This window comes from Auritidibacter sp. NML120636 (assembly GCF_003185945.1).
GTDB classification, from domain to species: domain Bacteria; phylum Actinomycetota; class Actinomycetes; order Actinomycetales; family Micrococcaceae; genus Auritidibacter; species Auritidibacter ignavus.
Genome location: NZ_QHLO01000001.1, coordinates 346,029 through 403,033 on the forward strand (window position 1 = coordinate 346,029; position 57,005 = coordinate 403,033).

General features: G+C 59.7%; 53 protein-coding genes, 5 tRNA genes, 1 other RNA gene and 1 pseudogene (1 of these 60 only partly in view). 34 read left to right on the forward strand and 26 right to left on the reverse strand.

Annotation, left to right across the window (positions count from 1 at the left end):
• From DCC25_RS01510 to DCC25_RS01540, 7 genes are all read left to right on the forward strand, one after another.
• Window positions 1–23: the end of a ribonuclease HII gene (locus DCC25_RS01510; protein WP_110100356.1), read on the forward strand. The gene continues 700 nt to the left of window position 1, outside the view; only the last 23 of its 723 coding nucleotides appear in the window; the start codon falls outside the window, past its left edge; its stop codon occupies window positions 21–23.
• Between the two features lie 20 nt (window positions 24–43).
• On the forward strand, window positions 44–478 hold the full coding sequence (locus DCC25_RS01515; RefSeq protein WP_320410248.1) for a DUF2469 family protein: 435 nt from the start codon (window positions 44–46) through the stop codon (window positions 476–478).
• Window positions 479–620: 142 nt separating this feature from the next.
• Window positions 621–1,028 carry a YraN family protein gene (locus DCC25_RS01520; RefSeq protein ID WP_158524699.1) on the forward strand — a complete coding sequence of 136 codons (408 nt, stop codon included), beginning with the start codon at window positions 621–623 and terminating at the stop codon, window positions 1,026–1,028.
• Complete coding sequence (locus tag DCC25_RS01525) at window positions 1,025–2,662, forward strand: YifB family Mg chelatase-like AAA ATPase (RefSeq protein WP_233487819.1); 1,638 nt, start codon at window positions 1,025–1,027, stop codon at window positions 2,660–2,662. The genes DCC25_RS01520 and DCC25_RS01525 overlap by 4 nt, the downstream gene beginning before the upstream one ends.
• On the forward strand, window positions 2,652–3,911 hold the full coding sequence (dprA, locus tag DCC25_RS01530) for a DNA-processing protein DprA (protein WP_110100358.1): 1,260 nt from the start codon (window positions 2,652–2,654) through the stop codon (window positions 3,909–3,911). The genes DCC25_RS01525 and dprA overlap by 11 nt, the downstream gene beginning before the upstream one ends.
• A gap of 26 nt (window positions 3,912–3,937) precedes the next feature.
• Window positions 3,938–4,945: a tyrosine recombinase XerC gene (locus DCC25_RS01535; RefSeq protein ID WP_110100359.1), complete on the forward strand. Its 1,008-nt coding sequence runs from the start codon at window positions 3,938–3,940 to the stop codon at window positions 4,943–4,945.
• Between the two features lie 143 nt (window positions 4,946–5,088).
• Window positions 5,089–5,592: a DUF3145 domain-containing protein gene (locus DCC25_RS01540; protein ID WP_110100360.1), complete on the forward strand. Its 504-nt coding sequence runs from the start codon at window positions 5,089–5,091 to the stop codon at window positions 5,590–5,592.
• A gap of 87 nt (window positions 5,593–5,679) precedes the next feature.
• On the opposite strand, the gene fabF is transcribed toward DCC25_RS01540, so the two are convergent.
• From fabF to aceE, 6 genes are all read right to left on the reverse strand, one after another.
• Window positions 5,680–6,921 (reverse strand): beta-ketoacyl-ACP synthase II, encoded by a 1,242-nt coding sequence (fabF, locus tag DCC25_RS01545; RefSeq protein ID WP_110100361.1) that lies wholly within the window; start codon window positions 6,919–6,921, stop codon window positions 5,680–5,682.
• A 227-nt stretch (window positions 6,922–7,148) separates the two neighbouring features.
• Entirely contained in the window at window positions 7,149–7,394 is a 246-nt protein-coding gene (locus tag DCC25_RS01550; RefSeq protein WP_110099494.1) for an acyl carrier protein, read from the reverse strand.
• Window positions 7,395–7,479: 85 nt separating this feature from the next.
• Complete coding sequence (locus DCC25_RS01555; RefSeq protein ID WP_110100414.1) at window positions 7,480–8,535, reverse strand: beta-ketoacyl-ACP synthase III; 1,056 nt, start codon at window positions 8,533–8,535, stop codon at window positions 7,480–7,482.
• Between the two features lie 4 nt (window positions 8,536–8,539).
• Entirely contained in the window at window positions 8,540–9,478 is a 939-nt protein-coding gene (locus tag DCC25_RS01560; protein ID WP_110099495.1) for an ACP S-malonyltransferase, read from the reverse strand.
• A gap of 125 nt (window positions 9,479–9,603) precedes the next feature.
• On the reverse strand, window positions 9,604–10,836 hold the full coding sequence (locus DCC25_RS01565; protein ID WP_110100362.1) for a CdaR family transcriptional regulator: 1,233 nt from the start codon (window positions 10,834–10,836) through the stop codon (window positions 9,604–9,606).
• Window positions 10,837–11,040: 204 nt separating this feature from the next.
• Entirely contained in the window at window positions 11,041–13,791 is a 2,751-nt protein-coding gene (gene aceE, locus DCC25_RS01570) for a pyruvate dehydrogenase (acetyl-transferring), homodimeric type (RefSeq protein ID WP_110100363.1), read from the reverse strand.
• Window positions 13,792–14,158: 367 nt separating this feature from the next.
• Here aceE and DCC25_RS01575 point away from each other — a divergent pair, with 367 nt between their 5' ends.
• From DCC25_RS01575 to DCC25_RS01605, 7 genes are all read left to right on the forward strand, one after another.
• Window positions 14,159–14,572 (forward strand): DUF3052 domain-containing protein, encoded by a 414-nt coding sequence (locus DCC25_RS01575; protein WP_110099498.1) that lies wholly within the window; start codon window positions 14,159–14,161, stop codon window positions 14,570–14,572.
• 95 nt (window positions 14,573–14,667) lie between these two features.
• A complete protein-coding gene (locus DCC25_RS01580) occupies window positions 14,668–15,084 on the forward strand; it encodes a redoxin domain-containing protein (RefSeq protein ID WP_233487821.1) in 417 nt (138 codons plus the stop codon).
• A 20-nt stretch (window positions 15,085–15,104) separates the two neighbouring features.
• A tRNA-Val gene (locus tag DCC25_RS01585) sits at window positions 15,105–15,177 on the forward strand.
• Between the two features lie 238 nt (window positions 15,178–15,415).
• Window positions 15,416–16,312 (forward strand): MarR family winged helix-turn-helix transcriptional regulator, encoded by an 897-nt coding sequence (locus tag DCC25_RS01590; protein WP_166769827.1) that lies wholly within the window; start codon window positions 15,416–15,418, stop codon window positions 16,310–16,312.
• 96 nt (window positions 16,313–16,408) lie between these two features.
• Window positions 16,409–17,326, forward strand: coding sequence for a polyphosphate kinase 2 (ppk2, locus tag DCC25_RS01595; RefSeq protein WP_183145565.1), 918 nt, complete (start codon window positions 16,409–16,411; stop codon window positions 17,324–17,326).
• Window positions 17,327–17,450: 124 nt separating this feature from the next.
• Complete coding sequence (gndA, locus tag DCC25_RS01600) at window positions 17,451–18,965, forward strand: NADP-dependent phosphogluconate dehydrogenase (protein ID WP_110100365.1); 1,515 nt, start codon at window positions 17,451–17,453, stop codon at window positions 18,963–18,965.
• A complete protein-coding gene (locus DCC25_RS01605; protein WP_110100366.1) occupies window positions 18,955–20,178 on the forward strand; it encodes an MFS transporter in 1,224 nt (407 codons plus the stop codon). The genes gndA and DCC25_RS01605 overlap by 11 nt, the downstream gene beginning before the upstream one ends.
• 10 nt (window positions 20,179–20,188) lie before the next feature.
• On the opposite strand, the gene epsC is transcribed toward DCC25_RS01605, so the two are convergent.
• The 3 genes from epsC to msrA all read right to left on the reverse strand — a co-directional run bounded on the left by epsC (window position 20,189) and on the right by msrA (window position 22,569).
• A complete protein-coding gene (gene epsC / locus DCC25_RS01610) occupies window positions 20,189–20,818 on the reverse strand; it encodes a serine O-acetyltransferase EpsC (protein WP_110099528.1) in 630 nt (209 codons plus the stop codon).
• Window positions 20,819–20,994: 176 nt separating this feature from the next.
• Window positions 20,995–21,927: a cysteine synthase A gene (gene cysK, locus DCC25_RS01615; protein WP_110099503.1), complete on the reverse strand. Its 933-nt coding sequence runs from the start codon at window positions 21,925–21,927 to the stop codon at window positions 20,995–20,997.
• A gap of 81 nt (window positions 21,928–22,008) precedes the next feature.
• Complete coding sequence (gene msrA / locus DCC25_RS01620) at window positions 22,009–22,569, reverse strand: peptide-methionine (S)-S-oxide reductase MsrA (protein WP_110099504.1); 561 nt, start codon at window positions 22,567–22,569, stop codon at window positions 22,009–22,011.
• A 61-nt stretch (window positions 22,570–22,630) separates the two neighbouring features.
• Between msrA and DCC25_RS01625 the strand changes: the two genes are divergently transcribed.
• Both DCC25_RS01625 and DCC25_RS01630 read left to right on the forward strand, forming a co-directional pair.
• A complete protein-coding gene (locus tag DCC25_RS01625; RefSeq protein WP_110099505.1) occupies window positions 22,631–23,545 on the forward strand; it encodes a Nif3-like dinuclear metal center hexameric protein in 915 nt (304 codons plus the stop codon).
• 79 nt (window positions 23,546–23,624) lie between these two features.
• On the forward strand, window positions 23,625–24,362 hold the full coding sequence (locus tag DCC25_RS01630; protein WP_110100367.1) for a zinc ribbon domain-containing protein: 738 nt from the start codon (window positions 23,625–23,627) through the stop codon (window positions 24,360–24,362).
• Between the two features lie 17 nt (window positions 24,363–24,379).
• Here the strand turns inward: DCC25_RS01630 and DCC25_RS01635 are convergent, their stop codons facing one another.
• Window positions 24,380–25,174, reverse strand: coding sequence for a YaaA family protein (locus DCC25_RS01635; RefSeq protein WP_110100368.1), 795 nt, complete (start codon window positions 25,172–25,174; stop codon window positions 24,380–24,382).
• Window positions 25,175–25,295: 121 nt separating this feature from the next.
• On the opposite strand from DCC25_RS01635, the gene rnpB reads away from it, so the two are divergent.
• From rnpB to DCC25_RS01650, 3 genes are all read left to right on the forward strand, one after another.
• Window positions 25,296–25,663, forward strand: an RNA gene (rnpB, locus tag DCC25_RS01640) — RNase P RNA component class A.
• Between the two features lie 225 nt (window positions 25,664–25,888).
• Window positions 25,889–26,557, forward strand: coding sequence for an HNH endonuclease family protein (locus DCC25_RS01645; protein ID WP_233487823.1), 669 nt, complete (start codon window positions 25,889–25,891; stop codon window positions 26,555–26,557).
• A 214-nt stretch (window positions 26,558–26,771) separates the two neighbouring features.
• A complete protein-coding gene (locus tag DCC25_RS01650) occupies window positions 26,772–28,157 on the forward strand; it encodes a glyceraldehyde-3-phosphate dehydrogenase (protein ID WP_233487836.1) in 1,386 nt (461 codons plus the stop codon).
• A 91-nt stretch (window positions 28,158–28,248) separates the two neighbouring features.
• Here the strand turns inward: DCC25_RS01650 and def are convergent, their stop codons facing one another.
• The 5 genes from def to orn all read right to left on the reverse strand — a co-directional run bounded on the left by def (window position 28,249) and on the right by orn (window position 30,724).
• A complete protein-coding gene (gene def / locus DCC25_RS01655; protein ID WP_110099508.1) occupies window positions 28,249–28,890 on the reverse strand; it encodes a peptide deformylase in 642 nt (213 codons plus the stop codon).
• Window positions 28,891–28,921: 31 nt separating this feature from the next.
• Window positions 28,922–29,233 carry an antibiotic biosynthesis monooxygenase gene (locus tag DCC25_RS01660; RefSeq protein ID WP_110099509.1) on the reverse strand — a complete coding sequence of 104 codons (312 nt, stop codon included), beginning with the start codon at window positions 29,231–29,233 and terminating at the stop codon, window positions 28,922–28,924.
• 27 nt (window positions 29,234–29,260) lie between these two features.
• Window positions 29,261–29,698 (reverse strand): hypothetical protein, encoded by a 438-nt coding sequence (locus tag DCC25_RS01665; RefSeq protein WP_110099510.1) that lies wholly within the window; start codon window positions 29,696–29,698, stop codon window positions 29,261–29,263.
• 192 nt (window positions 29,699–29,890) lie between these two features.
• Window positions 29,891–29,963 (reverse strand) — tRNA-His (locus DCC25_RS01670).
• 116 nt (window positions 29,964–30,079) lie between these two features.
• Window positions 30,080–30,724, reverse strand: coding sequence for an oligoribonuclease (orn, locus tag DCC25_RS01675; protein WP_110099511.1), 645 nt, complete (start codon window positions 30,722–30,724; stop codon window positions 30,080–30,082).
• 204 nt (window positions 30,725–30,928) lie between these two features.
• Here orn and mptB (DCC25_RS01680) point away from each other — a divergent pair, with 204 nt between their 5' ends.
• The 3 genes from mptB (DCC25_RS01680) to DCC25_RS01690 are packed head-to-tail and all read left to right on the forward strand — an operon-like array spanning window position 30,929 to window position 35,622.
• Entirely contained in the window at window positions 30,929–32,593 is a 1,665-nt protein-coding gene (mptB, locus tag DCC25_RS01680) for a polyprenol phosphomannose-dependent alpha 1,6 mannosyltransferase MptB (RefSeq protein ID WP_110099512.1), read from the forward strand.
• Complete coding sequence (mptB, locus tag DCC25_RS01685; protein ID WP_110100369.1) at window positions 32,590–34,221, forward strand: polyprenol phosphomannose-dependent alpha 1,6 mannosyltransferase MptB; 1,632 nt, start codon at window positions 32,590–32,592, stop codon at window positions 34,219–34,221. Before mptB (DCC25_RS01680) ends, mptB (DCC25_RS01685) begins: the two co-directional genes overlap by 4 nt.
• 6 nt (window positions 34,222–34,227) lie before the next feature.
• Window positions 34,228–35,622, forward strand: a complete 1,395-nt coding sequence (locus DCC25_RS01690; RefSeq protein WP_110100370.1) for a glycosyltransferase family 87 protein — start codon at window positions 34,228–34,230, stop codon at window positions 35,620–35,622.
• Here DCC25_RS01690 and DCC25_RS01695 read toward each other — a convergent pair.
• From DCC25_RS01695 to DCC25_RS01720, 6 genes are all read right to left on the reverse strand, one after another.
• The gene (locus tag DCC25_RS01695) at window positions 35,558–36,781 is read right to left on the reverse strand and encodes a hypothetical protein (protein ID WP_110100371.1); all 1,224 of its coding nucleotides are present in this window, start codon (window positions 36,779–36,781) and stop codon (window positions 35,558–35,560) included. The two genes, DCC25_RS01690 and DCC25_RS01695, sit on opposite strands and share 65 nt — an antisense overlap.
• 129 nt (window positions 36,782–36,910) lie before the next feature.
• The gene (locus DCC25_RS01700) at window positions 36,911–37,255 is read right to left on the reverse strand and encodes a hypothetical protein (RefSeq protein WP_110100372.1); all 345 of its coding nucleotides are present in this window, start codon (window positions 37,253–37,255) and stop codon (window positions 36,911–36,913) included.
• A 75-nt stretch (window positions 37,256–37,330) separates the two neighbouring features.
• Window positions 37,331–37,723 carry a hypothetical protein gene (locus DCC25_RS01705; protein WP_110100373.1) on the reverse strand — a complete coding sequence of 131 codons (393 nt, stop codon included), beginning with the start codon at window positions 37,721–37,723 and terminating at the stop codon, window positions 37,331–37,333.
• A gap of 277 nt (window positions 37,724–38,000) precedes the next feature.
• Window positions 38,001–39,113, reverse strand: a complete 1,113-nt coding sequence (locus tag DCC25_RS01710) for a hypothetical protein (protein ID WP_110100374.1) — start codon at window positions 39,111–39,113, stop codon at window positions 38,001–38,003.
• A gap of 28 nt (window positions 39,114–39,141) precedes the next feature.
• Window positions 39,142–40,719, reverse strand: a complete 1,578-nt coding sequence (locus tag DCC25_RS01715) for a DUF2079 domain-containing protein (RefSeq protein WP_233487825.1) — start codon at window positions 40,717–40,719, stop codon at window positions 39,142–39,144.
• A gap of 129 nt (window positions 40,720–40,848) precedes the next feature.
• Window positions 40,849–40,922: transfer RNA gene (locus DCC25_RS01720), tRNA-Arg, on the reverse strand.
• 259 nt (window positions 40,923–41,181) lie between these two features.
• On the opposite strand from DCC25_RS01720, the gene DCC25_RS01725 reads away from it, so the two are divergent.
• Both DCC25_RS01725 and ettA read left to right on the forward strand, forming a co-directional pair.
• Window positions 41,182–41,646 (forward strand): single-stranded DNA-binding protein, encoded by a 465-nt coding sequence (locus DCC25_RS01725; protein WP_110100375.1) that lies wholly within the window; start codon window positions 41,182–41,184, stop codon window positions 41,644–41,646.
• A 66-nt stretch (window positions 41,647–41,712) separates the two neighbouring features.
• The gene (ettA, locus tag DCC25_RS01730; protein ID WP_110099519.1) at window positions 41,713–43,395 is read left to right on the forward strand and encodes an energy-dependent translational throttle protein EttA; all 1,683 of its coding nucleotides are present in this window, start codon (window positions 41,713–41,715) and stop codon (window positions 43,393–43,395) included.
• A 142-nt stretch (window positions 43,396–43,537) separates the two neighbouring features.
• Here ettA and DCC25_RS01735 read toward each other — a convergent pair whose 3' ends face one another.
• Window positions 43,538–44,455 (reverse strand): acyl-CoA thioesterase II, encoded by a 918-nt coding sequence (locus DCC25_RS01735; RefSeq protein WP_110100376.1) that lies wholly within the window; start codon window positions 44,453–44,455, stop codon window positions 43,538–43,540.
• Between the two features lie 152 nt (window positions 44,456–44,607).
• Here DCC25_RS01735 and DCC25_RS01740 point away from each other — a divergent pair, with 152 nt between their 5' ends.
• Together DCC25_RS01740 and DCC25_RS01745 are read left to right on the forward strand one after the other, a co-directional pair.
• Window positions 44,608–45,252 (forward strand): hypothetical protein, encoded by a 645-nt coding sequence (locus DCC25_RS01740; protein ID WP_146206395.1) that lies wholly within the window; start codon window positions 44,608–44,610, stop codon window positions 45,250–45,252.
• Between the two features lie 68 nt (window positions 45,253–45,320).
• A complete protein-coding gene (locus DCC25_RS01745; protein WP_110100378.1) occupies window positions 45,321–46,070 on the forward strand; it encodes an SDR family oxidoreductase in 750 nt (249 codons plus the stop codon).
• Window positions 46,071–46,103: 33 nt separating this feature from the next.
• Here the strand turns inward: DCC25_RS01745 and DCC25_RS11485 are convergent, their stop codons facing one another.
• The 3 genes and pseudogenes from DCC25_RS11485 to pepN form a co-directional block, all read right to left on the reverse strand.
• Window positions 46,104–46,481, reverse strand: a complete 378-nt coding sequence (locus DCC25_RS11485; protein ID WP_233242980.1) for a globin — start codon at window positions 46,479–46,481, stop codon at window positions 46,104–46,106.
• Window positions 46,482–46,625: 144 nt separating this feature from the next.
• Window positions 46,626–47,072: pseudogene (locus tag DCC25_RS11490) on the reverse strand (OsmC family protein); the annotation flags it as partial.
• Window positions 47,069–49,768 carry an aminopeptidase N gene (gene pepN / locus DCC25_RS01755; protein WP_110100380.1) on the reverse strand — a complete coding sequence of 900 codons (2,700 nt, stop codon included), beginning with the start codon at window positions 49,766–49,768 and terminating at the stop codon, window positions 47,069–47,071. The pseudogene DCC25_RS11490 and the gene pepN, both read right to left, overlap by 4 nt.
• Window positions 49,769–50,001: 233 nt before the next feature.
• Between pepN and DCC25_RS01760 the strand changes: the two genes are divergently transcribed.
• The 4 genes from DCC25_RS01760 (at window position 50,002) to DCC25_RS01775 (ending at window position 53,307) form a co-directional block, all read left to right on the forward strand.
• Complete coding sequence (locus DCC25_RS01760; RefSeq protein ID WP_110100381.1) at window positions 50,002–50,505, forward strand: ribose-5-phosphate isomerase; 504 nt, start codon at window positions 50,002–50,004, stop codon at window positions 50,503–50,505.
• 11 nt (window positions 50,506–50,516) lie between these two features.
• Window positions 50,517–51,407 (forward strand): Fpg/Nei family DNA glycosylase, encoded by an 891-nt coding sequence (locus DCC25_RS01765; RefSeq protein ID WP_110100382.1) that lies wholly within the window; start codon window positions 50,517–50,519, stop codon window positions 51,405–51,407.
• Between the two features lie 74 nt (window positions 51,408–51,481).
• Window positions 51,482–52,168 carry a lipoyl(octanoyl) transferase LipB gene (lipB, locus tag DCC25_RS01770; protein WP_110100383.1) on the forward strand — a complete coding sequence of 229 codons (687 nt, stop codon included), beginning with the start codon at window positions 51,482–51,484 and terminating at the stop codon, window positions 52,166–52,168.
• A 35-nt stretch (window positions 52,169–52,203) separates the two neighbouring features.
• A complete protein-coding gene (locus DCC25_RS01775; RefSeq protein ID WP_110100384.1) occupies window positions 52,204–53,307 on the forward strand; it encodes a lipoyl synthase in 1,104 nt (367 codons plus the stop codon).
• 229 nt (window positions 53,308–53,536) lie between these two features.
• Here DCC25_RS01775 and DCC25_RS01780 read toward each other — a convergent pair.
• Window positions 53,537–53,610: transfer RNA gene (locus DCC25_RS01780), tRNA-Gly, on the reverse strand.
• 257 nt (window positions 53,611–53,867) lie between these two features.
• Between DCC25_RS01780 and DCC25_RS01785 the strand changes: the two genes are divergently transcribed.
• The 4 genes from DCC25_RS01785 to DCC25_RS01800 all read left to right on the forward strand — a co-directional run bounded on the left by DCC25_RS01785 (window position 53,868) and on the right by DCC25_RS01800 (window position 56,939).
• Window positions 53,868–53,941: transfer RNA gene (locus tag DCC25_RS01785), tRNA-Pro, on the forward strand.
• A 66-nt stretch (window positions 53,942–54,007) separates the two neighbouring features.
• On the forward strand, window positions 54,008–55,390 hold the full coding sequence (gene tig, locus DCC25_RS01790) for a trigger factor (RefSeq protein WP_110100385.1): 1,383 nt from the start codon (window positions 54,008–54,010) through the stop codon (window positions 55,388–55,390).
• 203 nt (window positions 55,391–55,593) lie between these two features.
• Window positions 55,594–56,214, forward strand: a complete 621-nt coding sequence (locus DCC25_RS01795) for an ATP-dependent Clp protease proteolytic subunit (protein WP_110099789.1) — start codon at window positions 55,594–55,596, stop codon at window positions 56,212–56,214.
• A 59-nt stretch (window positions 56,215–56,273) separates the two neighbouring features.
• On the forward strand, window positions 56,274–56,939 hold the full coding sequence (locus DCC25_RS01800) for an ATP-dependent Clp protease proteolytic subunit (RefSeq protein ID WP_369860237.1): 666 nt from the start codon (window positions 56,274–56,276) through the stop codon (window positions 56,937–56,939).
• Window positions 56,940–57,005 lie beyond the last annotated feature (66 nt).

Consider the following 57,005-nt stretch of genomic DNA (forward strand, 5'->3'; position numbering starts at 1 on the left):
ATCGTCAAGACACACTGCTGTAGGATTGGAGAAGTTGCGCAGAATGTATTCGGCCGTCGAGCGTGATCGCAGCCTCGCCGGTGTCGTATCCGCTACGCCTCGCCCCGGGGTAGCCAGGATTACCTATGATGGAGATATGCACGACTCCGAGGACGATCTTGAAGAATACCATGCCACCCAGGAGCTCAACCTCTACAGAGAGTACCGAGACGTTCTGCACCTGTTTACACACATCGTTGAAACCGAACGGCGGTTCTATTTAACGAACCACGTGGAGCTCACCACGGTGGAGGACAAGGGGCAAACTTACTTCGAGGTCTACATTGAGGATGGGTGGGTCTGGGATGTGTTCCGTCCCAACAGGTTTATTCATAACGCTCGCGTGGTCTCGTTCAAAGACGTCAATATCGAAGAGTTGCCAGATCAGGATCTCGACGTGAGTACGCAGGTCGGACTGGGTCCCGAATCGTGTGCTTAGTCTCGTGGTGTGTTCCTGGTGGTCTTCTGGGGGCGTCGTTGTTGTCCACAGGTGGTGGGTCGTGTTGTGATTGTCCACAGAAATTCACCAGGTACTGAGCTGATTCTGCGGGGATTTCACACTGGTTGTGGAGGTGCAATCAGTGAGAAACTCTCAAACATCGCAGACACAACGCAACCCAAAACGTCACCGCGATCGCCGGTCCTTTGGTACACACGGTGAAGAATTAGCAACACAGCTTCTGGTAAAACGTGGTTACACCATCCTGGAAAGGCAGTGGCGGTCACGTGAGGGTGAAATCGATATTATCGCCGTGGCTGGTGGCGACCTGGTGGCCGTGGAAGTCAAAACCCGTGGTGGGATCGGTTTCGGTTCCGCCGAGCAGGCGCTCACTGCGTACCAACTTCGTCGCATTCAGCGAGCTCTGCTGAGTTACCGGGCCCAACATCCTCAGCTTCAGTACACTCCGGTACGGGTTGATCTGCTTGCCATCACTGTGGGCACGCAACGTCAGCACGAGGCGCGGTTGTTCCAGGACGTGATGCTATGAACTCCGAATATGACAACAACCCTGCGCCGGCTACTGCGGACGCGGTCCTGGACTCCATGGTGTTGAATGTGACTGAACCAGCACGCATCGGGCGTACCTACGCGATGGCGCTCAGTGGCCTGCACGGGGAACTGGTTACTGTTGAAGCAGATATCGGGGGAGCGCTGCCCGGATTTACTCTGGTGGGCCTACCCGATCAGTCACTGAACGAAGCGAAAGATCGTATTCGTGCAGCAGCACGAAATTCGGGAATGCCGATCACCCGACGGCATCTGACGGTGAACCTCACTCCCGCTGGACTACACAAGAGCGGACCACTGTTCGATTTGGCCATCGTTATGGCAGCCTATGGCGCCGAGTATCGGGTCAACGATGAAACCGGGCCGGTGTTTCTGGCTGCTTTAGGTCTCGATGGAACCTTGCAGCACGTTCCAGGACTGCTGGCAGCGGTACTCGCTGCACAAAAGGCCGGGTTTGACACAGTTGTCGTGGCCGAGGCCTCGAAGAAAGAGGCCGAACTAGTGTCCGGGGTGACCGTGTTGTCGTATCGTCATCTCAGCGCGGTTTTGGAGGATTTCGGTGCCGCTGTCCGAAGTGAGAATTTTGATGTGTTCACCGCATCGGCCCCGGACGCAACAATGCAGGAACCTGATCGGCAGGATGAGCTGGACTTCGCAGAAGTTGCCGGGCAACACCACGCACGCTGGGCACTGGAAGTCGCCGCTGCTGGCGGGCACCATCTGCTGTTTCAAGGACCTCCGGGATCAGGCAAAACCATGCTCGCCCAACGCTTACCGACGATCCTGCCACACCTGGACGAAAAGGTCTCACTGGAAACGACCGCGATTCACTCGCTGGCCTCCTCACAGGCCAAGGTGATCGCTAGCATCACGACACCACCTTTTCAGGCCCCGCACCACACTGCTTCACTAGCGTCCGTGATTGGGGGCGGAACCCGGCAGGCCCAACCAGGCGCTATCTCGTTAGCTCACGGCGGGGTGCTATTTCTCGACGAAGCACCTGAATTTGACCGACGCGTCCTCGAAGCTTTGCGTGAGCCACTGGAAAACCGTCACATCGAATTATCCCGACTCCGTCATAACGTCATCTATCCCGCCTCATTCCAGTTGCTTCTGGCAGCCAACCCGTGTCCGTGTGGGTGGGGATATGCCGGATCACGCCAATGCTCCTGCACATCCGCTGTCAGACGACGGTACAACGCGCGACTGTCGGGACCTCTTTTGGACCGCATTGACATCCTCGTCGGGTTGCACCCGGTGACATCCCGCGACCTAAACCGTCGCGGGATGCAGCCGGAGTCATCCGCCACGATTCGCCAACGGGTTTTGGCAGCCCGCGCTCGCCAAGCCGAGCGACTAAAAGGCACGGGCATCTGCGTCAATGCTGAGATGAACCAACGCTTACTCCATCACCCATCGCTGAGCGTTAGCCCCTCGGCTCGGGCGATACTCGACAGGAGCCTGGACCGCGGTGAGATCACCGCACGTGGGTATTCACGTATCCTCAAAGTCGCCTGGACCTTGGCCGACCTAGCAGAACAAACCCATCCCGGAGTTGACGAAATCGACATGGCCTTCCATCTTAAACTGTGGGGGAGCGAACATGACCGGTAGCCAGGGCATCTTCAGCGAGGAAGAGCTCGAGCAGATCGCCTTCGCTCGGGCTGGACTGACCCAAATCATTGAGCCAGCAGATGCACTCGCCACACAGATCATCACTGTGGTCGGTCCCCTGCGTGCAGCGGAATTCGTGCAAGGGTCCGCCCCGACTCACCAGGAATGGGCGCATCTGGTGGAAGGCTTCGACGACCTCGGGCTGAGAGGAAAGAGCACGAGAAAGCTTCGCGAGATCCTGTCTCGCTGGAAAGACAAACGGGATAATTATCGTCCGGCAGCCATATTGCCAGACTTTCGGCGCAACGGGGGTGGTTTCCTCATTCCGGAGGACCACCGCTGGCCGGTCGCGCTCAACCGTCTGGATCACACCACCCCGGTGGCGCTGTGGACACGAGGACCGGGGCAGATCCCTTCTCACTCACACTCGGTCGCCGTTGTCGGCAGTAGAGAAATCTCCCCGTACGGACGGAGGGTAACCGAGGAGTTCGTGAGCCTGCTGCGGCACAAACAGCGCACTATTATCTCCGGAGGCGCCTACGGTGTGGACGCCCTAGCGCATCGAACAGCCTTGGCAACAGACAGTGGCCAGAAGGCTCCCATCTCGACCATGGCCGTCATGGCCGGAGGATTAGATCAGTATTATCCATCTGGAAACCAAGAGTTACTGGCCGATATCGCGCGCACCGGAGTGCTGATCAGCGAGCTCCCACCCGGTGCCAGACCCAACCGGTACCGATTCTTGAATCGAAATCGACTGATCGCTGCGCTGAGCTCCCTGGTGTTGATACCGGAATCCCGCTGGAGATCCGGAGCCCAAAACACCGCTCACCATGCGCTGGAGATGGGTATTTCTGTGGCGGTCGTGCCTGGATCTATTCATTCGGCAGCCTCGGCAGGTTGCCACCGGCTATTATCCGAAACTCCAGCCACGATCGTCTTTGATCACCACTCGCTCACTGAGATGCTGGACGATATCGGGCCGGTCACACCAGTCGTACCAGCAGATCAGGAATCTCATTGCCGGTACAGTGACGTTTTAGATCAGCAGCTGTCTTACGAACAACTCATCCTTTATGACGCGCTACCACTGCGACGCTATGCCGCAATGGACGAAATCTGTGCAGCCAGCGGACTCAGTGCCCGCGAAGTTGCCCGGAACCTTCCGAAACTGTCTCGCGCCGGCTTAGTTCATGAACGGCACAGGCAATATCAAGCGCAACGGGTGGCCATGTCCTCGTCACAGTGAGCTCGCCAACGTGGCAGAGTAGAGGCATGAGCGGTTCCGGGCAGTCCACACTCCACATCACCGACGAACAGTGGATCGAGGAGTTCTGTGACTATCTACACTTTGAACTCAATCGGTCGCCAAATACCGTCACGGCTTACCGCAGTGATTTATACGCTTTAGCGCAGTATTGTGCGACCCAGCGGGCAAAACAGACCACGACACCGCAGTCCGCCGTGTTACCGGATATGGAACTCTCAGACCTGCGAGAGTGGTTAGCTCACCTGCACCGGCAGCATCATTCTCGAGCGAGTATCGCGCGCAAAACAGCATCAGTCCGCCGGTTCTTCGGTTGGGCCAAACGGCAGGGCCTCATTGAGCACGACCCAGCGCTACGTCTACGGGCCCCCAAGAAGCAACAACATTTGCCTGCGGCTCTCACCCAAACTCAAACCAGCCAACTGTTGGACCAGATGGGAGCACCCGCTCCAAACGAAACGGGAGAACACTCAGCAGCATCCCACGCCTGCACCCCCACCCAACAGGCTGTTGAATTGCGAGATATCGCCATGATGGAACTACTGTACGCGACCGGAATGCGCGTGGCCGAACTCGCCGACCTGAACATTGCCGATCTCGACACCGCTCAGAACACCGTGCGGGTCACTGGGAAAGGGCGCAAACAACGCGTCGTTCCACTGACCCAGTCTGCGCTAGACGCAACTGCCCGCTGGCGTGAACAGGGCCGACCCCACCTCGTGAAAGCCTCGACACCGGTCGAGGCCCTTTTTCTGGGCGCTCGCGGTGGTCGTATCGGTGTCCGTCAGGTTCGAGAGATGGTCGATCGTCATTTACGAGCCCTTGGATCGACTTCGGCGTCAGGGCCACACGTTTTGCGACACTCCGTGGCCACACACCTGCTCGATGGTGGTGCAGACCTTCGTTCCGTTCAAGAATTGCTGGGACATTCATCATTACAGACGACTCAGCTCTATACACATATCTCCATCGAACGGCTACGCGATGGATATCGTCAAGCTCACCCTCGGGCCTAAATAATCGTGGCGAACGCCGAGCTGGAGTCCTTCCAGCCAATAGTGCATAATGGAAGAGGAATGTCATTTAACGTGGCATAACAACCTCAGAAGATATTTTCCGGTCGTAGGGGAAGACGTACCAGAAAATATGGAGGGTGGTTATGTCTTTACCAATGGCTAATGGCGTGTTGTACGTCCATTCCGCACCAGCAGCGCTCTGCCCGCATATCGAGTGGGCGGTCGGCGCCGTTCTTGGTGCCCAAGAAAAAATGGATTGGGTGCCACAACCGGCCGCGCCGGGAACCTACCGCACCGAAATCAACTGGCGTGCGGAGCAGGGTAGTGGCGCAAAGCTTGCCTCATCACTGCGCGGGTGGGCTCATTTGCGTTATGAAATTACTGAAGAAGCTTCAGAAGGTTCCGACGGGTCCCGGTGGTCTCACACGCCCGAACTGGGCATTTTCCACGCCACCACCGATGTGACGGGCAACATCATGGTGTCCGAAGACCGAATCCGTTTTGCCTACGAGCAGGCAGCAGGAGAACCATCCGCGGTCTATCACGAGCTCAGCCTGGCTCTCGGGGAGGCGTGGGACGAAGAACTCGAGCCATTCCGTCAAGCAACCGACGGGGCCAATGTCCGCTGGTTGCACGAAGTCGGCTAAGTCAGCCTTCTACCCTCCTCCATACAGTTCAGCCCGGGTCCGTCACGGACCCGGGCTGAACTGTTCGTCGGTCTTTGTCGTGGGGCCTTAGATGCTACGGAAGGCCACCACAGCATTGTGGCCACCGAATCCGAAGGAGTTCGAAATGGCCAGGCGCTGGCCTTCAGGAAGGGTCGTTTCGTCCGTGACCACATGGAACGGGATGTCCGGGTCCTGGTTTTCCAAATTGATAGTGACCGGTAGCTGACGATCGGCCAAAGCTTTCACGGTCAACACCGATTCGATGGCACCTGAAGCACCCAACAGGTGACCGGTCTGAGACTTGGTGGCCGAGACGGGAATTTCGCAGATGCGGTCACCGAATACCGAGGCTAAGGCCAAGTACTCGGGCTTGTCGCCAACAGGCGTTGAGGTGGCGTGGGCGTTGATGTGAATAACGTCATGCGGTGAAGCCTGAGCGGACTCCAGAGCCTCCCAGACCGCGCGGGAGGCTCCCAGACCTTCGGGCTCGGGCGCGGTGATGTGGTGCGAATCGGAGGTCACACCGGTACCGGCCAGCTCGGCATAGACGCGTGCCCCACGAGAGGTAGCGTGGTCTTCGGACTCGATTACCAAAGTGCCGGCTCCCTCACCCAGGACAAAGCCGTCACGGTCAACGTCGTACGGGCGAGAAGCAATCTGGGGGTTGTCATTGCGCTTGGATAGCGCCTGCATGGCAGCGAAGCCGGCCACCGGCAACGGGTGGATCGCGGCTTCAGAACCACCGCAGACCACCACATCGGCTGCCCCAGAACGGATCAGGTGCAGAGCCTGGTCGAGCGCTTCGGTGCCGGAAGCGCACGCAGACACGGTGGTGCGAGCTCCAGCTTCTGCGTTGAGCTCCAGCGAGATCATGGCCGCGGCGGCGTTGGGCATCAACATTGGCACAGTCATCGGCATCACCCGACGTGGCCCACGCTCCCGCAAGGCGTCCCAGCTCGACAGCAGTGTCCAGACCCCGCCAATTCCGGTACCGTAGGCAACCGCCAGTCGTTGCGGATCTAGCTCAACATCAGTCAACCCGGCGTCAGCCCAGGCCTCGCGGGTAGCAACCATGGCGTACTGCGTGGTGGGATCCATGCGCTTGAGCTCGACACGGGAGAGCTTGTCTGCGGGATCATCGGACAGGGTGCAGGCGAAGTGCACCGGGAGATTATATTCTTCGACCCAATCTTCTTCGATGGTGCGGGCGCCTGAGGTTCCGGCCAGAGCGTTGGCCCAGAACGTCGGAACGTCGCCACCAATAGGCGTGGTGGCACCGAGACCGGTGATCACAGCTTTGCGAGTCATGCTTTCAGCCTTTTATCTTCTGCAGGGCCGAAGACCACTGCCTTCGGCCACTAAATCGGTCGGTGTAGGTGTGTGGGCGGCCACAAGGGGCACCTATGCGACAGCCTCCGGGTGCGGCCCTAAGACGTGCCATGTCGTGAAACAGACGTGACAGGGGCATGTCTTAGGACCGCTCCAGAATGCTCATGGGTGCGATCAGCGACCGCGAGAGTGTGTCCTGGTGAGTCTTAGCTCTGAGCTTGAACGATGTAGTCGACGGCATCCTGGACGGTCTTGAGGTTCTTGACTTCCTCGTCTGGGATCTTCACGTCGAACTTCTCTTCAGCGTTGACCACGATGGTCATCATCGAGATGGAGTCGATGTCCAGGTCATCGGTGAAGGACTTGTCCAGCTGGATCTCTTCAGTCTCCAAGCCGGTCTCCTCGTTGACGATCTCAGCCAGTCCAGCCAGAACTTCTTCCTTGTTAGCCATGAGCAATACTCCTTTTCACAACGTTGGCGTGTTTGTCAGCGGTGGTCTGTCGTCAGATGGGAAGACAACCCGACGGCTCAAAGCCTTAGGGCAGTCGAACCACCTGGGCGCCGTAGACCAAACCGGCGCCAAAACCTATCTGTAGGGCCAAGCCTCCGGACAGCTCGGGCTGTTCTGTTAGCAACCGGTGCATGGCCAGCGGGATCGAGGCTGCCGAGGTGTTGCCCGCATCGGCAATGTCTCGGGCGATAGCCACGGTATCGGGCAGATCTAGTTGTTTAGCGAACTCGTCAATGATACGCATATTGGCTTGATGGGGGATGAACGCCGCCAAGTCATCAACGGTCACCCCAGCTGCGGTCAAGGCATCGTGAGCAGCATCGGACATCGACCACACAGCCCACCGGAAGACCGAGGGGCCGTTCTGGCGCAGTGTCGGCCAGAGCTTATCGTCTCGATCAACGATCTCGGAGGCATCAGCGTGCTTCTGGGCCTTTTCCAGGGCGTCGCGAACATCCAGCATCGAGTGGGTCATGTGAATGGTGTCCCATCGGGAACCATCAGCACCCCACACAGACCGACCGATGCCCGGTTCCTCGCTCGGACCCACGATCACAGCGCCGGCCCCGTCGCCGAGAATAAAGGAGATCGACCGGTCGGTCTCATCGATAATGTCAGAGAGTTTTTCGGCACCAATGACCATCACATGGTCGGCTGCTCCGGACCGGATCAGGGCATCTGCCTGGGCCACACCGTAGCAGTAGCCAGCACAGGCGGCTGAAATGTCGTAGGCCGGAGCCGGGTTGGCGCCGATGTTGTCGGCGACCTTGGCTGCCGCTGAGGGGGTCGCGAAGGGGAAAGTCACTGTGGAGATGATGACCGCATCGATTTGGTCACCGGTCATTCCGGCCGATGTCAAGGCGTCTTCGGCTGCGGCGGTGGCCATATCAACCACGGAGGTCTCAGCATCAGCGCGGTGGCGGGTGATGATCCCGGTGCGTTGCCGAATCCATTCGTCCGAGGAGTCGATAGGCTCAACGATATCGTCGTTGGGGACCACCAAAGTGGGACGGTAGGCGCCGACTGAGAGAATCCGGCTACCTGCTCGAAGAGCCGATTGCTTCAGGGTCACTGTACTCATCTGATCATCCTTCAACTGCAGCACCGAGGTGCTCGGCGATAAATTCTTGGGCGGGTTCGAGGTCCTCGGGTGTCTTAATAGCCAGAGTCTTGACGCCCTTCAGCCCGCGCTTGGCGAGGCCGGTGAGGGTACCGGCGGGCAACAGCTCGATCAGTCCGGTGACGCCGGCATTTCGCAAGCTCTCCTGGCACAGATCCCACCGCACCGGGCGGATCAGCTGGGACACCAGTCGGTCCAGTACCTCTGTGCCATCCGTGACTTCTTGGCCATCGCGGTTGGACAACAGGCGCACGGTGGGATCGGCGGGAGACAAGGTGTCGGCGAAGTCATGCAATCCGGCCACGGCTGGTTTCATGTAATCGGTGTGGAACGCTCCGGCGACCTTCAGCGGGATGACCCGGGTTTTATCGAGCGGGTCATCGGCCAGGGCCTGGAGATTTGCTTCGGCACCGGCGGCCACGATCTGGCCACCACCGTTGACATTGGCCGGGGTGAGGTCGTGGGCGCGGATATGGGCGCTGACCTCCTCCGGGTCACCGCCAATCACCGCGGCCATGCCGGTCGGGGTCGTCGCAGCAGCTGTAGCCATACCAGCGGCGCGGACCTTGATGAAATTCAGGGCGTCGGATTCGGTCAGCACCCCGGCCAGGGCACTGGCGGTCACTTCACCCACGGAGTGTCCGGCGGTGATCCAGCCGGAGGGATCCAGACAGCTGAGGTTCAGGGCGCGTGCGGTAATCAGTCCGGCAGCAACAATCAGGGGTTGGGCCACGGCGGTGTCTTTGATGGTCTGTTCATCTGAGACCGTTCCGTGGGCGAGCAGATCAATGCCGGTTGCCTCAGAGTAGGTGCCCAGACGTTCGCGGGTATCCCCCAGTTCCAGCCAGTCTGTCAGGAATCCTGGGGTTTGAGAACCTTGTCCGGGGCACACAATTGCAAGCATAGATTCAACTCTCCCAAACTCGACGACGATTCACAGGCGAGACACAGCACGAAGCTCACACCACACTATTGTAGGAAACCTACAAACCACGGTCGAGGTATCAATGTCGGCCGAGTGCGCGGTGATCAGTATTCACGCGATGTATTCGCCTCCATGAGTCTACCGGTTGCCAGCGCAATTTGTAGGACATATGCATCTCGAGGGTTCAGGGGATCTTTGCCAGTTAGCTTCGCGATCCGACGTAAGCGGTACCGAACGGTATTGACGTGAATGAACATATCGCGGGCGGTGGCTTCCAAGGAGTGACCCAGCCGTAAATAGCTGTCCAATGTTGAGATCATGGCCGCGCCGGCAGTTTTCAGCGGCTGGTAGTAGAACCGCACGAGCAGTCGTTGGGCTCTGGCGTCACGGTTCAACACGCGTTCTGCTAACAGCTCAGAGGCCGCAATCGGGCGCTGGGCCCCCGGGTAGGCCGGAGCCGCGTGGAATCCGGCGATCGCTTCGTGGGCGGCGTGGTGGACCTCGCGGAGTGAATCAACCGGGGAGGAGTAAATCACGGGACCGTCTCCAAAGAAGGGCGTGAACCGTTCGATGAGGTCGTGACGTCCTTCTGCCGAGCCCAGCACGAGGAGCATTTGCTCGGAGAAAACACCCACCAAGGCCTCCACGCGGGCCCGGGTGGCGGTTTGGCGTAGCTGCGGTAGGACCGCCGGTTGGTTTTCCGACGGGGTATTACCGGCGATTACCAGGATGCCACTGGTGGCCCGCCAGCCCAGGGCGGCAGCTCGTGATTGGATTTCTTCGGGGTTCTCACCGCGCAGCACCGAGTCGAGTAGTAGTGCTTCCAGACGGGTGTCCCAGGCTCCGCGCTTCTCGGCAGCCCTGGCGTAGACGTCAGCCAAGGCGAAGGCGATCTCTCGGGAGTAACGCAAGACCGCTTCTCGGATGGTGCTCCGGTCGGATTCGGCGACCGCGGTGGGCAGGTGAGTTTCCACCGTGTCCAGGATGGATCGCAAGAGCTGGGAGGCTCGTCGCAAATTCACGGTACGAGACAGTTCCACCGGTGCATTGGCGAACACCGATGCGAGCACCCGGTTCATCTGATTAGCCGGGCGGGGCTGGTCGGTGGCGAACCAGTCGATGAAGGCCTGCAAGCCTTGTTGGGCGATAGCTCCCAACGAGGCACGTTGTTCGGCTTCCAACTCGCGATACCAGCTCAAATCGGTTTCCAGCTGCCGCAAGATGCTGGTTTTCAACACGCCGACCTGGCTGGAGAGCTCTTTGAGGGCTTCCTCCGACAGCGTCGGTGGTCGTCTCGCAGACGATTGGTGGTCGGTCTCGTTGGTGTTCTCACGCATGAGTTTGAGTTAGGTGATGTGGTGTCTGTGCTATGTCTGTGCGGTTGCTGATCGGGACGGGTGCCGGAACCGAATAAATCGGTGCCAACGGCGGATCTGCGTCTTCCCAGACGGGCGTGCCCCGGTCTGCGCACGACAGCTCGGTGGCCACCACGGCAGTTCCGGGGCACAACGCCGGGGAAGTTCGCGCAGGGCAGGGGCTTGTTAGGCGTCTCCTCCGGCGGTACCGGTGGTGCCGGCAGCGACATCATCAATCCGGTACTGGGCGAAAGCCTGGGCGGTCGTGCCCTCGGGCACCTCGCCAGTGGCTTCGAGTTCCTTCAGAGCGCGCACCACGGTTGAATGAGCGTCAATCGTGAAGTACCGACGTGCCGCGGCCCGAGTGTCGGCAAAGCCGAAGCCATCAGCGCCCAACACGGCGAACCGGTTGGGGATGTAGGGGCGTAGCTGGTCGGGCAACAGGGTGACGTAGTCGGTGGTGGCCACGATCGGACCGTCGACGTCCTGGAGCACCTGGGTGATATATGGCACCTGGTCCTGCTCATCGGGATGCATAAAGTTGTAGTGCTCGGTGGCCACGGCCTCGCGACGTAGCTCCGTCCAGGACGGCACCGACCACACATCTGCGGAGACCCCCCAGTCATCAGCCAGCAACTCGGCGGCTTCAATGACCCAGGGCAGGGAGACACCCGAGCCGAAGAGGTTGACCTTCGGGCCACCGTGCTCCGACACCGAGTAACGGTAGATACCCTTCAGCAACGACTCGACGTCGAGGTCTTCGGGCTCTTCGGGGTGCACGATCGGCTCGTTATAGACGGTCAGATAGAAGAGCACGTCACGGTCCAGCGGATCCCCGTCGTGGTCGCCGTACATCACATCCAAACCGTGGCGGACAATGTGGGCGATTTCGTAGGAGAACGCCGGATCGTAGTGGCGGACCGCCGGGTTCGTGGCAGCCAGGATCGGGGAATGGCCGTCCATGTGCTGAGTGCCTTCACCGGTCAGGGTAGTCCGACCGGCGGTAGCCCCAATCATGAAACCACGGGCCAGTTGGTCGGTGGCCGCCCACACCAGATCCCCGGTGCGCTGGAATCCGAACATCGAGTAGAAGATGTAGATCGGAATCATGATCTCGCCGTGGGTGGCATACGAGGTACCCAAGGCGGTCATCGCCCCGGTGGCACCGGCTTCGTTAATACCCACGTGCAACAGCTGGCCCTGGCTTGATTCCTTATAGGACAGAAACAGGTCGCGGTCTACGGCCATATAGTTCTGCCCGCGCGGGTTGTAGATCTTGGCGGTGGGGAAGAAGGAGTCCATCCCGAAGGTGCGGGCCTCATCGGGGATGATCGGAACGATGCGCTGACCGATATTCTTATCGCGCATGATATCCCGAAGCAGACGCACGAAAGCCATCGTGGTCGCCACTTCTTGCTTGCCGGAGCCCTTCCGCGCGTGCTTGTACAGCTTCTCATCGGGCATCGCCAGCTGATCGTAGTTCTCTCGACGCTGTGGCAAGAAACCACCCAGTGCCTCACGGCGCTCCATCATGTATTTGATTTCCGGAGCGTCCGGTCCTGGGTGATAGTAGGGCACGTGGTACGGATCGGCCTCGATCTGCTCATCGGAGATCGGGATCCGGTGACGGTCGCGGAAGACCTTGATGTCCTCCACGGTCAATTTCTTCATCTGGTGGGTTGCGTTACGACCTTCGAAGTGGGTGCCCAGACCATAGCCCTTGATGGTGTGAGCCAAAATCACCGTGGGCTTGCCCTTGAACTTCAGCGCGGCATCATAGGCGGCGTAGACCTTCTTATAGTCGTGACCGCCACGCTTCAGGCCCCAGATCTCATCATCAGACATATCGGCAACCAGTTCCTTGGTGGTCGAAGACCGACCAAAGAAGTGTTCGCGCACAAAGGCGCCATCTTCGGCTTTATAGGTCTGGTAGTCGCCATCGGGGGTTTCATTCATGATGCGCACCAGTTCGCCGGTGTCGTCGGCTTCTAATAGCGGATCCCATTCACGACCCCACAACACCTTGATCACGTTCCAGCCGGCACCGTGGAAGTAGGCTTCCAGTTCCTGGACGATCTTGCCGTTACCGCGGACCGGGCCGTCGAGACGTTGCAGGTTGCAGTTGATCACAAACGTTAGGTTGTCCAGCTTGTCGTTGGCTGCAATATGCAAAGCACCGCGGGATTCAGGCTCATCCATTTCGCCATCGCCCAAGAACGCCCACACGTGCTGCTCCGAGGTGTCTTTAATACCCCGGTTGTGCAAGTAGCGGTTAACCTGGGCCTGCTGGATTGCATTCAGTGGGCCGATCCCCATCGACACGGTGGGGAACTGCCAGAAGTCCGACATCATCCGCGGGTGAGGGTAGGAGGGTAGCCCGTGGTCGCCCTTTGATTTCTCCTGGCGGAACCCATCTAGATCCTCTTCGGTCAGCCGGCCCTCGAGAAAGGCTCGAGCGTAGTTTCCCGGGGAGGAGTGGCCCTGGAAGAAGACCTGGTCGCCACCACCGGGGTGATCGGGTCCGCGAAAGAAGTGGTTCAAGCCCACTTCGTACAGGGTGGCCTGGCCAGCGTAGGATGAAATGTGGCCACCGACCTCGATGCCTTCACGCTGAGCGTGCTGGACAATCATGGCAGCGTTCCACCGCAAATAGTTACGGTACCGGCGTTCCAGTTCTTCATCGCCGGGATAATCCGGTTCCTGGTCCGCCGGGATGGTGTTGACGTAGTCGGTGGTGGTCACCATGGGAATAGACACCGACTTGGAGCTAGCCCGCTGCAAAAGATTGCGCATGATGTACTCAGCGCGTTCGGTGCCCCGTTCCTCGAGCATTCCGTCAAAAGATTCGATCCAGTCCTGTGTCTCTTGGGGATCCTTATCCGGAACGTTGTCGGTCAATCGATTGCGGATGTGGGAACTTTCTTCAGCTGCGCTCACGTCGTGAACCTCTCTTCATCGGTGGTATCGCCACCACATTGGGTTGCGTCATCACGGTGACCAGATCGCAGACCGGTGGGTGTGCGAGCTGGTGCTGATACTTTCGAGAATACCGCGTGCAGCGGAGTTCAGACACGCTCAGGACGCGATCGTTACCTGTCTCACGGTCGCCATCGAGCCGGTCAAAACGGTGTACGAACGGGTAACGACAGCATGTCGAGGCAGTAACGTTGGGCCCAACCGTAGCGACCGAGCGTGGCATTGTTGCTAACGTCACCGGCGTCGATATGCTAGAGATACTGACTAACGCCGGAACCGGGCCGATTCGGTTCCGGCTGTTACCCTCACACATCACAAGGAGCGTGTCGTGAACCAATCGGCCGGCCTCGTTGAGGCCCTGGGCCTGTCCGTGGGCGATATTGTTCAAGAACTGGGATGGGATGACGATATCGACTTCCAGTTTCGCAACGGTTTGGAAGACGAACTCGGCGAGCCACTGTTGGCCGAAGATGACCGCGAACCGGTCGAGGCCGTTTTGCTGTGGTGGCGATCCGATGAAGGCGACGCTCAAGATCTCGCCGATGCTCTCGTCGATGCCCAAACCAATCTGGCCGAAAACGGCGCCATTTGGTTGTTGGTGCCCAAACCGGCACAAGAACTCCATGTGCCGCCGTCTGATATTGAAGAGGCCTGCCGCTCGACCGCATTACGTCGCACCTCCCAGGCGGGAGTGTCTGACAGCTGGTCAGCCACTCGGCTGGAAGTCGCCTCACCGCTGTGAGCTCGCCCGGTGCCCTGTCGGCACGAGACCAGTACGGCCAGAGGTGGTCCTCTCCGTTCCTGGCACCCGAGAGAACCGAGTGTTCGTTGGCGGGGGTGTGGCTGTATTTTCTTCCCGGCGCGTTTACGCCGGTGTGCTCCCGCGAGTTGACCGCCCTTCCCACACTGGTCACCCAGCTGAGCGAAACCAGGGTGGGACTGCGTGTGGTGGCGGTGGATTCTGTGGCCGTGCTCCGGGTGCTAGCCGACCAGCTCTGGGGCGCGGATGATCCCGCCACGGGGTCGGCGGGTCCCATACCGTTACTATCTGACTTCTGGCCACACGGCGCGATTGCCGAGAGCTTCCAGGCGTTTGATCCCGCTACCGGTAAGCCATTGCGACACAGTGTGCTACTGGATCGCGCTGGTGTCGAACGAGCCCGCGTGACCGGTAGCGCGCTCCAGCCCCGGGAACACACCGAGCACCTGCGGTTGGCTCAAGAGCAATTTGGCGAAACTCCACCGCTGGGTTAGGATAGTCTGCGTTATTCTTCGGGTCTTTAGCTCAGCTGGTAGAGCAACTGGTTTACACCCAGTAGGTCATCGGTTCGATCCCGGTAGGACCCACTCTGTGCTGAATGTGTTAGCCAACCGTCCAGATCGCCACGGTGCGAGGGTGGTTGAGAACTCCGGGCGATGAACCACGTGGTCCAGGTGGTTTTATCGCCTTTTTTGTGTTCTACGTCGTCCATGATCTGAATTACTTGCGGGTATATAATGAATTGTTCCGACATAACGGGAAGTTGTCAGACCGAGACGTGAGATGCCGCGTACTCAGGGAGCGTGCTCAAGGGGGCCGGTGGCCATGGGAAAACTCAACGCTGTACAAAAGTACTTCGGCTACCAGATGCGACGATTGGATGGCCGGTATCTCAGGATCTGGAACGAGGTGATTGACCTCGATCTCACGCCCGTGCAGTTCTCCGTGTTGCTATCGGTGCAACGGCTCTGCGAACTCGACGATCAGCCCGTCGACCAGCACGCTGCTCTGGAGGCAACCGGCGTGGAGCGAGCCCAATCCTCGGAACTGTTTCGTCGCCTGGAAGACACCGGTTGGGTCACCCGGCACCCCGATCCCCACGATGGGCGACGACGGACGATCTCGTTGACCGGCCCAGCCAAGATTGCCACGGAACAACTGAAGACCTCGGTCCAGGTGGTCCAACACCGGCTGTTGGATCCGTTGAATCCCGAAGACGCCACGTGGGTGATCGACCAGTGGCGCATCATTGGACGACTGACCGAGGATGACCTGTCCTGGTCCTACCCCGGAGATATGGTGCGACGGGTCTTAGACCGCCACGCAACCCTGTGGTCTCGTAGCGTGGAGTGGAACCACTACAAACCCGAGGAAATGTGCGTGCTGGTGACGGCCGGTTTGCATCCGGGCATTTCCCAAACTGAGTTGGCACGCCACGTGGGGTTGGACCGATCCACCACCTCGGCAATTGTCACCCGGCTGGTGAAAAATAAGCACGTGGTGCGTCAAGTGGCTGAGCACGATCACCGAGAGCGTGCTGCGGTGATCACTGAGCAAGGTAACGAATTCGCCACGCAGCTATGTGACCGGATCACCAAGACCGGCCGGCGGATGACCCGTGCGTTGAGCAAGCGCGACCGAGAACGGCTCCGCGATTTGCAGTGGCGTGTGGTGGAAACCGAAAACCGAGAACTGTTCACCGCGGATTCACGTGACCGTTAGTCGGAGCTTGACCGAGCGGTTATATTGACGGTGGTGGTGGGTTCGACGCCGAGTGCACCACAGCAATCTTGACCCGTACCAGAGGAGACAACGACCATGCTGGAAATGTTGGAACCGGATTCCCCGCGCCAGAATCTACGTGAATTTATTGACGCCATGCGCGAGGGCGGGTACACGGTCTCGGACGGTCACACCCCCGACCCCGATCTGATTGATCCTTTGGGTAAGGCCGTCGACACCTGGCGCGAAAACTACCCGTATGAGGAACGCCTGACTCGTGAAGAATACGAGCTCGAGAAGTACCGGCTCCAGATCGAATTGCTGAAACTGCAGTACTGGACCCAGGACACCGGGCAACGCCACATTATCGTTTTTGAAGGTCGCGACGCTGCGGGTAAGGGTGGCACGATCAAGCGCTTCACTGAGCACCTCAACCCTCGTGCTGCTCGAGTGGTGGCGCTGAATAAGCCCACCGAAGTTGAATCGGGCCAGTGGTACTTCCAGCGCTACATCAACCACTTTCCCACCGCCGGGGAGATGGTGTTATTTGACCGCTCCTGGTACAACCGCGCCGGTGTGGAGCGCGTGATGGGCTTCTCCACCGACGAGCAATACAAGACCTTCATGAACCAGGTGCCACTGTTCGAGAAAATGCTGGTGGAAGACGGCATCCACCTGACCAAGTTTTGGTTCTCGGTCACGCAGACCGAACAGCGCACGCGGTTTGCGATCCGTCAGCTGGACCCGGTGCGTCGCTGGAAGCTGTCGCCGATGGACTTGGAAGCTTTGGACCGGTGGGAAGACTACACCGAAGCCAAAGAAAAGATGTTCATGCACACCGACACCGACCACGCCCCGTGGATTACCGTCAAATCCAATGACAAAAAACGCGCCCGTCTGAACGCAATGCGCTACTACCTTTCCCAGTTTGACTACGACGACAAAGACTACGATGTCGTCGGTGAACCCGATCCGCTGATCGTTCAGCGTGGCCGGGATGCCGTGGGAGACTAATCGTCGACCAGAATCCTCGCTGCGGCTCCCGCTTCCAGGACGGGACACCACCCGGGCGCTAGACTAAACGGGGACGGTCCCCGCCCCGACCGACGCTTTCGCCTGCCAGGAAAGGATCCTTTCGATGAGTGCGGAACCCACCGAGACAGCCACCGAGTCCTCCCCAGAGCCACGCGCCGATATTGCGGTCACCGGTCTGGCAGTGATGGGTGCCAACCTTGCCCGCAACTTCGCTCGCCACGGCTATGTGGTCGCTGTCCACAACCGATCCGCCGAACGCACCGAGTCGTTGCTCGCCGAGCACGGTGACGAGGGCGAATTTGTGGGGACCGAAACCCTGGCCGAGCTGGTCGCTGAGCTGAAGCGCCCCCGTCGGGTGCTGGTCATGGTCGCTGCCGGTGCGGTGGATGCCGTGATCGCAGAGCTAGCTGAACTCCTGGAGCCCGGGGATGTGGTGATCGACGGTGGCAACTCCCACTACCCGGACACCATCCGTCGCGAACAGGCCCTGGCTGAGCGGGGCCTGCACTTCGTGGGAGTCGGCGTTTCCGGTGGGGAAGACGGCGCACTGAACGGCCCGGCCATCATGCCCGGTGGCCCCCCGGCCTCCTACCAGAGCCTGGGCCCGATGCTCGAAGACATTGCCGCTGACTTCCAGGGCGACCCGTGCTGTGCCTGGATCGGCCCCAATGGGGCCGGCCACTACGTGAAGATGGTGCACAACGGGATCGAATACGCCGATATGCAGGTCATCGGTGAGGCCTATGATTTGATGCGCCAGGTCGCCGGCATCTCACCGGCAGAACAGGCCGAGATTTTCGCCACGTGGAACACCACCCAACTGGAGTCCTACCTGATCGATATCACCGCCCAGGTTCTGGGCCACATCGATGCCACCACTGGCAAGCCCCTGGTGGATGTCATCGTTGACAGTGCGGGACAAAAAGGCACCGGTCGCTGGACCGCGATCTCTGGGCTGGACATTGGCTCCGGAGTCGCCGCGATCGCTGAGTCCGTCTTCGCCCGTACCGTCTCGTCACAGCGTCAGGTACGAGCCCAAGCCCAGCAGCTTCTCTCGGCCGGGGCTGAACCGGTGACCATTGACGACCGGGAGGCTTTCATCGACGATGTGGCCCAGGCACTATATGCCTCCAAGCTGGTGTCTTATGCCCAAGGCATCGACATGCTCACCACCGCGGCAGCCACCTACGACTGGCCATTGGATATTGGCACCATCGCCTCGCTGTGGCGGAATGGTTGCATCATTCGCGCCCGGTTGCTCGACGAGATCATGCAAGCCTATGGCGGACGCGATGTGACCCGGCACCCCGATCCGCAGAATTCCGGAGCCGGGGACTACCCGGCAAACCTGTTGTTCGCCCCGAAGTTCACCGAAGCGATCACCGCAACTCTTCCGGCCTGGCGTCGTGTGGTCGCCACCGGTGTGGCGGCGGGTGTGCCGGTCCCGGTGTTCTCCTCGGCCCTGGCCTGGTACGACCAGATGCGCGCCGAGCGACTGCCAGCGGCACTGACTCAGGGCTTGCGCGACTACTTTGGCGCCCACACCTATCAGCGCGTCGACCGCCACGGGTCCTTCCATACCCTGTGGTCCCAGGACCGTTGCGAGATTGAGCAGTAGCCACACACCGCCTGCACCTTACCGGCGCGCACGGGCCGCCACCGCCGTGTTGTTTCTGACCAACGGGGCCCTGTTCGCCAACCTGTTGCCACGCTACCCGGAGATCAAAGACTCGCTAGGACTCAGCGACGGGGTCTTCGGTATTGCCGTCGCCGCGTTTCCCGCCGGAGCGATCCTGTTCGGACTCCTGGCCGCCCGGCTCGTGCGGGCTTTCGGGTCCGGGCTGATTGCCGCGGTCTTTACCGCACTGGTGGCTGTTGGTCTGCTCGGAGCGAGCTTGGCCCCCAGCCTCTGGGTGCTCATGCTGTGTCTGCTGATTGCCGGTGGCGCTGATGCGGTGGCCGATGTTTCCCAAAATGAGCACGCCTTGCGTGTCCAAGCCGGATACCACCGGTCCATCATCAATTCCTTGCACGCGGTCTGGTCGCTGGGTGGGGTGCTGGGTGGGGTCATGGCAGCCGGGGCAGTGGGGCTCACCCTCCCGCTACCGGTACACCTGAGCCTCTCCGGGGCGATGTTCACGCTGGCGGCTGTTGGGGCCTGGTGGTGGATGCTCCCACGCCAACACACCGGCACTGCACCCGGGCAGGTATCCATCGAGAGTCACCCGACACCGGGGAAACGTTGCCGCCTGCCGATCCGCTGGTCGAGCCTTGGATTCCTGCTGGTGCTGGTCTTGATCGGCAACACCGGGACCATGGTTGAAGACGTCGGGAACTCCTGGGCGGCCCTGTATCTCTCCGAGGAACGTGGCACCAGCCCCATCGTGGCAACTATGGGGTTCACCACGCTGATCACCGGCCAACTGATGGGCCGGTTGGTCGCCGACCCGCTGATTAACCGCTTCGGGCTACGCCCCATCCTCAGCCTGGGTGGTGCATTGATCGGGCTCGGGCTCGGTGTCGCGTTGCTGTTCCCATCGGTCTGGGGCACCATCCTGGGAGTCGGCATCGCCGGATACGGCTCCGCGGCTCTGGTCCCCGGCGCCTACGATCAAGCCCACCGTATCCCGGGCTTACCCGAAGGAACCGGCGTCACCCTCGTGTCCTGGCTGATGCGGATTGGCTTTCTCATCACCCCACCGGTGGTCGGTGCACTCGCCGAGGTCAGCGAGCTACGCTGGGCGCTGCTGGTGGTTCCCGCTGCCGGAGTGCTCACGATGTGGTTAGCCCGGTGGATCCCGGACACGCAGACGGCTGGGGCCCGAGCCTAGGGCAAGGTCCTTAGATCCACAGGGCCGGGTCGACGTACTCTGCCGGGTCGACGGCCGGCTTATTTTCCTGCGGTGATTTCCGAATACGCGCGGTGGCCGGTACACCGGTGGCAATGGCATTATCGGGAGTATCTTTGACGACCACCGCGTTAGCACCCACCGCAGTGCCCGCCCCAATCTCCACCGGGCCGAGGATCTTAGCGCCAGCACCGACGACGACACCGTCATGCAACGTGGGGTGGCGCTTGACCTTCTCCAAGGACTGTCCACCAAGCGTCACACCGTGATACAGCATCACATCGTCACCGATCTCCGTGGTTTCGCCAATCACCACGCCCATGCCGTGGTCGATAAAAAACCGCCGACCAATCGTGGCCCCCGGGTGAATCTCGATACCGGTCAGCGCCCGGTTGATTTGGGACAGCAGGCGAGCAGGAAGTTTGAGGTGCTCGTGTTGCCAGGCTTTATGGGCAAGACGGTGCATCCATATGGCATGGAGCCCCGAATAGGCCAACGCGACTTCAACGGAGCCCCGAGCCGCGGGGTCATGGTCCTTGACCGCCTGGATATCTTCGACAACGCGACGGGTAATACGTGAGAGAAAGCCCACTGAGCTCAGCCTTTCGGTGCGAGTTTCCATCATCTGCTGACCGCGAACGGGGTCAGGCATCTATCAACAACACGTGAGTTTAGTGTCATATTCCACTCTGAAACGTTACGAGACAAAAAAGACCCCCGCCGGTCCTAGGTGACCTGGGCGGGGGCCTGCAGCGCTCTTCCGGGCTTGCTGAGCGCGTACTGGCCTACCCCAGCCAGTTAGCCGCGAATGTCTTCGTACAGCACGGTGGAAATGTAGCGCTCACCGAAGTCGGGGATGATCGCCACGATCAGCTTGCCCTCGTTGTCGGACTTGGCGGCCTCAGCCAGCGCAGCCGAGATGATGGCACCAGCGGAAATACCGCCCAGAATGCCTTCCTGGGTACCGAGGTCGCGGGCAGCCTTGACGGATTCCTCCAACGTGGCGGCGTAGACCTCGTTGTACAGTTCGGTGTCGAGCACCTCGGGGACGAAGTTCGCCCCGATACCCTGGATCTTGTGCGGGCCGGGCTTGCCGCCGGAAAGGATCGGCGAATCTGCTGGCTCGACGGCCACGATCTTCAGCTCCGGCTTCTGCTCGCGCAGATAGCGCCCAGCACCGGTCAAGGTGCCACCGGTACCGATACCGGAGACCAGCACATCAATAGCGCCGTCGGAGTCTTCCCACAGCTCCGGCCCGGTGGTGTCATAGTGTGCCTGCACGTTGGCTTCGTTGGCGAACTGGCGAGCCCAGATGGCGTTATCAGACTCGGCCACGATCTGTTGGGCCTTTTCGACGGCGCCGCGCATCCCATCGGCACCGGGGGTGAGTACGATTTCTGCACCATAGGCGCGCAACATCACCCGACGCTCAGCCGACATGGTTTCGGGCATGGTGAGAATGACACGGTAGCCACGAGCTGCCCCAACCATCGCCAGAGCGATACCGGTGTTCCCGGACGTACCTTCCACAACGATGCCACCCGGGCGAAGCTCGCCGGACTTCTCGGCAGCGTTGATGATCGCGACACCAATACGGTCCTTGACTGAATTAGCTGGGTTGTAGAACTCCACCTTGGCCGCCACATTGCCAGGCAAGTCCTGGTCCAAGCGGTTGAGCTTGACCAAGGGGGTGTGACCAACAGCTTCGGTAATATTATTCAGTAGTGCCATGGGTGTTGCCATCCTTTCTTTCACCGCGGGCAACGGGTTAGTCTTTCCTTACTTAAGCGTAGAAGATCACGTGGGAAGGCATCAGTCGATCAGCCACGAAGCGTAATCTTTGCGGATTCGGGACAGTTTTGGGTTAATGACCACCTGGCAATATCCCATGGCGGGGTGTTTGTGATAAAAGTCCTGGTGCTCATCTTCGGCTGGCCACCAGTGCCCCGCCGGTTCGATGGTGGTCACAATCGGAGCATCCCAGAGCTGCTGGTGTCGGTCGATCGCGTCTGCAAAGTCCTGGCGGTCTTGCGCGGTGCGGGGGAAGACCGCAGAACGATACTGGGGGCCGACATCCCCACCTTGTCTGTTCAGACTCGTCGGATTGTGCGAGGCGAAAAAGATATCGAGAACCACCCCCACATCGATTACCTGAGGGTCAAAGCGGACCTTTACCGCCTCGGCGTGCCCGGTGGTGCCACTGCAGACCTGCCGATAGCTGGGATGGTCTACGTAGCCACCGGTGTAGCCACTTTCCACTGCGGTAATACCCCGGGTCTTGCGATAAATGGCGTCCTGACACCAAAAACAGCCCCCAGCCATGATGAGCTCACGGGTCTGCGGTGTCGCGTTCGTGTCGAAGTTCTGATCCATCACGCCAGGTATAGCGTGCTACGGGGGTGAATTCATTCCCTGACTGCGAGACAATAGAGACATGGCCGATTCCACACTCTCGTCAGCGTCCGATGCGTCCACCCAGCAGCACCGATACCACCGAACTCCCACCTTGCGCGAGGTGATCGAGGTGATGGAAGAACTCTGGCCGTTATCACTGGCCGAACCCTGGGATGCTTCCGGAGTGGTGACCGGCCGAGTTGAACAACCCGTGCGGCGAGTTCATTGGGCCGTTGATCCGGTTCAAGCGGTGGTCGATGAGGCTGTAGAGGCCGGAGCCGATCTGTTGATTACCCATCACCCGCTGTTGCTCAAAGCGGTGCACTCGGTGGCAGCGGACCAATTTAAGGGCAAAGTCGTGCACACTCTGATTGAGGGTGGGTGTGCACTGATTACCGCTCATACCAACGCCGATTCTGCGGTCGGCGGGGTCTCCGATGTGATGGCCGAGATTCTGGGCCTGCAGCATGTGGTGCCACTGGCACCGGCCGAGAAGGGACAATCAGTCAACGGTGAGGGGATGGGTCGAGTTGGGACGTTGCCCCACCCATTGCGCCTGGAAGACTTTGCCGCCCGGGTGTTTTCTGCTCTGCCCGCGGTCGCGCCCGGAGTGCGGGTGGCCGGTGACCGCAACGGCGTGGTCCGCACCGTGGCGGTGACCGGTGGGGCCGGAGACTCGTTATTCGACCAGGTGCGTGCCCACCACGCTGATGTATATGTCACCGCTGATTTGCGCCACCATCCAGCCAGTGAAGCCCGCGAACGGGCAGCACTAGAAGGCGACCGACCCTATCTGGTCGACGTCTCCCATTTCGCCTCCGAATGGCTGTTCTTGCCGGCAGCCGCACAGGCCCTACAGCGCGGGTTGGCCGAGCATGGCTGGACGGTTGACACTGGCGTCTCAGCACTGAACACCGACCCCTGGGACTTTGTGATCACCGCCGGTCGAAACTGATCACACCACAACAGACCCGACGAGAAGACACGAGACCAGAAGCGACGCGGACAGTGTACGGATCGAAAGGAATGGCGCGATGCCAGTGACACGCTACGACCCCGAAACCCAACGACGACTTCTCGACCTGCAGGCCTTCGACACCCAGATTGCCACAGCGAAACAGCGCCTGGCTCAGCTGAAGAAAGACCCTGATTACCAGCAAGGCAAAAACCAGTACGAGAAGTTCACCGATCAACTCCAACACCTCAACCGTCAACGGGAGGACGCTGGTCTCCGCCTGGCTGAAGCACAGTCAACCGAAGCATCCCTTGACCGGCGGGTGAAGACGTTGAGCGGGCAAGCAGAAGAGAACGCGGCGAACTCCCACCAGTTGAATGCGATCTTGGCGCAGAAATCCTCGGTGGAAGCCGATCTGGCGCAGGCGGAAGCGGCCACCGGTGCTGCCCGTGAGGCTGTGGCCGGGGTGGATGCCGAGATCTCCGCCTGCCAACAACAGCGTCAGTATTTGAAGCAAAACCTCGAAGAGCTCGCGGTGCGACTGAAAGACCAGATGGGCCAGATCGCTACCGAGGGCAAACGACTAACGGCAGCACGGGCTGAACTGGTTGGGAGCCTGCCGGAGGAGTTGGTGGCTCACTACCAAGACATTGCCCAGCGTAACGCAGGAATCGGTGTTATGCGGTTAGACGGCAATACCTCGGCCAGTGGCATGACACTGTCGCCGGTAGAACTCGCAGCGATTGACAATACGCCCGCCGACCAGCTGGCCTATGATCCAGAGACCGGCGTCATCCTTATTCGCGACGAGGCGTAGCGACGGAGTAGTCGGAGCTAGTCTTCAGGCAAAATGACCTGCAACGAGCCGCCCCGAGAGGCTTGGGGGCGCACCATTTCCACGTCCCAGCGGTCTTCACCACCGCTACGGCCGGCTTCTTTGACCACGTCGAGCACCTTGTCCAAGGAGCGCGTGGAGCGAGCATCGGCCTCGACTAAGGCTCGGGCAATTCGGCCACGGGTGTACTTTGCCGCGTGGGAGACAGTCTTCGGGGTGCCACCACGCATCTGGAAAACATTGACGGTCAATGTGATGGGGTGCGGGGCTTCCCACATTTTCTGATAACCACCGGATCGACAATCCACGATCGGGCCATCGTGGGTGGCGCGTTGGTCCAGCCACGGTGCCATTTTGGGGCGCCACCACTTAGCGGTCGTGCCCACGGTGTGCAGTTTGGCGGATACAGACATCCGGTAGGCCGGAATTCTATCGGCAATCCCGGTGACGCCGAACAGACCAGAGAAAACCAAAACTTTCTGCCGAGCGCGCCGTTTGGCCGCCGGCGTCAGGGAGGCATAATCGAATGCTTCATAGAGCACTCCGGTATAAATCTGGTGCGCTGGTGCGGCGGGTGCAATATTCAGGTGCTGGTTGGCGGCCACCTCATTGCTGAGTTTTCGGGACACCCCAAGCTCATCGTAGACCGTCGGCAACGAGGAGGCTGTCGCCAGATTTCCCATCATGGTGTGGCGCTCTCCGTTCAGTTGCGGGAACACCAAAGAATCCCAAGAGATCGGGCGACCTTTCTCTGGGTAATTCTTTCCTTCTGAAGGGGGCAAAAGCACTAGCATTAGTCCCACTCTAAACGGCAGAGACCAAACTCCCGGTGACCGACAAGTCGTGGCGATGTAAACAACAGTTGTTCTTATGGCCTGAGGGTGACCGCCGGGAACGCTAGACTAGCTGTCCGGGATGGTCCGGCAAACGGTCGCGGCTCAGCGACGTGAGTCGAGGAAAGTCCGGACACCGTAGGGCAGGATGGTGGGTAACGCCCACTCGGGGTAACCCGCAGGCTAGTGCAACAGAAAGTAAACCGCCCCTGTTGGGTAAGGGTGAAACGGTGGTGTAAGAGACCACCAGCGTTGCTGGTGACAGCAACGGCTTGGTAAACCCCATCCGGTGCAAAACCAAGTAGGGTGCCAACTCGTGGCCCGCGAGACGCACCCGGGTTGGTTGCTAGAGTCCTGCAGCAATGCAGTCTGACCTAGATGGATGACCGTTACCGTGGGCTTGGCAACGAGCCCACGGCACAGGATCCGGCTTATCGCCGGTCCATCCCACTGATCGTCAGCACCGGTGGCCACCTGCCGGTGAATATCTCCCACATCGTTAGGGTCTTAAAGGAGGACGCGGCTGTGCAGGCACCTTATCCTCGGCGTGGAAAGTCGCGGTCTCGCCTCGGCTCTCGGTCCCATCACCACAGAGGACATCGCAGGTCGCCAGGCATCGGGCGTAGCGCGAGCCGCCGGCGGAAGTCTTCCCGGCGCACGACCGGGACCGTCGTGGTGGCCGCCCTGGTGTTGATGGGGCTGCTCGTGGTCTTCGGGCTGTTTCCCGACCAGTCCACATTGACCGAGGTGGATGCCCAAGACCGCACTGCTGAAGAGCTCCTTGATCACCTGGAGACCGGGGACCGTGACTTCTCCGCTGAATATCAGCGCGAATACTTTGGTGATGGCTGGCTGGACCTCGACGGTGATGGGTGTAGTACCCGCAATGAAATTCTGGCCCGTGATCTCCAAAACGTCACCTACCGCAGTGGCACCGATGACTGCGTGGTAGACAGCGGGGTGCTTGAGGACCTGTACACCGGTCAAACCCTGACCTTCCAGCGTGGCGAGGACACCTCCTCGCAGGTACAAATTGATCACGTCGTTGCGCTATCAGACGCCTGGCAAAAAGGCGCCCAAGAACTGTCTGAAGACCAGCGCCACCGGTTTGCTAACGACCCGTTGAACCTTGAAGCCGTCTCCGGTCCGGTAAATACTGCCAAATCTAATAGCGACGCCTCTGAATGGTTGCCTCCGGATCCGGAAAGCCACTGCGAGTATGCCGGCCGACAGATCTCGGTCAAAGCCAAATATGAGCTGTGGGTCACCGCGGAAGAACGACAGGCATTGGAGAATATTCTGCAGACCTGTCCGGACCAGCCTGCCTACGAATCGGCGGTGTGAGCCATTGCTCCGCCGTGTGATGTCCCTGCCCACCGGCTAGTCGTGGTTAGAATGAAAGGACGTTTGGAGCCATCCGTAGCAGCCCGCCCTGCGACAAGGATGTCGTCGGGGCATTGCCTTCGCCAGAGAGGATGAACACCCAGTGGCAGATCACACCGCTGAGATTAAACAGGCCGAAGACAAGTGGGGACAGCGAGAAGAACTGGCAGAGCGGATGATCCCGCTGATCGGCCAGCTCTACCGCGACCACAATGTTGTCACCAACATTCATGGACGCACGCTGGTTCACAAGTCGGTCATCGACGTTATCCGTGCCCACCGTTTTGCCCGGCAGGTCGATGAAGCCGAACTTCCCATTGCTGAAACCTTCCCCCTGCTACAGGCAGCTACTCAGTTGAACCTGGGTGCGGCCAAATTGGACCTCGCCCTGTTGGTGCGTGACTGGCGGTCTTCGGGCGTGAACGACCCCGAAGAGTTCTTGCGCACCGCACTAGCTGACATTGTCGACGGCAACGGTGCCGGGGTGGGGGAAGAAACCGATGTGGTGCTCTACGGTTTCGGCCGGATCGGTCGCCTGCTGGCCCGGATTCTACTCTCCCACGCCGGTGGCGGAACCGGTTTGCGGCTGCGCGCCATTGTGGTGCGTCGCAACACCGATGACGACTTGATCAAACGCGCTTCCCTGTTGCGCCGCGACTCCATTCACGGGCCGTTCAACGGTTCGGTCGTGGTGGATGAGGACTCCAACACCATCACCGCCAATGGCACGCGCATCCAGGTCATCTACGCCTCCGATCCGGCCGAGGTGGACTACACCGCCTACGGCATCTCCGAGGCCATCGTGGTCGATAACACCGGGCGTTGGCGTGACGAAGAAGGCCTGAGCAAGCACTTGGCTGCTCGGGGGAGCGCCAAGGTGATCCTGACCGCACCGGGTAAGGGCGATATTAAAAACATCGTCTACGGTGTGAACCACACTGATATTCGGCCCGAGGACACGATCGTCTCCGCCGCATCGTGCACGACCAACGGCATCACTCCGGTGCTGAAGGTTATCCAGGACGAGTACGGCATTGACCACGGCCACGTCGAAACCGTGCACGCCTATACCAACGACCAGAACCTCACCGATAACTTCCACAAGGGCTCCCGCCGCGGTCGCTCGGCAGGCCTGAATATGGTGCTGACCGAAACCGGCGCGGCGAAAGCAGTGGCCAAGGCTCTGCCCGAGTTGAAGGGCAAATTATCGGGTAATGCCATCCGTGTTCCGGTTCCGGATGTCTCGATGGCTATTTTGAACCTGGAACTCAACAAGCCGACCTCGGTCGATGAGATCAACTCCCGCTTGCGCCAAGAGTCACTGACCGGTGCGATGCGTAGCCAGATTGACTACACCAACTCTCCAGAGGTCGTCTCCACCGACTTTGTGGGCTCCGAGCGTGCCGGCGTAGTTGATGGTCTGTCCACCATCGTCAATAACGGCACCCACTTGGTGCTCTACGTCTGGTACGACAACGAGTTTGGATACTCTTCTCAGGTCATCCGCGTCATTGAGAAGATGGCCGGTGAATCCCTGCCAGTGCTTCCGGCTCGCGACTAGGACCGCCCAACCGAGGCATCAGGACAGCGAACACCACAGCCCCCGAATGCGTCCCAACAGAAGGACGTGGCCGGGGGCTGTGCGTTGGTGGCTAGGAATCTTGCCGACTGTTTGGTGTATCCTCCGCTTCGGCCAGGGCCTCGGCGTCTACCTCGTGGCCGAAAGGATCCTGATCGTTTCCTGGCAACCAGGTGCGACCTTCGGTAGTCCAGCCGTGTTTTTTCAGCTCTTTCTTCCACCTTTTCGACCAGCGCTTATTCAACCGGTTGACATATAGCGTGCCGTTGAGGTGGTCGAATTCATGCTGCATAATGCGGGCAAACCAACCGGTGGCCTCGAAATCGAGCGCATCACCGTTGACGGTAAAACCTTGCAGGCGGACATGATCTGAACGCTGCAAGGGGAATCCCAGCCCGGGGACCGACAGGCAACCCTCGGTATCCTCGGTGCGGTCGGGTTCTTCCTCCGAAATTTTGCCCAGCACAGTCAGCACCGGATTGATCACTTCGCCGTGGGTGGGTGCTACCCCTGCGGTGTCCTCGTAGCCCCAGGTAAAGATTCGTAGCCCGACCCCAACTTGCGGTGCGGCTAAGCCAACGCCATTGGCAACCCGCTGGGTGAGGTGCATGTCCTGAACGAGCGTGACGATCTCCGGGGTGATCTCGGTGACCTCAGTGGCACGACGGTGGAGGACAGGATCACCGTGAATGGTGATAGGACGGATAGTGGCCACGAAAAATTACTCCTTAGCTCTAGAGTGATTTCTAGAGGTCGACGATCTCAAACTCGAGAAGCTCAGCACTTTGGGCGGCCGGTTTGGGACGCTCGCCCTGTTCGGAATCGTCATGGGCATGTGCGGCAGCTGCACCGTGGTCGCGCCAGTGTTCAAAGTCCTGACGGGAAGCCCATTGGGTGAAGACAAAATAACGGTCTTCGCCGGCAGTAGGGCGTAACAATTTGAAGCCTTCAAAACCGGGTGCTTGGTCGACAGCATGTTTGCGAGCAGCAAAACGCTGTTCGAGAGTTGCGCGAGCTTCGTCAGGTACGGTCAGCGCATTGATCACAACAATAGACATCGGGTAGTCAGCCTTTCGTGATATTTCCTACGGGGAGGTTGATGACTCGTCAAGACTCCAGCTCGTACCGCAGATCTCGTCGAGGGTGGCCGCGGCCTGCTGAATATCTGGGTTCGATAAATCGACATCCGGGACGGCATCGGGTGATTCACCGGCCATGGTCGAGACCTGTTGGGTAAATGCTGGCGCATACACGCGCATCGCCTCAGCGAGTCGATCATCGCTGGTCTTATCGGTGGCTTGGTTCCATTCCTCGGTCATCTGGTCACTGACGGTGGTGTTATCGGAGATGGCATCACCGTGGGTCTGGGACTGGACAGACTGAAACTCCAGCACCTTAGAACAGGTCTCATCGGTGGAGTCAGACCAACAACTACTCAAGGTGAGCCCAGCGATCACCGCGAGCACGCAACCGATCACACGGTGGGATACCAACGAGGCGACACGTTGAGTGCTCGATGCCATGACTGCTCCTGAGGTCACGAAAACAGCGCCACTGATCAGGGCTGTGCTGAGATTCGAGTCTAGTCTACTCCTGACCCAGACCGGTCTAATGGTGGGGCTTGGCGCCCCGATGACTCGGCAAGACCGGGTAGCCGGGGATGAAAAAAGTCCCGTGAACTCTCGAACGGAAAAGTTCACGGGACGATATTTCCGGGTGAGTAACGGGGCTCGAACCCGCGACCTTCTGGACCACAACCAGACGCTCTACCAGCTGAGCTATACCCACCATAAGGTCCTGCCCACCAGCGCATGATGTGTCATAGTCTGCTGGGCAACGCCTAGTAACTATACCCTGTTTTCTCGTTGACACCCAATCGGGAACAACATGCGGTAAAGAGGGCGTTAACGGGCGTAGTCAGCGGTCTGATAGAGCTCCAACTCACCGGCAATTTTTTGGGCTTGCGCTGCGGTGGGGCCGGGGGAGGGGACCATGATCGTATCTCGGTAATAGCGCAACTCATTAATGGAGTCGACGATATCTCCCAGGGCACGGTGGTTGCCCGATTTTTCCGGGGCATTCTCATAGGCATCAACAAACCAGCGTTTGGCCAGTTCTTTGATCGAGGAGACATCGACGATCCGGTAATGCAGGTGGTCGGTGACCGCAGGCATTTCTTTGGTCAAAAACAATTTGTCCTGGCCCACGGTATTGCCGGCCAGTAGCGCGGTGCGCGGGGTGGGGCAGTGGGTGGTGATGTAGTCCATGACCACAGCGGAGGCGTCCTGCAGGTTCATGCCCTGTTCCCACTCGTTGATCAAACCGGTGGAGGTGTGCATCTGGGTGACAAAATCATTCATCTGAGTCACCGCTGCGTCTGAGGGCTTAATCACGACATCGACCCCGTCGCCCAGAATATTCAGTTCCGAGTCCGTGACTAGTACCGCAACTTCCACCAGTGTGTCCACATCCGGGTCTAACCCGGTCATTTCACAATCGATCCACACCAGATTGCGGTTGGCATTCTCCACGGGGGTCTTCTCGGACATTCGTGTCTCCCTGACAAATTGATTTCACATGCTTCCACCGCCAGGAACAACAGTCCGGCAGTGTTGGTGTCTTCCACCGTACTCTCCGCTAACGATGATAGATTATGCACCGAATTAGCACGATGACACCCGATGAACAGCTGTGGGTGCGGCCGTTGCCCACTCCACCGGCCGGGTACCCCGGTTGCCATCAAAAGGACGAACATGACCACCACTGAGGTATCCACCGCCTCGGAGCAACCCCGCCGGGCGCTCTCACCCTCGCTGGTGATCGCGGCAGTGGTTGGTGTCGTGGGGTCGGCGATGGTGATGCTCGGGTCCTATGCAGTCGGCTGGCTGGCAGCGGCCTCACCGTTAAATCAGTGGCAGGTGCTCACCCCGTTGCGCGCGACCAATCACGGCGTGGCGATCGGAACGTTGCTCCTTACGCTGGGATGTTGGGTGATGTTCTGGGCCTGGTTGCGACTAGGGATTGTGCTGCGTCGGCGCGTCTCGTCTCAGCAAGGGTTCTACCGGTTTCCCGCCGGCTCCCTGGCCCCGGTGACCATCATTACCACCCTGTGGATCCTGCCACAGCTACTCTGTCTGCCCATCTTCTCCCGCGATATCTTCGCGTATGTAAATCAAGGACGGCTGGTGCTCTCCGGGGGAGACCCCTATGAAGAGGGCATTTCCAACCTGTCGAACTGGTTCCAACTGGGCACTGACACCACCTGGGCTGAAGACGCCACACCCTATGGTCCCATCTTCTTATGGATTGCCGCCGGCATCATGGCCCTCAGCGGTGTGGACAGCCCCGATCTGGCAATCCTGCTCTTCCGCGTGGTTGCTGTCGCCGGCGTGGCCTTGATCATGTACTACGTGCCCACATTGGCAGCCCACTATGGTGTGGACCCGGCTCGGGCCCAGTGGATCTCAGCAGCCAATCCGCTCTTTATTATTTCTTTCGTCTCCTCGGCTCATAATGACGCGTTGATGGTGGGCTTCGCGGTCGCTGGGATCTACTACGCGGTGCGCGGGCGCGGACTGATCGCGGTGCTGCTGGTGGTCGCCTCGATCGGCATTAAGCCCATCACGGTGGTGTTGCTACCCTTTATTGGCCTGTGGTGGGCCGGACGCAATCCGGGGTGGGTGCGCAAATTCGGCTACTGGGCCCTGACCTTGGCGATCGCTCTCGCCGTGCTGGTGGCTGTTGGACTCATCAACGGCTACGGTTTCGGCTGGGTATCGGTGATGGCCGAGACCGGCACGGGCTCGGTCCCGTGGTCGCCGATTGGTTTCACCTACGATATGATCCGCACTCCCCTCAACGCCCTGGGTATCCCCAGCGACTGGGTGCTGGACGTGCTGAAACTCATCGGTCGCATTGCCTCGGTCATCATCGTGCTGATTCTGATGTTCACCGGCCGACAATCCCAGCTGTTGCAACGGACCACCTGGGCGTTTGCCACTATCGTGTTGCTTTCACCGATCGTCCAGCCCTGGTACGTGTTGTGGTTGTTGCCCCTGTTCGTGGTGGTGGGCATCAAAGGCAACTGGCAACTGAAGCTGGTCATCGTGATCGTCGCCTTCTTCCTTGCCTTCGGTGCCGCTGACCAGCTGTTCATTTGGCAATTCCTCACCGTCGGGGAATTCATGCCCCACCTATCTACCGCGGTGTCCTGGATCTGCATCATCTGGATTCTGCTACTGGACCCGCTGACCTCCCGCATGATGAAAGAAGACTGGCACGTGCGTGACGGGTTGAAAAACACCTGGCGTCGCCTGCGGACCCTACGCGCCAGCGACCTGGCGTTCTGGCGGATCACCCGCACCCCGGACAGGCCACCGATTTCGCGCGAACCTGATCGGAGTGGTGCTGATCAATGACTCTGGGCATCTGGTTCCACCGTCGGTTGTTGAGTTTGGCCCATCCTGAACCACGCCGTCACCTGCTGACCGGGCTGATCGCTTCCCTGGCCATCATGGTCTCCTCCTGGGGCGTGGGGTGGCTCCCCAGCTCCCAATTCTCCTGGTTCGCCCACTCCACGGTGCTCAACCCCCTGCGTGTGGAAACCGCCGGGGTGCTCACCTGCGCCATCGTGCTGGTCACCGCCTCACTGTTACTGGTTCGCTGTTGGTTACGCCTTGGGCAAGATTTGCGATTGCCGCACACCCGCTACCGCGGGATAAACCCCGAGCCTGAACCTGGGGCGCCCGCCCGACTGGAACACGCCCGCTATCGGGTGCTGACCCGAGCCATGGTGCTCTGGACGCTTCCGCTGATCTTCACCTTCCCGATCTTCTCCCGTGACGTTTACTCCTATATTGCCCAAGGGCAGGTGTTGCACTCCGGGTGGAGCCCCTATGAGACCGGGGTATCCACGCTACCCGGGTGGTTTAGTCAAGGCGCCGACTCCATTTGGGCCGAATCCCCCTCACCGTATGGGCCCCTGTTTCTGCTACTGGCACAAGGCATCACCTTTGTCTCCGGCCAGGTCCCGGAAATCGCGGTCCTGCTGTTCCGCGTGGTCTCGATCGCCGGGCTGTTTCTGTGCTGGTACACCGTGATTGAGCTGTCTCGCCGATTCGGCGCCCGCCCCGACTGGGCGTTGTGGGTCAGCGTACTCAACCCACTGGTCAGTCTCTACTTGGTGGCTGGAGTCCACAACGACTCGTTGATGCTGGGGCTGCTGTTGGCCGGGTTCCTGCTGTTAGGCAGTTACCGGCCCACGACCGGCTGGTGGCTGCGCACCGTGGTGGGGCTGGTACTGATCGCCTGTTCGATTGGCATCAAACCTCTGACAATTCTGGCCGTGCCCTTCGCCGGGATGGTGCTCTGTCGACCCGACCCACATGACCAGCGCGAGGTCAGCTATCGGCAACGGATACTCGCCTGGGGACTCTGCGCGGTCGTGGTCGGTGCGGTGATGACCGTCTTCGGCTGGATCTCCGGGCTGTGGTTTGGCTGGATCCCGGCCATGACCACCGCTGGTGACGCTGCCTTCCCCTATGCGCCCTTCGGGTTGCTCGGCCTGAGTATCGGCTGGATCACCGACGCGCTGGCCCAGACCGGCATCCGCCCGGTCGCCGACGTGGTCTACACGCTGGGTACCGTGATCTCTGCTGTGGTGGTGGCCTACCTGGCGCTGAAGCGCTCGGTGACCCACCCGGTGATTTCCACCGGTATCGCGCTGATCGTCTCCATTCTGCTGGCGCCGATCATCCAGCCCTGGTACCTGGTGTGGGTGCTGCCGCTATTCGCCGTGGTCCGGCTGTGGCATCCGCGCTGGTCCTGGATGCTGTACCTACTCATCATGGTGCTGGTGGTCATCGGCGTGGTCGATCAGGTGTCGGTGGCCGAATGGATTCCCATCCTGCTGGTGCGGGTGATCACCGGCGTCATCGGTGTCATCGGGATGGCGGGGTTGCTATTCTGGGATCCGGCCACCTCACAAGCCTTCCCGCCGCAACGCGACCGAGATGCCACCACGCTACGACACCTGGAGAAAGACTAACCCCTTATGCCTGCACCCACTGACTCCACCACACGCACCCCGGAACGCCGCCCGGTGCCCCGGTCGGCAGTCACCCCCCGACTGCTCGTGGTGCTGGTGCTGGTCACCCTGGTAGCGGCTGTGTTGGCGTTGCTGTCCAAACAATGGTGTCGTGTCAACGGCTGGGGGACCCCGGATGCGCACATCCACATGTGTTACTCGGACTTCGCGCAACTGTTTCCCACCCGCGGGCTGGCCGAAGCTTGGTTCCCGTTCTACACGCCACTACCCGAAGACCAGTGGCTGGAATACCCGGCCCTGCTGGCGGTCATCGCCGGTCTCACCGCCTGGATGGTGCCCGGTGAGGGCGCAACGCTGGAACGCACCGTGGCCTACTTCGACATCAACGCCGCCCTGATCACGGTGTGCTGGATCATCACCGTGATTGCCACCGCCTACACCGCCCGCAACCGTCCCAAAGACGCACTGTTGGTAGCTCTTGCTCCTGCGATGATCCTGACCGCGTTCATTAACTGGGATCTGTGGGCGGTGATGCTCGGCTCGCTGGCGCTGTGGGCCTTTGCCCGGAACCAGAACGTACTCGCCGGGGTGCTGATTGGGCTGGGTACGGCCATGAAGCTCTACCCGTTATTCTTCTTGGGCGCGATCCTGGTGCTGGCGATCCGTACCGGCAAACTCGGAGTGTTCGCCAAAGTCATCTTCCCGGCAGCGATCACCTGGTTGGCGGTCAACATCCCGTTTATGCTCACAGCCTTCGACCAGTGGTCGCGGTTCTACACCTTCTCCTCCGATCGTGAAGTGTCCTTCTCCTCGATGTGGTTGGCCCTGGACTTCACGGGCTGGTCCGGTGAGACGTTCTCGCTGATCTCCAACGGCCTATTCGCCCTGTGTTGCGTGGGAATCCTAGTCTTGGGCTTGCGTGCCCCGGTCCGGCCCCGCATGGCTCAGTTGTGCCTGTTGATCGTGGCTGCCTTTATTCTGCTCGGAAAGGTCTACTCTCCGCAGTTCGTCACCTGGTTGATCCCGCTGGTGGTGCTCGCTCGGCCCAAACAGTCCCAGTTTTGGATCTGGCAGGCCGCGGAGGTGTATCACTTCGGCGGAGTGTGGATGGAATCGGCCCGGATCACCTCCGGTGGCGAGTTCGGTGACTGGTGGGTCACCGCCTGGTACGCCACCGGCATCATCGCCCACATGGTAACCCTGATCTGGATCTGTTTGTCAGTCATCGGCGATATCCTGCGTCCGCAACGCGATGAACTGCGCGGTGACGGTAGCCAGAATTCACCGCTTGATCCAGGTGGGGGAGACTTCAACGCTGCGGCCGATCGGTGGGTGCTCAGCCCCGCTCGTCGAAACGGGAGCGTCGATAGGTCGCAGGCCACGTCACCCGCAACAAGGTGATCCGTCCATCAGATTCTCGTTGCACCCGGTCACTGAGCAGTGCATCGTCGAGGCCACGACGCAGTCTGGCCTGTAGCCGCGGACTGTTGTCGGGGGCGGCATCGGGGCCACGCAGTCGGCGGAGGGTAGCCTCGATGAGCTGATCGACGGGCATCCCGCCAGCCTCGGTCTCTTCGGCCAGCGTCGCCCAGTGGGCATTGGCAATTTCTCGGATCGGCGCCTGGACCAAGGGCAGATAATCGGGGTGGTGATCGTTGGGAAAAGTGCGGTGACAAATCCACTCGTCGGGATCCACCCAGGCCGGCCACAAGGCCCCATTGTGGTCCTCCACCAGGAGACCGGTGGCCAGCTGGGTGTCAAGAGCATCGTCGGTGTCCCTGGGAACATGGGGTCTGACGACTGCTGAGTCGGCGACGGCCATAATGTCGTGTACGCTCTCGCGCAACACGGGCCAGTGGCGTGTGATTGCCTCATGCACGAGTTTTCCATAACGAGTCACCGAGAACGGACCGGGAGGGTCGATCAGGGCCGGTTGATTCCACCGAGAATCCAGTACCCGTTGGGCCTCGGCCGCGTAGCGAGCCGCCGCGGCGAGGTCGGTGGAATCAGGCGCGGGACCACCCCAGCCGAACAACCGCACCCCTCGATCGGCATGATCGTAGGCCACTTCAAGATCAGTAACCATCTCATCGAGCTGAGTCAGTTGGTCCTCTCGAGGTGGATACATCGACGAATAGGGCTTGAGACGGCGAGAAAATTCGGTCCGGGCGCGATGATATTGACTCCGAAACGCCTGCACATGCGGGTTGGAATCCACTAGCCAGCCTGCGTTCTCCGGTTCGGTTGTCAAATGATGGATCTGGGAGGCTGATCGAGCTTCAAGGGCCGTGAAACGATCCGTGATCCTTTGCAACTTGTCGGCGCGCTCACGGCGTTCGGCCTCCTGCTGGTTCTGCTCTTTGCGTGCGGCGATGCGATCTTGCTTTTCCTGCAGTTGCCTTTGATCGCTTGCCGCTAGGGACGAGAACACGAAAAAGCCAACCACCAGCAACACAATAATGCCGACCACTATGTACCAGTATTCAATGGCCAGGCCCAGAACGACCAGCAGGAGAATCACTCCCAAACACCCCAGCCCGCCACCTTGTTGTTGGCTCACCGCAACTCGCTTTCACTCATGGAATAGCTGAAGTCCAGCATCCCGCGCGACTTATCTGAAAGTAGCCTAAAAGGTTCCTAGGACAACGTGAGACGTCGGGGGACTTATTGAAGCTCATGTGGCTCGTCATCAGGCATCATCGGGCCGTGCCCGGAACGGACGTCGGTAGGTGACCGGCCAACACACACCCGACACGATGAACCTGCCGTGAGCGGTGCGTTGGACCCGGTCGCTTTCCATAGCGTTTTGAAGTCCTTGCTGGAGCCGGTCTTGCGCGTGGTGGTCTGGGCTGACGGTGATCGAGGAATTGATGACGGCGTCGGTGCCCACCAATCGATGCCACGTAGCCTCCAGCAACTGCTCAGCCGAGAGCCTCTGCGTTGCAGGGGCCTGGGCGAGGACGGCCCAGTGGGCGTTGGCGATTTCCCGGATGGGGATGCCTGGCACACGCACAGCTTGGCCACAGAACGCCATACTGGTCTTCCACCACGTGAATGGTGGTGCATTGCAGCGGCCAGTGCGTGGTGACCAGTTCGAAGACCGAGGTGTTCACTCGTGTGGCAGATGCCGCTGGAGGAGCCTCGGCTCGGGCGGGTTGGCCCCAGTAAGGGTCGAGCGCTCGTTGTGCTGCGGAGATGTAGCGGGGGGTTCCGGCCCGGTCATGTGGTGCGGGCGGTGGCCCTGTCCATTCGAAGCCCTGGACACCTCGCTCAGCGTGGCGGACGCGTCTTCGGTCTCCTGAACCAGTTCACCCAACGCGCGCAGATCGTCAGCGGAGGGAGGATACTGCGGTGACGAGGAGTCGGTGAGTTCACAGAACATCTCCTGGGCGTGAAGGGCGTGACGGTAGAACTCGATGGCGTGTGGCCGCGTCTCCACGAACCATTCGGAATCGGGGTGCGGGTACAACGCCTCAAAGCGTTCGGTGAGATCCTCAATCATCTCGTCTCGGGCGGCGCCCCCACCATCTGAGGCGCTTCACTCAAGTGGCCTCGGCGGTTTTCTTGTTGTTGGTCCATACCTTGCTGACCCCGGCTAGCCAGAACGATCAACACAATCAGCAGGATCAGTCCAAAACAGCCCCCGCACCCTTTGCGCACCACAGTCTCCCTCTGCCTCGATTGCCACCAGGCTCTCACGGTCTGCTCACCCGGCGAGACCATTCGTGGATTAGCTTTTGGTGCGGTGTAGCACGGGATAAGGATCAGCAGGTTCAGTGTTAGGAACGTGAATGCCGGGGTGTGACCGGACGCCGGTAGAGCACCGGCCACTGGGTGCGTCCTCGCCGGATCTGGTCCGGCCCGGCTGTCGCTAACCGGTCGGTGGCCAGTCCGGTCTCGAGGGCATCCCACACCCGTTGTTCGGCTTGGGGAGATGCGTGCAGGTCCTCGGCGGTTAGTCCGAGCTGTTCGGCGGTAGCGACGACCAGGTGGTTGGTGGTGGCGCGCTGGTCCTCGCAGGTGCCGAGTCCAGCCCAGGCGGCATTGGCGAGCTCAATCAACGGTACAGCGTCAGGATCGGCCAGCTGCTCAATGCTGAGCTGGCGGAATACGCCCCAGTCGGGTTGATGGGTGGAAGCCGGCCAGATGAACCCGTCATGATCACGGGCCAAAAGCTGGTGGGTCACCAGCCTGTTGAGTAAGGAATCCAGGGTTTTCTGTTCGGCCTGGCCGAGGCCAGCGGCGGTGAAGTCATCACGGATGATTCGTTGATGCACCGGCCAGTTTCTGGCCACATATACCATCAGGTTTTCTGCTAAACGCTCTGGCTGGTTGTCCGCCACAGTATCCCGGCGCAGTGGGGCACCCCAACGCCGGTCCAGGATGAATTGGGTGTTGTTGGAATCGCTAACCGTATCGCTGAGTTTGATGGCTCGATCAATTTCGAGGAAGTTTTCGGTCAGTTCGCCCAGCACCGAGACGAGGGCGTCCAGTTGCTGTGAGGACACCTGCAGGCTACCGGGTTCTGGAGCGAGCTCGGTGAAGCGTTGATAGCACGCTGACTGGCTGGCTCGGAAAGCGCGGACGAACCGACTGGACTCATCGGCCCAGCCCGGGGTGTCGAAAACCACCTCGGTGCTCGAACCAGGGTGTCGGGGGTCAGGTCCCTCGGGCAAGGCCAGCAAGGCAAAGAGCTCCTGTTGCAATTCCGCCAGACGCCGTTGCGCATCTAAACCGGCGTGGTTTCCTTCCGTAGCTGTCAGCTCGTGGTCTTCACTGCGACCTCCCAACAGCCGGGAGGCCATCATGTTCCAGCCGAACACCAACAGAGCGATACCACCCACCACCGCTACGGCCACTAGTAAGGTGCGGAAGAGCTCAAAACCATCCATGGATCCTCCTTGTCAACCGGTCGTGGAATTAGCGGTGCAGATACTGCGAGCAGGCAGGGTCAACCGGCTGATCGCGGTGAAGGACCCAGACACCTTGATCCTCCCAAACTACCTCAAAGCCGAGCCGTTCAGCCCGGTCGAATGCTTGCGATGGGGTCAGCGGGTGGTTGCCACCCAGCTCCTCGACCTCGTCATCAATAATCATCCAGGTCGACCGGTCGTCGTTCAACGTCCCGTGGAGACCCACCGCGGTGCGAGTGCTCAGATGCGGGGCGGCATGGTCGGCCGCTTCGACACAGACGTCGTCGGGGATCATTGATACGGCGCGGTCAAAGGCTTGTGCTTTCTCGCTGGGTATCCAGTACGTAGCAGTGAGTAGCTGGTGGAACGGGAAGACAGCCGGGAAGGTCACGGTGCCGACCAAGCTCACGCCAAGCACCACCGTACCGACCACGGAAGCCGGTCGTGGTCGGGGCTGACCGGTAGTCGCCTCCGTGGCGTCCTTCGGGAGGTGGTTGGTGCCAGGTGTCTGGGAGCTGTCTGGCCAGGTCCGGACCCATCGAGTAAGTCGATAAGCCCCATCGACGGCAGCCAGCATCAAAATCACCGAGGGCATGGCGTCGTACTGGTACACCGGCGCCCAGACGTTTAACCGGTCATTGAACAACCGGGAAAGTAACAGCGGAGCTGCTGCCAGGGTAATGGGCGATAACAACGGCAAGAGCAACAGGGGCACGAAGTGAAGGAGCCACAGCCCGATCTTTAGCGGATGATCAAACAGGATGCCGATTGTTTCCAAGGGGTTGGTGAGCATAAAGGTCAAGGAGGAACCCAGATCCTCACCCAGGGCGGTATATTCCCAATACGAGAATTCTCCCGAGGGGGAGAAATAAGGGATCACGACCTGTAAAACCACGACGAAACCGATCATGCCACTCACCGCGGTGACCAGAGCCTGCCACCAGGCCCGATAAAACAACATGACCACGGCGATGGCGACCAGCGTGATCCCCATGTCTTCCCGAACAGTGAGCAGGATCAGGCTCAGCCCGCACGCCAGCCAGAAACGGCGCGCATCCAGCGCCCACATCACCCACGCAATGACCGGCACCCCGAGCGTGACTTCGTGAAAGTCCCAGTTGACCATGGCCTGGAAAGGCCAGAACGCTAGCAATGCGGTGCTGACCACTAAGGCACAGACGTGGTGGTGGCTGCGGCGCCGGGTGAAGAAATAGACCGGAATCGCCGTTGAGGCCAGTGCCAGGGCCATGATGATCCCCAACATGCGCGGGTCGTCCCAGATCCAGTAGAAGGGAGATAGTAGCGCCAGGATCGGGTGGAAGTGGTCCCCGAGCAGGTGGAAACCATCGCCTTTAATCGGCACGATTGGAGGCTTAAACAACGAGTATTGGCGTACTGCCTGGTCGAAAATTCCCAGGTCGAACCCTTTGGCGTGGTAGCCGTTAAACCGCAGGATCGAATGGGTGATATACACCGCGATCGCCACGGCCATTAGGATGCCGAGATGACACCACACTTTGGCACGAGACGGGATCGCCGGTCCGGTCTCGGCCTCAGCTTGAGTCTGCTGGGTGTTCTGCTGCATAGCATGTGACACCTTATTGGGTCTCCTCACGGTCCGGTCTCGCCATATATCATGCCCCGCGGGGTCAGGGGCACACCGGTCGAGGCAAGACCGGCACACCAGATCAGCACACCAGCACCTGGTCAACAGCGCCCCAGGAGGGATTCGAACCCCCGACCTACGGATTAGAAGGCCGTTGCTCTATCCAGCTGAGCTACTGAGGCAAATGAGCACCCCTATTGTATCCGCTTTGTTCCCCACAGGGCCAATACACGCGCCACCACTATCCACAGTTGAGGTCCTGCAGGTGTCGAGTTGTCCTCAACTCGACGAAGCTGGAGGTAACCCGGACAGGGCACACACGTGCTGCCAGTCTGGGAGCTGAGAACAATGCCATCGATGAATAACCATCACCGTCAGCTCCCACCCACCCACCGCATCGGGGTATTCAGGGGGCAGACATGATGAGAAAGGGGCTGGACGATGCGACAAAACATGACGGTACGAGGCACCGTGGGAACCGAACCACGAAAAGTCACGCTACCCTCGGGGGATTCGGCGGTGGATTTCCGCTTGGCCTCGACGGAACGCAAATGGAATCAGCGCACGGGAGAGTGGGAAGACGGCAATACCAACTGGTTTACCGTCACCGCCTATAAGAAACTGGCCGATAATGTCTACCGCAGTGTCGTGAAAGGTCAACCCGTGGTCGTGACGGGCAATTTGTCCATTCGTCCCTGGACGTCCAAAGACGGACAGCGCCAAGGGACAGCAGTCGAAATCTATGCCACCACCATCGGCCACGATCTGGCGATGGGGTTTGCGGAATTCTCGCGTCCGTACGAAATATTTGCGGGGTCCACCGAGTCTTGGGACGCCTCTCCGCTGGTGCGCGACCCGGTCGAAACCCCGCAGGGGGAGGGCGACGATCCAGAGGTTGCTGCCTAAGCTAGCGTGCGGTGGCCGTGGCGTGCGAGTACGCATTTGCCACGGCCACCGACTACTGTAGAGGGCATGGCGGAATTTATTTACACCATGATCAATGCCCGCAAAAAAGTTGGCGATAAAGTCATCCTCGATGACGTCACCATGTCGTTCTTCCCCGGAGCGAAGATCGGTATGGTCGGCCCCAACGGTGCGGGTAAATCAACGATTCTGAAAATCATGGCCGGTCTGGACGAGGCCTCGAATGGTGAAGCACGTCTCAGCCCGGGATACTCGGTCGGAATTCTCTTGCAGGAACCTCCGCTCAACGAAGAGAAAAATGTGCTGGACAACGTCCGTGAGGGCGTTGGAGAGATCTACCAGAAGCTTGAGCGCTACAACCAGATCTCTGCCGAAATGGCCGAGCCAGATGCGGATTTCGATGCCTTGATGGAAGAAATGGGCACGTTGCAGGAAGAGATTGATGCCGCTGATGCGTGGGACATCGACTCTCAGTTGGAACAAGCCATGGAAGCCCTACAACTACCAGATGGTAACGCTGACGTCACGCATCTCTCTGGTGGTGAACGTCGTCGTGTTGCGCTGTGTAAATTGTTGCTGGAACAGCCTGACCTGTTGTTGCTTGATGAGCCCACCAACCACCTGGACGCAGAATCGGTGCAGTGGCTGGAAGGTCACTTAAAGACCTACCCCGGCGCTGTTATCGCCGTGACTCACGACCGGTATTTCTTGGATCACGTGGCCGAGTGGATTGCAGAAGTCGACCGCGGTCGTCTTTACCCCTACGAAGGTAACTACTCCACGTATTTGGAGAAGAAGCGTGAACGGTTGGCCGTTCAGGGGCGCAAAGACGCCAAGCTGGCCAAACGCCTCAAGGACGAACTCGACTGGGTTCGGACCAATGCCAAGGGGCGTCAAGCCAAGCAGAAGGCTCGTCTGGCACGTTACGAAGAGATGGCAGCTGAAGCGGAGAAGACCCGCAAGCTTGACTTCGAAGAGATTCAGATTCCGCCGGGCCCCCGCTTGGGATCGCAGGTCATCGAAGCCACCAATATTCGCAAAGGCTTTGGCGATCGCGTCCTGATTGATGACCTGTCGTTCTCGCTCCCGCCGAACGGCATCGTCGGTATCATCGGGCCGAACGGTGTGGGTAAGACCACCCTGTTCAAAACCATCGTGGGGCTGGAAGACCTCGACGGTGGAGAGCTGAAGATCGGTGAGTCGGTGAAGATCTCCTACGTGGATCAGAACCGTGCCAATATTGATCCCGAGAAGTCCCTGTGGGAGGTCGTCTCTGACGGACTGGACTACATTCAAGTTGGCAATGTGGAGATGCCTTCTCGGGCCTATGTGTCCGCTTTCGGATTCAAAGGCCCGGACCAGCAGAAGAAAGCTGGTGTGCTCTCCGGCGGTGAGCGTAACCGATTGAACCTGGCGCTGACGTTGAAAGAAGGTGGCAACCTGCTCCTCCTTGACGAGCCGACCAACGACCTCGACGTGGAAACACTCACCTCACTGGAAAACGCTCTGCTGGAATTCCCCGGGTGTGCGGTAGTCATTTCCCACGACCGGTGGTTCTTAGACCGTGTCGCGACCCACATGTTGGCTTGGGAAGGCACCGAAGAAAACCCCGCTCACTGGTACTGGTACGAGGGGAACTTCGAATCCTACGAGGCAAATAAGGTCGAGCGTCTCGGCCCCGAGGCAGCACGTCCGCACCGGGTGACCCACCGGAAACTGACTCGCGACTAGAGTCACGATCTCCACGCCCTGAACACCAACGGGGTCTCGCCATCGTGTGTGGTGAGACCCCGTTGGTGGTTTCTGTGCTGTTAGTGCGATTAGATGCTGTGCTAACAGACGACAGTTACGGCACGTGTCAGGACTGACGAGATCATGAGGACGGGGCGTTGTCGTCATCCGGGGTGCGGATCATGCCTTCTTGGGCGACGGTGGCAATGAGGTCTCCAGCGGTGGAATAGAACTGCCCGATACTGGTGCCTCGCGCCGACTGGGTTGAGGGGTTGGACAGCACATACAGCATCCATTCATCGACCTTGATGGGACGGTGGAACCACATGGCGTGGTCTAGCGAAGCCATCGAAATCCCGGGAGTGGCCCAGAACAGCCCGGCCTGGCGCAGAATCGGATCAAAGGGCATATAGTCAGCTGCATAGGCCAGGGCAGCCGCCTGCTGATTATGTCCCAGCTCGATGCCGGAAAAGGTCTTCAACCAGCACGCTGTTTGCGAGGAACGCTCCTGCGCAGGACCGATGTAGACCGGTTCGGAAATCATCCGAATATCGAAGGGGCGACGTGAGGCCATCTCCTGGGCTTGAGGATGGTCAATGCCGCCCAACAACTCTTCAGTGCTGGGGATGCTCCGTGGGTCGGGCATGCCCTGCGGCATGGGCTGGAAAAAGTCCATCCCGGATGCCTCGGCCTGGAAGGAACAGGTCAGGGTCAGAATGGTCTTACCGTGTTGCTGCGCTGCCACATGGCGAACCGAAAAAGACCGTCCATCGCGGACTTCTTCCACCACAAAGTTAATGGGCACCTGGGCATCGCCGGGTCGGACGAAATAGGCATGCATCGAATGCAGGTGCCGTTCGTCATCGACCGTGTCACCAGCGGCAATCAATGCCTGGGCCAGGACCTGGCCCCCAAACACACGCCCACCATATTGTGGCGGCGTTGTGCCGGTATAGATTTTCTTGGAATCAATGATTGCCTGATACTCCAGATCCAAGACTTGACGGAGTAGATCCGTTGAATCTAGCCTCGGCGTCTCGGAACCATTGGTCTCGGTCATGTGAATGGTGCCCCTCTGATGAGTGCGATGCGAATAATTCTGTCATCGATCATAACCGCTCGTGTCGTCAACAGAGCGCACGCGTGTTCCATTCGTGGGAGAATGGCGGGATGACTCAGGGGCACCGCATACCGCTGGCCAATGACCGTGTCGTGAACGATTTGCATCGCTTTGCGGAACGGGCCAAGCACCTTCAAGCCACCAGCATGCGTCTCCAAGTCCAACGCAATGTTTTGGTGACCACCGTCAATATTTTCAGCCCCCTGAGCCTTGGCGACCAGATGCCCTACGTCCTCGGTGTTCGGACCGTGGGGTTGAACAACTCTGAGGACCAAGTTGGTGTGCTGGATGGACTCGACCGTGTCTACCCGTTACAAGCGATTACCGACCGTACCAGTCGGATGACCTCCCAGGACATCACGTGGCTCACGCTACCTCCGGTAGAAGAAGAAACCGCCTGGACCGGCATGACACCGCCCAGAACCCAGTGGCGACTGGTAGCGGTGATCGACGACGCTGAGCTGAGCGAATTATCTCGACAGGGCATCCGCCACGTCGCAGAAACGTTGCCCACTAGTCCCGGGGCCGCAATGGTTCACCAGGCCCGCACCGCAGTCTGGGGTGAGACATACGGGGACCCGGCCGTGGCGCAATTTCCGGCCGGGATGGCTTTTGCCGCGTCTGGACTGAGTTTTTTAACCCAGCGGGGCACCTCCCAGCTCTTTCGGGCGGGAGTCTGGTTGCGACTGACATCTCGGGGCGGGCACATCGTATCCCGCCCTGCCATCACCGTCTAGCGGCCTCGAGTACGGTGCGCTACCAGTGATCTCTATTCAGTGGCGTGCTGGTCCTTTAGAGTGACCGCATGAGGGCAATTTTCATTTCTGGAGCAGCCACAGGAATTGGCCGGGCCACCGCACAAAAAATCTTATCCGCTGGATGGCTCGTGGGAGCCTATGACGTCAACGAGATTCCCTACGGACATCCACACCTGATCACCGGGCACTTGGATGTCACCGACCCACAGCAGTGGGATACAGCACTGGCTGAATTCACCTCGCACACCGGGGGACGGCTCGATGTGCTCGACAATAACGCCGGCGTGATCATTGACGGTGCTCTGGCTCGCCAAGACCCCGCCCGAATTCTGAACACGATTGAGGTCAACTGCGCCGGACCAACCTACGGTGCCCGGGCAGCACACCCGTATTTGAAGGCCACACCCGGCTCCACCCTGGTGAATATGTGTTCGGCATCGGCGATTTACGGTCAACCCGATGTGCTGGTGTATTCGGCCACGAAATTCTACGTCAAAGGATTGACCGAAGGACTCGGGCTGGAATGGAAACACGATGATATTCGAGTCATCGATGTCATGCCGCTGTGGGCCAAGACGGCACTGGCTGAGGTGAGCGCCAAATCCATCCGCACGCTGGGGGTGCGGATTACCCCGCGAGACGTCGCCGAAAAGATCTACACCGCGGTGCATCCGCGCAACCAATGGCAACGGGCCACCATCCACTACGGAGTCTCACTGCCCGATATGGCATTCCGGAAACTCCGTGCGCTGGCCCCGGACCGCACGGTGGCTCGGGTCCTCCGCCACCTGGTCTAGCGTCGTGTGCCTGGACTGACAGGACGTGCGTGGCTAAGACCGGTTCTGCATCGCGTGGGCGGCGCGCTCGAGGTAATCCCACAGGGTCTCTTCCTGCAGGGGAGCAAGGTCTAAGGACTTCACCGCGACCTTCATGTATTTCAACCAGGTATCCCGTTCTTGGGGCCCGATCTCGAAGGGCATGTGGCGCTTCCGCAACCGCGGGTGGCCACGTTGCTGGGAATAAGTGGTGGGCCCACCCCAGTACTGTTCCAGAAACATGCGCAGTCGAGCTTCTGCAGGACCCAGGTCTTCCTCGGGATACAGGGCACGGAACTCCGGGTCCGTGGCGACCTGCTCGTAGAACACCCGCGCCAGTTTCGCGAAGGTTTCGTGTCCGCCCACCTGGTCGTAGAAGCTACGCTGTTCCACTGCCGGGGAACCGGTGGCACCGGTGACCGACACGGGTTTTTTGGCCGGTCGGGGCGGTCGCAGTGCAATCGGAGCACCCAGGCGGGTGGTGAACTGAGGTGACTTTCGCTTAGGTTCTCCGGTGGTCACCGGCTTGATGGCCACCGGAAAATTCACCGACCGGGCGACGAAACACTGTTGATGAGCTGTCTCGTGCAACTCTCCGGCCCGCTGGTAGGCCTGGGGGTCCTGGTCATGAGTCGCCTCATCCAGCCACACCTGGGGGCGTAACACCGCACTGGCGACTTGTCCGCCCTCTTTCAGGTCGTGCGAGAGCAGTAGCTCGCCACCGACCTCGATGTGGGAGACCGCCAATTTTTCTTGGCCTGCCACGAATAAGTACGACAGAATATGGCACTCGGCCAGAGCCGCCAGCAATAACTGCTCCGGATTCCACCGGGAGGTGTCACCATGAAACGCTCTGGCCGCTGAGCCCTGCAGTTCACCGGGCCCATCGGCCTGGATGAGGATATCTCGGGTGAACCCCCGCTTCGGGTGCGGGGTGTCACGGCTCGACCATTCGGCGCGTAACTGAAAGGTGTGTTCCATCATGCGTCGTTCGTCTCGTTCGTGCTACCGGTGCTGCGGTGATTGCCAGACGGTGTCGTTTCAAAGGCTCGTTGGGCCCTCAGGGACCGGATCAGATCATCGCGGTTTTCTGCCAGAACTCGTTGCAGCGCAGAATGGTTGGTAGATGCCAGGACGGTCGAGGCCTTCTCGAGAGTGGATTCGGAGACATCCCAGCCGGGGAAGAGGCCTTCGGCGAACGTTTCGGCCATCTCGTGCGAGCGCTGGCCCCAGACGGTGTCGATGACCTCGAAGTACTGGTCAATGAACGGTTCCAGCACTGCACGGTCGTGGACCCGGTTGAAACCAATAATGGTTTGGCGCTGGGTGGTATTGGACATATCAGCCTCCACCAGCCGGCTCCAGGTGTCAGCTTTGGCTTGTGCTTCGGGCCGGGCTGCCATGGCCTTATGACGAGACAACGCTCCCGTGGCCGTGGTATCGGCCTGAGCCGCTGCCTCGATCTCCGTCACCCCGGCGTAGCCACCGGCTACCAGCGAGGTCAGCGCATCCCAGCGCAGTTCGTCGGAGAGCACCAGCCCGGGCAACCGCGGATCCTGACCGTGAGCACCATAGCTGAGCACCTCGGAGAGGATCTCGAGCTGGTGGTGGCGGGCATGGAGAATGAACGCCTTGAAGAACTGGAGCTGGGTATCACTGCCGGCCGGTGCCGCGGTGGCCAGCTCCCAGAGCTTCTCGGCGACCGTGTGCCGGATCTGGGGCTGATGGCTGGCCGGAACATATCGATTCAGTGCGGTATTGAGCTGACGGATCAGAGTGAAGATCAAACTCGAGTGGGTCTCTGCACCCAGATGCTTCAGCAAGGTACTAATAAACGCCGAGGCCGAGAGCACTCCATCACGGGTCATGTGCCACAATGCACCCCAGAGCACCGCACGAGCTCCGGAATCTGCCACATCCGACAGCCGGTCGATGGTGGTGCGCGCGGAATCCGGGTCCAGCACCACCTTCGCATAGGTCAGGTCTTCATCATTGACTAGCAGAATGTCCGGGACCTTCGTGCCGGCCGGTACGTGGACCTCGGTGGTCTCACCGGTGATGTCGAGCTCGATCCGTTCGGCCCGAATCAGCCGTTCGGGGTGGGCCGGGTCGTTCCGGTAGCAGCCCACCACCGCCCGGTGGGGACGCAATGGCGTTTCACTGTGCTGAGACGACTGCAGGATCTGCAAACAGGAGATCGTCTCACCGTCCTCGGCAAGCTGTAGCTGTGGCTCGAGCGTGTTGATCCCAGAGCTCCTCAGCCACAGCTCGGACCACTCGGCCAGGTCACGGCCCGAGGCCAGCTGCAGTTCACCGAGGAGATCTTTCAGCGCCGTATTGCCATAGGCATGAGTATGGAAATAACGACGCACACCTTCCACAAATGCGTCGTGACCTACATAGGCCACCAGTTGCCGGAGCACCGAGGCACCCTTGGCATAGGTGATGCCATCGAAATTCACCAGCACGTCATTCAGGTCCCTGATATCGGCCACAATCGGATGCGTGGTGCTGAGCTGGTCCTGGCGGTAGGCCCAGGTTTTCTCGACCGCGGAAAAGGTGGTCCAGGCTTGATCAAACCGGGTGTTCTGCACCGCTGCGACGTGGGAGACGAACTCGGCGAAGGACTCATTCAGCCACAGATCATTCCACCAGCGCATGGTCACCAAGTCGCCGAACCACATGTGGGCCATCTCGTGCAGGATCGTGATGGCCCGTCGTTCGACCAGCTGTTCGGCCACCGGGCCACGGAAGACATAGTCCTCCAAGAATGTCACGGCGCCGGCATTTTCCATCGCCCCGGCATTGAACTCTGGGACAAATAGCTGATCATATTTTTCAAACGGGTAGGGCGTATTGAATTCGTGCTCAAAGAAGTCGAAACCTTGCCGGGTGATTTCAAAGAGGTTGTCACCGTCCAAATACTCGGCAATCGAAGCCCGGCAGTACAGTCCCAGCGGAATCTCTCGGCCGGTGGTGGAGGTGGCTGTGGAGTGCACCGAATAGTAGGGGCCGGCAATCAGCGCGGTCACATATGAAGACAGTCGTGGCGTGGGTGTGAATTCCCAGCGAGCCAGATGCCCCCGGCTGTGGTGTGCTGTGTCGTCCCGGCGACCGGTCACACCGGCTCCGGCTAATAATTCCAGAGGAATCGGATCCGGGGTGGGTTGGTTGGAGATCACGGTCCAGTGGTCCGGGGCGATGACCGTGAACTGGAAGGTGGCTTTCAGATCGGGTTGTTCAAAGACCGTGAACACCCGGCGCGAGTCGGGCACCTCGAACTGCGAATACAGGTAGGTCTCGTTATCGACCGGATCCACAAAGCGGTGTAGTCCCTCACCGGTATTGGTATAGCGGGCCACAGCATCGACGACCAGCACGTTGGTATCGGCGAGATGCTCGACCGGCAGGGCAATACGAGCGCCGTGATACTCGTCGGTGGGTAGGTTGATGCCGTTCAGACTCACCTCGCGCAACGAGTCCCCAACAAAGTCGATGAAACTGTATTCCGGGGCGATACTGGCGCGGTCCGCAGCGGTAAAGTGCACCTCGGTACGAGACCCGAACACTTCACCGTCCCACGAGAGATCCAGCTCAACCTGGTACGACTCGACATCGAACGCGGTGGCCCGCGCTTGTGCTTCGGTGGCCGTGATATTGAGCAACTGTGATGTGGTCATCCTCTACAAAACACCTCGCTGGACGTCTCGGGTTGATCGGATTCGAAGTCCGGTCGTCTCTTGGTCTGTTCCCCATTGTGTCACTTTCTGTGCGTTTCTTGTCTGCCACAGCAGACTCACCGTTGGATAGCTGGCTCGTCAGCCGGTGCTCCGCGGTGAGAGGGTTCGCGGTAGGGTGAAGGTGAGGCTCACACCGTCATCGACCGCAGCAACACCAAGGGGAGACCAACGCCATGCGTGTGCACATTGCCACCGATCATGCCGGGCTGGATTTGGCCCACTACTTCATTGATCACCTGACTGATTCCGGATACGACGTGTTGGACCACGGGCCTCAGGCCTATGACCCCGACGATGATTACCCGTCATTCTGCATCAACGCCGCGCTCGCAGTCGCCCGGGAACGTGCAGCCGGAATGGACTCCTTGGGTATTGTGCTGGGTGGGTCCGGCAATGGTGAACAAATTGCTGCTAATAAAGTCCCCGGTATCCGAGCTGCCCTGGCCTGGTCAGTAGCCACCGCCCACCTGGCCCGTGAACACAATGACGCTCAGCTCATCGCTATCGGGGGGCGCCAGCACGCAGCCGAGGAAGCCTTGGAAATTGTGACCGCATTCTTAGAGACACCGTTTAGCGGTGAAGAACGTCACCAGCGCCGCATTGACCAGGTTGCCGAGTTCGAACAGCGCGGTGAGATCGAAGGTTTCGAACTGGGCACCGACGGGTTGGACGCGTAACGACGTAGCTGATGCCTGAAGGACACTCCATCCACCGGTTGGCCCGATATTTCTCCGAGGTCTTTACCGACCAACCGTTACGCATCACCTCTCCGCAAGGACGGTTCAGTGCCGGCGCCGCCCGGCTAGACGGGCGGCGGGCTACGCGGGCTGAAGCCTACGGGAAACATTTTTTCCTCGTCTTTGACCACGAGCTGATCCTCAACGTGCATTTGGGCATGTACGGGGCCTGGACCTTCGGTGGTGACGAGCATGTGGCCACCGTGTCCTCGATCGGAGCTCCACGCAAGATCGGCGAACGTGAGCAGCACTCCTTGCAGCTGAGCACCAACCCGGTCGATCCGCCAGAGCCCAAACCCACCACTCGGGTCAGGATCGTCTCCGACCACGGGTGGGCTGATCTCATCGGTGCCTCTGTGGTCCGGGTGCTCACCGTGGATGAAGCTGGCGACGTGGTGGCCAGTATTGGACCTGACCCCTTGCGACGTGATGCCGACCCGCAACGGTTTATCGACCGAGCGCTGGCCACCCGACGTCCCATCGGGGAGGTGCTGATGGACCAGAAAATCATTGGTGGAATCGGCAATATCTACCGGGCCGAAGGGCTCTTTCGCACCGGCATCAACCCGCACACCCCGTCGCGACAACTCGGCGCGGAACAGCTGCACCAGCTGTGGGAGGATGAAGTGCGACTGATGCGTCGTGGTGTCGCGACCGGAAAGATTATCACCACCCGGGCCGAAGATCGTCCCGGAATCGCTCTGAACGATGCCTGGCCCGAGCACGCCTATTACGTCTATCAACGACAGAACGAGCCATGCCGGGTCTGTGGCACACAGAACATTGTCGTGGAATCGATGCACCAACGAAAACTGTACTGGTGCACCCGCTGTCAGGGATAAGATAATTTGCGTCATCAACCGAAGTCATCTGGTTTAATGGATGTACTTTCATCGCGCAGGATTGAGGGGATTGCATGCGCATTCTCAACGAACTCGACAACGGTCTACAGAGCTATGCGACCATGGACCAGCGCCAACGTGAAATTCACCGGGCTGTCTCTGAAGGCCGAGAAGAATCAACGCTACTGATCTGGCAGGCCGAATCCACCTACACGGCCGGACGGAACACCAAGGCTGTCGACATTATCTCCGATGAGATTCCGGTGATTGAGACGGACCGTGCCGGATCGGTGACCTGGCACGGGCCCGGACAGCTCATTGTGTACCCGATCGTCAAGCTTGCCGAGCCCATCGACACATTGCGCTACATCCGCAGTGTGGAAGCCTCCGTGCTCACCGTGCTGGGTGAACACTACGACTTGCCGGTAGAACGCATCCAGGACCGGGCCGGAGTCTGGTTGCGCAACCCCGACCGGAAGATCTCGGCCATTGGCCTGAAGATTTCGCGCGGGGCGACCATGCACGGTATTTCGCTCAACGTCACGACCGACCCCAATACATCGTTCACTGGGATTATCCCGTGTGGCATCAATGACGCTGCGGTGACCTCGATGGCAGAAGAAGGCGTCACCGACCTTGCGGTCGCTGATCTGGTTGATCCGCTGGTCGCGGAGCTCACCGAACGATTGACCCCACTGATTGATCCGATCTACTCCACCACCGCAGAAACGGACCAGAGTCTTCAGCCACACCACAGCTGATCCGATCTCGTCTCACAAGGAGAGGAACACCTGACATGTCGACCTTGCCGAAAGTAGAAGGACGCAAGCTATTGCGCATCGAGGCGCGAAACGCTCAAGTACCTCGCGAGGATCGACCCGACTGGTTGAAAACCCAAGCCACAGTTGGGCCGGAATACCGGAACATGCGTGAGCAAGTCCGCAAGCAGTCTCTGAACACTGTCTGCGCGGAAGCCAACTGCCCCAACATTTACGAGTGCTGGGAAGACCGGGAAGCCTCGTTCTTAATCGGTGGGGCGGTGTGCACCCGCCGGTGTAGCTTCTGCGACATCGCCACCGGTAAGCCGGGGGAGTACGACCAAGAAGAGCCCGAACGTGTGGCTGACTCGGTGTCGGAACTCGGGCTACGCTATGTGACGGTGACCGGTGTGGCCCGCGACGACCTCGAAGACGGTGCCGCCTGGCTGTATGCTGAAACCTGCCGTGCCATTCATCGTCGTGGCGAAGGCACCGGGGTGGAGCTGCTGGTCGATGACTTCCGCGGGGGAGACCGCCCGTTGCAGATGGTCTTCGACGCTCAGCCCCAGGTCTTTGCCCACAACATCGAGACTGTTCCGCGGTTGATGAAGATTATTCGTCCCGCCTTTCGGTATGAGAAATCCTTGGGTGCACTCAGTAAAGCCCGCGACGCAGGACTGGTCACCAAATCCAACCTGATTCTCGGCATGGGAGAGACCACCGAAGAAATTGAAGAAACCATTGGCGATCTGGTCGATGCCGGAACCCACATTTTGACCATCACCCAGTACATGCGACCCTCGCCGCTACACCAGCCGGTCGACCGCTGGGTCAAGCCCCAAGAGTTCCTCCGGTTGCGTGACTTCGCCTACGAGCGTGGTGTCAAGGCCTGCATGTCAGGGCCGTTGGTGCGGTCTTCCTACCGTTCCGGCAAGCTCTACGTTGAGGCCATGAACGCGCTGGGTCGGCAGATCCCTGCCGAGTTCGCTCATCTGAAGGAAGCAGCTGAGGGCTCGACCCGTCAGGAAGCTGCCACTGTGGTGCAACGTCTCAAGGCCCGCGGTGCCGTCGACGACAACCCGGACGAACCGGCTTTGCCGGCACACCAGCCCGGTGACCGCACCCAGTTGCCGGTGGCCTAGACCCGCAACGGACGAGCGAGAGAGTGTCCTGATGTTTGGCGCGGGACACCACAGCTTCCGCTCCGATGAAGTGTGGGCGCGATAATTCCTCGCAAGCATTGCTAACCGGGTTGCCAACCGTTGCTTATTCAACGGAGGACGAGGGCGAGGAACCCAGGTGAAAAAGGCCGCGAGCCCTCTGTGTGCATACCTCAATGAACTACCGGGGCTGGGCGGATCAAAGCCGTTGTGGAGGGGATGACGGGAATCGAACCCGCACTATCTGCTTGGAAGGCAGAGGCTCTACCATTGAGCTACATCCCCGCAGTGCACATCAGAGTAGTTATCACCACTGCAATGCACAGCGAATTTGAGTGTAGTGCAAAAAAGTGTTCAGTCCAAATTTCCGTTTTGGACGCGAAACAGACTAAGATATCGTGGGTGCCTAGTGGCCTCCAGGCCTGCGTGATGGTTATTCAGTCAACGGTCCTGCGGAGTAATCCACGTGCGGTGAAGGATCGTTTCACCGTCAGGGTGCCACTGTTGTCGGAGTCAACACGGTGTGTTGTGCCCGGGCATTTCGGGACGTAGCTCAGCTTGGTAGAGCGCGCGCTTTGGGAGCGTGAGGTCGCAGGTTCAAATCCTGTCGTCCCGACAGTTTCGGTTCGTCGTTAACCGCTACACAATTCCATTTATCCACGATCGATATCAGGAGTCCTACGTGGTCAAGTCCACAACAGAGAATCTCAGCCCCACTCGGGTCAAGCTGGAGATTGAGGTTCCTTACGAAGAACTCAAGCCCCGTATTGACGTTGCGTATAAGAGCATTGCCAATCAGGTGCAGATCCCTGGTTTCCGCAAGGGCAAGGTTCCTCCGCGTTTGATCGACCAGCGCTTCGGTCGTGGTCTGGTGATCGAACAGGCCGTCAACGACAACCTGGACTCATTCTTCCAGCAGGGTCTGCGCGAGGCTGAGGTCGTGCCACTGTCTCGCCCCGAGGTGGATATCCAGGCCGTTCCCGGAGCCGACGGCGATGACGAAGCGCCCCTGAAGTTTACCGCTGAAATGGACATTCGGCCCAAGGTTGAACTGCCAGACTATAAGGGCCTGAAGGTCACTGTTGACCCGGCTGAGCCCAGCGCAGAAGATGAGCAAAAGGCTCTGGACGACCTGCGTGCACGGTTTGCCACCCTGAAAGACATCGATCGCCCGGCAGGGCAGGACGATTTCGTGACGATCTCTTTGACCGCCAGCATTGACGGTGAAACGGTTGATGAGGCCGAAGACCTGTCCTACCAGATCGGTTCTGGCACCATGCTCGAGGGTATGGACGAGGCACTCGACGGTCTATCAGCCGGAGAAGACGCCGTGTTCGAGACCACCCTGGCCGGCGGCGAGCACTCCGGTGAGGCTGCCACCGTCAAGGTGGTGCTTAACGCCGTCAAGGAGCGCGAGTTGCTCGAGGCTGACGATGACTTCGCACAGCTGGCCTCCGAGTTTGATACTCTCGATGAACTCAAGGAAGATCTCAAGAAGCAGGCTGCTGACGAAGCCGTGACCAACCAGGGGATTGAAGCCCGCGACAAGGTCCTGGAGGAACTGCTGAAGCTGGTCGAGGTGCCCGTGCCCGAGTCGGTCATTACCGAACAGCTGGAACAGCACTTCAACGATGGCGGTCACTCTGCCGGAGATGACCATGACACGGAGGAGCACCGCGAAGAAGTCGAGAACAACTTCCGCGAAGCCTTCGTCAACGAGATCGTGCTCGATGAGGTCGCCGATCAGGAAGAAATCGGCGTCGAACAGGCTGAGCTGATCGAATACATTATCACCACCGCTCAGCAATACGGCATGGACCCCAACCAGTTCGCGCAGATGCTGGATCAGGGCAACCAGGTGCCGATGATCATGGGTGAGGTGCGTCGTCGCAAGGCTCTGGCCAAGGTCCTCGAATACGCCGAGGTGACCGACACCAAGGGCAACGCCGTGGACCTGTCGTCCTTCGTTAAGCCACAGGACGATGACGCGGACGAGGTCGCTGAGCCCACCGAAGAGGACGAAACAAGCGAATCCACCGAGGAAGCCGACGACGAGCAGAAATAAAACTCAGCCATACTGAACGGGCCCGTTGAGGAGCAGAATTGCTCCCCGGCGGGCCCGTGGCATGTGACGGACTCGTGCCAACAGCGAAATACCGTGTGCTGTGGCCCCAGAACGAGCCGATCATCAGTAGTGTTTTTCCCGAAGATGATTCAACCAGGCTGCCGTGGAGGTAGCTGTCAGCATTGAAGGAAGGTAGGACGTCCATGACAGATTCGTCCCCCGCACCACGGATGGCCACTGTCGATCCGGCCGAACGTGAAGACTACATCTACAACCGTTTGCTGAAAGAGCGCATCATCTGGTTGGGGTCTGAAGTTCGCGATGACAACGCCAACGCAATCTGCTCGCAAATGCTGTTGCTCTCCGCAGAGGATCCCCGGAGCGACATCTACCTCTACATTAACTCCCCGGGTGGCTCGGTGACGGCCGGGATGGCCATCTACGACACCATGCAGTACATTCCCAACGACGTGGTGACTGTAGCAACCGGTTTGGCTGCCTCCATGGGACAGTTCCTGCTCTCTTCCGGGACCAAGGGCAAGCGCTACGCCACCCCCCACGCCCGCATTCTGATGCACCAACCCTCCGGCGGTATCGGTGGTACCGAGTCTGACATCCGCATTCAGGCCCAGCTGATCATGCACATGAAGAAAGTCATGGCCGAGCTGACTGCAGAACAGACCGGCCAGAGTGTGGAACGGATCCTCAAAGATAATGAACGCGACATGTGGTTTACCGCCGAGCAGGGCCTGGAATACGGTTTCTTCGACCACATCGCCGAACGTGCCGGTTCCGTATCCGGTGGTGGCGGCGTCGAGCAGTAACCATCCTGGTGTCACCACCACACTCAGCGGACTAACCACATCTTTTCAGGAGCTCTTCGATGACACAGCACAAACACTCTGGTCAGGACATGCCCGCCGCGCAGGCGCCGATGATGCCTTCGGCACGCTACATTCTCCCGCAATTTGAGGAACGCACTCCCTACGGTTTCAAACGACAGGACCCCTACGCTCGGTTGTTTGAGGACCGGATTATCTTCCTGGGAACCCAGGTCGATGACGCCTCCGCCGATGACATTATGGCTCAGCTTTTGGTGCTAGAAGCCATGGATTCGGAACGTGACATCACTCTGTACATCAACTCCCCGGGTGGATCCTTCACCGCGATGACGGCGATCTACGACACCCTCCAGTTCATCCGCCCCGAGGTCCAAACCGTGTGCCTGGGACAGGCAGCCTCGGCTGCCGCTGTCTTGCTGGCCGCCGGCACTCCGGGCAAGCGCCTGGCGCTTCCCAACGCGCGCGTGCTGATCCACCAGCCATCCATGGGCGGTGACCGTGGTACGGCAACGGATCTACAGATTCACGCTGACGAATTGTTGCGGATTCGTACCTGGATGGAAGAAGTCCTCGCCCAGCACACCAACCGTAGCGTCGATCAGGTTCGCGCTGATATTGACCGCGATAAGTTCTTGTCCTCCGAAGAGGCCAAAGAATACGGTCTCGTCGACGAGGTGCTGGAGTCGCGCAAGATCAAACGTAGCTAAGCCTGACAGTAGCACCGGTGGGGTGGACACTCTGCGATGAGATGTTCACGCCACCGGTGCCTTTCT

Excerpts from the sequence above, each read along its gene's own strand:
- DCC25_RS01515 (WP_320410248.1), top strand. The coding sequence starts at position 44 with ATGTATTCGGCCGTCGAGCGTGATCGCAGCCTCGCCGGTGTCGTATCC.
- DCC25_RS01525 (WP_233487819.1), top strand. The coding sequence starts at position 1,025 with ATGAACTCCGAATATGACAACAACCCTGCGCCGGCTACTGCGGACGCG.
- dprA (WP_110100358.1), top strand. The coding sequence starts at position 2,652 with ATGACCGGTAGCCAGGGCATCTTCAGCGAGGAAGAGCTCGAGCAGATC.
- DCC25_RS01535 (WP_110100359.1), top strand. The coding sequence starts at position 3,938 with ATGAGCGGTTCCGGGCAGTCCACACTCCACATCACCGACGAACAGTGG.
- DCC25_RS01540 (WP_110100360.1), top strand. The coding sequence starts at position 5,089 with ATGTCTTTACCAATGGCTAATGGCGTGTTGTACGTCCATTCCGCACCA.
- fabF (WP_110100361.1), bottom strand. The coding sequence starts at position 6,921 with ATGACTCGCAAAGCTGTGATCACCGGTCTCGGTGCCACCACGCCTATT.
- DCC25_RS01550 (WP_110099494.1), bottom strand. The coding sequence starts at position 7,394 with ATGGCTAACAAGGAAGAAGTTCTGGCTGGACTGGCTGAGATCGTCAAC.
- DCC25_RS01555 (WP_110100414.1), bottom strand. The coding sequence starts at position 8,535 with ATGAGTACAGTGACCCTGAAGCAATCGGCTCTTCGAGCAGGTAGCCGG.
- DCC25_RS01560 (WP_110099495.1), bottom strand. The coding sequence starts at position 9,478 with ATGCTTGCAATTGTGTGCCCCGGACAAGGTTCTCAAACCCCAGGATTC.
- DCC25_RS01565 (WP_110100362.1), bottom strand. The coding sequence starts at position 10,836 with ATGCGTGAGAACACCAACGAGACCGACCACCAATCGTCTGCGAGACGA.
- DCC25_RS01590 (WP_166769827.1), top strand. The coding sequence starts at position 15,416 with ATGGGAAAACTCAACGCTGTACAAAAGTACTTCGGCTACCAGATGCGA.
- ppk2 (WP_183145565.1), top strand. The coding sequence starts at position 16,409 with ATGCTGGAAATGTTGGAACCGGATTCCCCGCGCCAGAATCTACGTGAA.
- gndA (WP_110100365.1), top strand. The coding sequence starts at position 17,451 with ATGAGTGCGGAACCCACCGAGACAGCCACCGAGTCCTCCCCAGAGCCA.
- epsC (WP_110099528.1), bottom strand. The coding sequence starts at position 20,818 with ATGGAAACTCGCACCGAAAGGCTGAGCTCAGTGGGCTTTCTCTCACGT.
- cysK (WP_110099503.1), bottom strand. The coding sequence starts at position 21,927 with ATGGCACTACTGAATAATATTACCGAAGCTGTTGGTCACACCCCCTTG.
- msrA (WP_110099504.1), bottom strand. The coding sequence starts at position 22,569 with ATGGATCAGAACTTCGACACGAACGCGACACCGCAGACCCGTGAGCTC.
- DCC25_RS01625 (WP_110099505.1), top strand. The coding sequence starts at position 22,631 with ATGGCCGATTCCACACTCTCGTCAGCGTCCGATGCGTCCACCCAGCAG.
- DCC25_RS01630 (WP_110100367.1), top strand. The coding sequence starts at position 23,625 with ATGCCAGTGACACGCTACGACCCCGAAACCCAACGACGACTTCTCGAC.
- DCC25_RS01635 (WP_110100368.1), bottom strand. The coding sequence starts at position 25,174 with ATGCTAGTGCTTTTGCCCCCTTCAGAAGGAAAGAATTACCCAGAGAAA.
- DCC25_RS01650 (WP_233487836.1), top strand. The coding sequence starts at position 26,772 with ATGATCCCGCTGATCGGCCAGCTCTACCGCGACCACAATGTTGTCACC.
- DCC25_RS01660 (WP_110099509.1), bottom strand. The coding sequence starts at position 29,233 with ATGTCTATTGTTGTGATCAATGCGCTGACCGTACCTGACGAAGCTCGC.
- DCC25_RS01665 (WP_110099510.1), bottom strand. The coding sequence starts at position 29,698 with ATGGCATCGAGCACTCAACGTGTCGCCTCGTTGGTATCCCACCGTGTG.
- orn (WP_110099511.1), bottom strand. The coding sequence starts at position 30,724 with ATGTCCGAGAAGACCCCCGTGGAGAATGCCAACCGCAATCTGGTGTGG.
- mptB (WP_110099512.1), top strand. The coding sequence starts at position 30,929 with ATGACCACCACTGAGGTATCCACCGCCTCGGAGCAACCCCGCCGGGCG.
- mptB (WP_110100369.1), top strand. The coding sequence starts at position 32,590 with ATGACTCTGGGCATCTGGTTCCACCGTCGGTTGTTGAGTTTGGCCCAT.
- DCC25_RS01690 (WP_110100370.1), top strand. The coding sequence starts at position 34,228 with ATGCCTGCACCCACTGACTCCACCACACGCACCCCGGAACGCCGCCCG.
- DCC25_RS01700 (WP_110100372.1), bottom strand. The coding sequence starts at position 37,255 with ATGGCGTTCTGTGGCCAAGCTGTGCGTGTGCCAGGCATCCCCATCCGG.
- DCC25_RS01705 (WP_110100373.1), bottom strand. The coding sequence starts at position 37,723 with ATGATTGAGGATCTCACCGAACGCTTTGAGGCGTTGTACCCGCACCCC.
- DCC25_RS01710 (WP_110100374.1), bottom strand. The coding sequence starts at position 39,113 with ATGGATGGTTTTGAGCTCTTCCGCACCTTACTAGTGGCCGTAGCGGTG.
- DCC25_RS01715 (WP_233487825.1), bottom strand. The coding sequence starts at position 40,719 with ATGCAGCAGAACACCCAGCAGACTCAAGCTGAGGCCGAGACCGGACCG.
- DCC25_RS01725 (WP_110100375.1), top strand. The coding sequence starts at position 41,182 with ATGCGACAAAACATGACGGTACGAGGCACCGTGGGAACCGAACCACGA.
- ettA (WP_110099519.1), top strand. The coding sequence starts at position 41,713 with ATGGCGGAATTTATTTACACCATGATCAATGCCCGCAAAAAAGTTGGC.
- DCC25_RS01735 (WP_110100376.1), bottom strand. The coding sequence starts at position 44,455 with ATGACCGAGACCAATGGTTCCGAGACGCCGAGGCTAGATTCAACGGAT.
- DCC25_RS01745 (WP_110100378.1), top strand. The coding sequence starts at position 45,321 with ATGAGGGCAATTTTCATTTCTGGAGCAGCCACAGGAATTGGCCGGGCC.
- pepN (WP_110100380.1), bottom strand. The coding sequence starts at position 49,768 with ATGACCACATCACAGTTGCTCAATATCACGGCCACCGAAGCACAAGCG.
- DCC25_RS01760 (WP_110100381.1), top strand. The coding sequence starts at position 50,002 with ATGCGTGTGCACATTGCCACCGATCATGCCGGGCTGGATTTGGCCCAC.
- DCC25_RS01765 (WP_110100382.1), top strand. The coding sequence starts at position 50,517 with ATGCCTGAAGGACACTCCATCCACCGGTTGGCCCGATATTTCTCCGAG.
- lipB (WP_110100383.1), top strand. The coding sequence starts at position 51,482 with ATGCGCATTCTCAACGAACTCGACAACGGTCTACAGAGCTATGCGACC.
- DCC25_RS01775 (WP_110100384.1), top strand. The coding sequence starts at position 52,204 with ATGTCGACCTTGCCGAAAGTAGAAGGACGCAAGCTATTGCGCATCGAG.
- DCC25_RS01795 (WP_110099789.1), top strand. The coding sequence starts at position 55,594 with ATGACAGATTCGTCCCCCGCACCACGGATGGCCACTGTCGATCCGGCC.
- DCC25_RS01800 (WP_369860237.1), top strand. The coding sequence starts at position 56,274 with ATGACACAGCACAAACACTCTGGTCAGGACATGCCCGCCGCGCAGGCG.